Annotated in this window: 47 protein-coding genes and 1 riboswitch; of the genes, 37 read left to right on the forward strand and 10 right to left on the reverse strand. The window is 56.7% G+C overall.

Translation table 11 applies throughout. From position 1 onward, the window contains the following. Positions 1 to 259 precede the first annotated feature (259 nt). The 15 genes from QK300_RS11715 to QK300_RS11785 all read left to right on the forward strand — a co-directional run bounded on the left by QK300_RS11715 (position 260) and on the right by QK300_RS11785 (position 15,254). The gene (locus QK300_RS11715) at positions 260 to 676 is read left to right on the forward strand and encodes a hypothetical protein (RefSeq protein ID WP_281301923.1); all 417 of its coding nucleotides are present in this window, start codon (positions 260 to 262) and stop codon (positions 674 to 676) included. A gap of 185 nt (positions 677 to 861) precedes the next feature. Next, positions 862 to 2,505: a cytochrome-c oxidase, cbb3-type subunit I gene (gene ccoN / locus QK300_RS11720; RefSeq protein ID WP_281301924.1), complete on the forward strand. Its 1,644-nt coding sequence runs from the start codon at positions 862 to 864 to the stop codon at positions 2,503 to 2,505. 11 nt (positions 2,506 to 2,516) lie between these two features. Further along, positions 2,517 to 3,254, forward strand: coding sequence for a cytochrome-c oxidase, cbb3-type subunit II (gene ccoO / locus QK300_RS11725; protein ID WP_281301925.1), 738 nt, complete (start codon positions 2,517 to 2,519; stop codon positions 3,252 to 3,254). 5 nt (positions 3,255 to 3,259) lie between these two features. Further along, entirely contained in the window at positions 3,260 to 3,475 is a 216-nt protein-coding gene (locus QK300_RS11730; RefSeq protein WP_042084863.1) for a cbb3-type cytochrome c oxidase subunit 3, read from the forward strand. Continuing rightward, on the forward strand, positions 3,472 to 4,365 hold the full coding sequence (ccoP, locus tag QK300_RS11735; protein ID WP_281301926.1) for a cytochrome-c oxidase, cbb3-type subunit III: 894 nt from the start codon (positions 3,472 to 3,474) through the stop codon (positions 4,363 to 4,365). Before QK300_RS11730 ends, ccoP begins: the two co-directional genes overlap by 4 nt. 10 nt (positions 4,366 to 4,375) lie before the next feature. Beyond that, a complete protein-coding gene (ccoG, locus tag QK300_RS11740; RefSeq protein ID WP_281301927.1) occupies positions 4,376 to 5,902 on the forward strand; it encodes a cytochrome c oxidase accessory protein CcoG in 1,527 nt (508 codons plus the stop codon). A 20-nt stretch (positions 5,903 to 5,922) separates the two neighbouring features. Further along, positions 5,923 to 6,423 carry a FixH family protein gene (locus QK300_RS11745; protein WP_281320849.1) on the forward strand — a complete coding sequence of 167 codons (501 nt, stop codon included), beginning with the start codon at positions 5,923 to 5,925 and terminating at the stop codon, positions 6,421 to 6,423. Further along, positions 6,420 to 8,720, forward strand: coding sequence for a heavy metal translocating P-type ATPase (locus tag QK300_RS11750; protein WP_281301929.1), 2,301 nt, complete (start codon positions 6,420 to 6,422; stop codon positions 8,718 to 8,720). The genes QK300_RS11745 and QK300_RS11750 overlap by 4 nt, the downstream gene beginning before the upstream one ends. Beyond that, positions 8,717 to 8,947, forward strand: a complete 231-nt coding sequence (gene ccoS, locus QK300_RS11755; protein ID WP_281301930.1) for a cbb3-type cytochrome oxidase assembly protein CcoS — start codon at positions 8,717 to 8,719, stop codon at positions 8,945 to 8,947. The genes QK300_RS11750 and ccoS overlap by 4 nt, the downstream gene beginning before the upstream one ends. Positions 8,948 to 8,961: 14 nt before the next feature. Continuing rightward, a riboswitch (cobalamin riboswitch) is annotated at positions 8,962 to 9,159 on the forward strand. Positions 9,160 to 9,302: 143 nt separating this feature from the next. Then, the gene (locus QK300_RS11760; RefSeq protein WP_281301931.1) at positions 9,303 to 11,255 is read left to right on the forward strand and encodes a TonB-dependent receptor; all 1,953 of its coding nucleotides are present in this window, start codon (positions 9,303 to 9,305) and stop codon (positions 11,253 to 11,255) included. Positions 11,256 to 11,264: 9 nt separating this feature from the next. Then, on the forward strand, positions 11,265 to 12,233 hold the full coding sequence (locus QK300_RS11765) for an ABC transporter substrate-binding protein (RefSeq protein WP_281301932.1): 969 nt from the start codon (positions 11,265 to 11,267) through the stop codon (positions 12,231 to 12,233). 2 nt (positions 12,234 to 12,235) lie between these two features. Beyond that, on the forward strand, positions 12,236 to 13,240 hold the full coding sequence (locus QK300_RS11770) for an iron ABC transporter permease (protein WP_348651889.1): 1,005 nt from the start codon (positions 12,236 to 12,238) through the stop codon (positions 13,238 to 13,240). Next, complete coding sequence (locus QK300_RS11775) at positions 13,237 to 13,998, forward strand: ABC transporter ATP-binding protein (protein WP_281301934.1); 762 nt, start codon at positions 13,237 to 13,239, stop codon at positions 13,996 to 13,998. Before QK300_RS11770 ends, QK300_RS11775 begins: the two co-directional genes overlap by 4 nt. Before the next feature lie 70 nt (positions 13,999 to 14,068). Then, positions 14,069 to 14,512 carry a VOC family protein gene (locus tag QK300_RS11780; protein ID WP_281301935.1) on the forward strand — a complete coding sequence of 148 codons (444 nt, stop codon included), beginning with the start codon at positions 14,069 to 14,071 and terminating at the stop codon, positions 14,510 to 14,512. After that, a complete protein-coding gene (locus tag QK300_RS11785) occupies positions 14,499 to 15,254 on the forward strand; it encodes an SDR family oxidoreductase (protein WP_281320850.1) in 756 nt (251 codons plus the stop codon). Before QK300_RS11780 ends, QK300_RS11785 begins: the two co-directional genes overlap by 14 nt. 11 nt (positions 15,255 to 15,265) lie before the next feature. Here the strand turns inward: QK300_RS11785 and serB are convergent, their stop codons facing one another. Continuing rightward, positions 15,266 to 16,201, reverse strand: a complete 936-nt coding sequence (serB, locus tag QK300_RS11790; RefSeq protein ID WP_281301937.1) for a phosphoserine phosphatase SerB — start codon at positions 16,199 to 16,201, stop codon at positions 15,266 to 15,268. Positions 16,202 to 16,219: 18 nt separating this feature from the next. Between serB and miaA the strand changes: the two genes are divergently transcribed. The 8 genes from miaA (at position 16,220) to QK300_RS11830 (ending at position 24,630) form a co-directional block, all read left to right on the forward strand. Continuing rightward, a complete protein-coding gene (gene miaA / locus QK300_RS11795; protein ID WP_281301938.1) occupies positions 16,220 to 17,191 on the forward strand; it encodes a tRNA (adenosine(37)-N6)-dimethylallyltransferase MiaA in 972 nt (323 codons plus the stop codon). A gap of 17 nt (positions 17,192 to 17,208) precedes the next feature. Then, complete coding sequence (ilvC, locus tag QK300_RS11800; protein ID WP_348651890.1) at positions 17,209 to 18,204, forward strand: ketol-acid reductoisomerase; 996 nt, start codon at positions 17,209 to 17,211, stop codon at positions 18,202 to 18,204. A gap of 239 nt (positions 18,205 to 18,443) precedes the next feature. After that, the gene (locus QK300_RS11805) at positions 18,444 to 19,478 is read left to right on the forward strand and encodes a rod shape-determining protein (RefSeq protein ID WP_281301940.1); all 1,035 of its coding nucleotides are present in this window, start codon (positions 18,444 to 18,446) and stop codon (positions 19,476 to 19,478) included. Between the two features lie 75 nt (positions 19,479 to 19,553). After that, positions 19,554 to 20,426, forward strand: coding sequence for a rod shape-determining protein MreC (mreC, locus tag QK300_RS11810; protein ID WP_281301941.1), 873 nt, complete (start codon positions 19,554 to 19,556; stop codon positions 20,424 to 20,426). Beyond that, positions 20,423 to 20,938, forward strand: coding sequence for a rod shape-determining protein MreD (mreD, locus tag QK300_RS11815; RefSeq protein WP_281301942.1), 516 nt, complete (start codon positions 20,423 to 20,425; stop codon positions 20,936 to 20,938). The genes mreC and mreD overlap by 4 nt, the downstream gene beginning before the upstream one ends. Positions 20,939 to 20,947: 9 nt before the next feature. Then, positions 20,948 to 22,852 carry a penicillin-binding protein 2 gene (gene mrdA, locus QK300_RS11820; RefSeq protein ID WP_281301943.1) on the forward strand — a complete coding sequence of 635 codons (1,905 nt, stop codon included), beginning with the start codon at positions 20,948 to 20,950 and terminating at the stop codon, positions 22,850 to 22,852. Beyond that, positions 22,853 to 23,995: a rod shape-determining protein RodA gene (rodA, locus tag QK300_RS11825; protein ID WP_281301944.1), complete on the forward strand. Its 1,143-nt coding sequence runs from the start codon at positions 22,853 to 22,855 to the stop codon at positions 23,993 to 23,995. Between the two features lie 182 nt (positions 23,996 to 24,177). Then, positions 24,178 to 24,630 (forward strand): DUF2147 domain-containing protein, encoded by a 453-nt coding sequence (locus tag QK300_RS11830; protein ID WP_281301945.1) that lies wholly within the window; start codon positions 24,178 to 24,180, stop codon positions 24,628 to 24,630. A gap of 60 nt (positions 24,631 to 24,690) precedes the next feature. Here the strand turns inward: QK300_RS11830 and putA are convergent, their stop codons facing one another. After that, positions 24,691 to 27,849: a bifunctional proline dehydrogenase/L-glutamate gamma-semialdehyde dehydrogenase PutA gene (gene putA / locus QK300_RS11835; protein WP_281301946.1), complete on the reverse strand. Its 3,159-nt coding sequence runs from the start codon at positions 27,847 to 27,849 to the stop codon at positions 24,691 to 24,693. 236 nt (positions 27,850 to 28,085) lie between these two features. Here putA and QK300_RS11840 point away from each other — a divergent pair, with 236 nt between their 5' ends. Beyond that, positions 28,086 to 30,656 (forward strand): TonB-dependent receptor, encoded by a 2,571-nt coding sequence (locus tag QK300_RS11840; protein ID WP_281301947.1) that lies wholly within the window; start codon positions 28,086 to 28,088, stop codon positions 30,654 to 30,656. A gap of 152 nt (positions 30,657 to 30,808) precedes the next feature. Here the strand turns inward: QK300_RS11840 and QK300_RS11845 are convergent, their stop codons facing one another. The 5 genes from QK300_RS11845 to phoU all read right to left on the reverse strand — a co-directional run bounded on the left by QK300_RS11845 (position 30,809) and on the right by phoU (position 35,306). Then, the gene (locus QK300_RS11845; RefSeq protein WP_281320851.1) at positions 30,809 to 31,429 is read right to left on the reverse strand and encodes a VOC family protein; all 621 of its coding nucleotides are present in this window, start codon (positions 31,427 to 31,429) and stop codon (positions 30,809 to 30,811) included. A gap of 49 nt (positions 31,430 to 31,478) precedes the next feature. After that, positions 31,479 to 32,336, reverse strand: a complete 858-nt coding sequence (locus tag QK300_RS11850; protein WP_281301949.1) for a pirin family protein — start codon at positions 32,334 to 32,336, stop codon at positions 31,479 to 31,481. 49 nt (positions 32,337 to 32,385) lie between these two features. Next, positions 32,386 to 33,555 (reverse strand): CaiB/BaiF CoA-transferase family protein, encoded by a 1,170-nt coding sequence (locus tag QK300_RS11855; protein WP_281301950.1) that lies wholly within the window; start codon positions 33,553 to 33,555, stop codon positions 32,386 to 32,388. 10 nt (positions 33,556 to 33,565) lie between these two features. After that, positions 33,566 to 34,366: a citryl-CoA lyase gene (locus QK300_RS11860; protein WP_281301951.1), complete on the reverse strand. Its 801-nt coding sequence runs from the start codon at positions 34,364 to 34,366 to the stop codon at positions 33,566 to 33,568. Positions 34,367 to 34,586: 220 nt separating this feature from the next. Further along, positions 34,587 to 35,306, reverse strand: coding sequence for a phosphate signaling complex protein PhoU (gene phoU / locus QK300_RS11865; RefSeq protein WP_281301952.1), 720 nt, complete (start codon positions 35,304 to 35,306; stop codon positions 34,587 to 34,589). A gap of 318 nt (positions 35,307 to 35,624) precedes the next feature. Between phoU and QK300_RS11870 the strand changes: the two genes are divergently transcribed. The 6 genes from QK300_RS11870 (at position 35,625) to QK300_RS11895 (ending at position 43,523) form a co-directional block, all read left to right on the forward strand. Beyond that, positions 35,625 to 36,623 carry a PstS family phosphate ABC transporter substrate-binding protein gene (locus tag QK300_RS11870; RefSeq protein ID WP_281301953.1) on the forward strand — a complete coding sequence of 333 codons (999 nt, stop codon included), beginning with the start codon at positions 35,625 to 35,627 and terminating at the stop codon, positions 36,621 to 36,623. Between the two features lie 102 nt (positions 36,624 to 36,725). Beyond that, positions 36,726 to 37,688, forward strand: a complete 963-nt coding sequence (gene pstC, locus QK300_RS11875) for a phosphate ABC transporter permease subunit PstC (protein WP_281301954.1) — start codon at positions 36,726 to 36,728, stop codon at positions 37,686 to 37,688. 67 nt (positions 37,689 to 37,755) lie between these two features. Beyond that, positions 37,756 to 38,658, forward strand: a complete 903-nt coding sequence (gene pstA / locus QK300_RS11880) for a phosphate ABC transporter permease PstA (RefSeq protein WP_281301955.1) — start codon at positions 37,756 to 37,758, stop codon at positions 38,656 to 38,658. A 99-nt stretch (positions 38,659 to 38,757) separates the two neighbouring features. Next, positions 38,758 to 39,615 (forward strand): phosphate ABC transporter ATP-binding protein PstB, encoded by an 858-nt coding sequence (pstB, locus tag QK300_RS11885; protein ID WP_281301956.1) that lies wholly within the window; start codon positions 38,758 to 38,760, stop codon positions 39,613 to 39,615. Positions 39,616 to 39,790: 175 nt separating this feature from the next. Next, on the forward strand, positions 39,791 to 42,478 hold the full coding sequence (ppdK, locus tag QK300_RS11890; protein WP_281301957.1) for a pyruvate, phosphate dikinase: 2,688 nt from the start codon (positions 39,791 to 39,793) through the stop codon (positions 42,476 to 42,478). A 10-nt stretch (positions 42,479 to 42,488) separates the two neighbouring features. Beyond that, positions 42,489 to 43,523 (forward strand): hypothetical protein, encoded by a 1,035-nt coding sequence (locus QK300_RS11895; RefSeq protein ID WP_281301958.1) that lies wholly within the window; start codon positions 42,489 to 42,491, stop codon positions 43,521 to 43,523. 156 nt (positions 43,524 to 43,679) lie between these two features. Here QK300_RS11895 and QK300_RS11900 read toward each other — a convergent pair whose 3' ends face one another. Beyond that, a complete protein-coding gene (locus tag QK300_RS11900) occupies positions 43,680 to 44,591 on the reverse strand; it encodes a hypothetical protein (RefSeq protein ID WP_281301959.1) in 912 nt (303 codons plus the stop codon). A gap of 110 nt (positions 44,592 to 44,701) precedes the next feature. Between QK300_RS11900 and QK300_RS11905 the strand changes: the two genes are divergently transcribed. Then, on the forward strand, positions 44,702 to 46,039 hold the full coding sequence (locus QK300_RS11905) for a dihydroorotase (RefSeq protein ID WP_281301960.1): 1,338 nt from the start codon (positions 44,702 to 44,704) through the stop codon (positions 46,037 to 46,039). Between the two features lie 15 nt (positions 46,040 to 46,054). On the opposite strand, the gene cysQ is transcribed toward QK300_RS11905, so the two are convergent. After that, complete coding sequence (gene cysQ, locus QK300_RS11910) at positions 46,055 to 46,897, reverse strand: 3'(2'),5'-bisphosphate nucleotidase CysQ (RefSeq protein WP_281301961.1); 843 nt, start codon at positions 46,895 to 46,897, stop codon at positions 46,055 to 46,057. Positions 46,898 to 47,038: 141 nt separating this feature from the next. On the opposite strand from cysQ, the gene QK300_RS11915 reads away from it, so the two are divergent. From QK300_RS11915 to QK300_RS11940, 6 genes are all read left to right on the forward strand, one after another. Continuing rightward, a complete protein-coding gene (locus QK300_RS11915) occupies positions 47,039 to 47,665 on the forward strand; it encodes a histidine phosphotransferase family protein (protein WP_281301962.1) in 627 nt (208 codons plus the stop codon). A 225-nt stretch (positions 47,666 to 47,890) separates the two neighbouring features. Beyond that, positions 47,891 to 51,055, forward strand: coding sequence for a chemotaxis protein CheW (locus QK300_RS11920; protein WP_281301963.1), 3,165 nt, complete (start codon positions 47,891 to 47,893; stop codon positions 51,053 to 51,055). Positions 51,056 to 51,085: 30 nt separating this feature from the next. Continuing rightward, a complete protein-coding gene (locus tag QK300_RS11925; protein WP_042084899.1) occupies positions 51,086 to 51,538 on the forward strand; it encodes a chemotaxis protein CheW in 453 nt (150 codons plus the stop codon). Between the two features lie 40 nt (positions 51,539 to 51,578). Then, positions 51,579 to 51,944 carry a response regulator gene (locus QK300_RS11930; protein WP_042084901.1) on the forward strand — a complete coding sequence of 122 codons (366 nt, stop codon included), beginning with the start codon at positions 51,579 to 51,581 and terminating at the stop codon, positions 51,942 to 51,944. 87 nt (positions 51,945 to 52,031) lie between these two features. Next, on the forward strand, positions 52,032 to 53,255 hold the full coding sequence (locus QK300_RS11935; protein ID WP_348651891.1) for a chemotaxis response regulator protein-glutamate methylesterase: 1,224 nt from the start codon (positions 52,032 to 52,034) through the stop codon (positions 53,253 to 53,255). Then, on the forward strand, positions 53,252 to 54,097 hold the full coding sequence (locus tag QK300_RS11940) for a protein-glutamate O-methyltransferase (protein WP_281301965.1): 846 nt from the start codon (positions 53,252 to 53,254) through the stop codon (positions 54,095 to 54,097). Before QK300_RS11935 ends, QK300_RS11940 begins: the two co-directional genes overlap by 4 nt. 82 nt (positions 54,098 to 54,179) lie before the next feature. Here the strand turns inward: QK300_RS11940 and QK300_RS11945 are convergent. After that, positions 54,180 to 54,542 (reverse strand): transposase (locus QK300_RS11945; protein ID WP_281302313.1); only part of this gene is annotated, 363 nt, incomplete at its 5' end.

The raw sequence follows: 54,542 nt of genomic DNA on the forward strand, positions 1-54,542 counted from the left end.
GCTCTCATGCGAAAAATCATCGTCATCGCTAACGCAAAAATCAGAGATATGAAACTCCAACAACAGAGTTGATGACGCAATTTAAACAGCCCGGGTTGATGATTCTTGTGGGCGTCTGCGCCCGGCGCGATGAAAAGACCTGCGACATAGGGTCGGGGAGGGGGTTGGGGGATCAACTTTGATTTGCATCAAGGCGGAAAGGCTGGCAGCCTTCTAAGTGTCTTGCTTCATCGGGTGAGAGACTTGAGGAGGGCACAGGATGGGGAGCGCTAAGGCCTATCCCGCGGGATGGCTGATCCGGATCAGGCAAGAGGGTGGCATGGCAGGGCTGGTGATTGCGGGCTGGTTCCTGCTTTCAGGCCTGGCCGTGATTTTGGCCCCGGCTTTGGCGGCATCATCGATACAAGACTCGGCACAAGATAATGAACCCTCTTTCATGGGCCTGCCCCAAAGCCTTTTGTGCTTGTCGGTCATCCCCGATGGCCGCGATCATCCGGCATCCTTTTCCGGCCCGTGCCATGCTGCGATGGCGGCATCCGGTGTTTTTTCCTATCATCGACAATCGCAAACATTTGGGCGGGCCTTGAAGCCGTTCATGGGGCTTGCGGTCTTTTTGCATGGGGCGGGGCCAATCCCGGCTCTATCGGCTTTTGACCATGATCCCGCCCCGCCATGAGGGGGGGCAGGCGATAACGCGTGGCGAAATTTTATGTGGCGGCGGCTGATTTGATCTGGATCAAACCGCAGCCGGGCCGCTAAAGGCAAACAAGGCCATGGATCATGTGCGACAATTCATAAGCGATCCACCGTTTGCGATGGCCGGTGAAACGGATTTAAGAAGCAGGGAAAGGAACAGGCCCCATGTCAGCCACGAAACCAGCTTTGCCGGGGGGGCTTCCCCTTCTTGCCTGGGGCGTAATCATTGCTTTGGGCGCGGGTGCGCTTTTGTGGATATACATTGCCATGTATGCCCTCGATACCCCGATGCGGGTGCATGCCCTGCTGTTTGCTGCAGCTTTCATTGCCGGGATCGCCCTCATTGGGGATCGGGCCGGGCGATCTGCCGGGCCGCCGGTGGGCTATAATGATGTGATCGTCAAATATGGGGTCGTGGCCTCGATCTTTTGGGGTGTTGTGGGCTTTCTGGTGGGGGTGGTGATCGCCTTTCAGCTTGCGTTCCCGGCGCTCAATTTCGATACCAGCTTCCTCAATTTCGGGCGGATGCGGCCTTTGCACACATCGGCGGTGATTTTTGCCTTTGGCGGCAATGTGCTGATCGCCACAAGCTTTTGGGTGGTCCAGCGCACCAGCCGGGCGCGGCTGGCCGGGGATATTGCGCCCTGGTTCGTTTTCTGGGGCTATCAGCTTTTCATTGTGATCGCGGCTACCGGCTATCTGATGGGGGTGACCCAATCCAAGGAATATGCCGAGCCTGAATGGTATGCCGATATCTGGCTGACCATCGTTTGGGTGACCTATCTGCTGGTTTTTCTGGCCACTTTGGCCAAACGCCAGGAGCCGCATATCTATGTGGCCAATTGGTTTTATCTGGCCTTTATCGTGACCATTGCGATGCTGCATCTGGGCAATAATATCTCGATTCCCATATCGCTTTTCTCGTCGAAATCGGTGCAGCTTTTTTCCGGCACGCAAGATGCCCTGATCCAATGGTGGTATGGCCATAATGCCGTGGGCTTTTTCCTCACCGCCGGGTTTTTGGGGATCATGTATTATTTCATTCCCAAAAGGGCTGAACGTCCGGTTTTTTCCTATCGCTTGTCGATCATCCATTTCTGGGCGCTGATCTTTCTTTATATCTGGGCCGGGCCGCATCATCTGCACTACACCGCCTTGCCCTTATGGGCGCAAACCCTGGGGGCCACCTTTTCGATCATGTTGTGGATGCCAAGCTGGGGCGGGATGCTGAATGGCCTGCTCACCTTGAAAGGCGCATGGGATAAGCTGCGCACCGATCCGGTGATCCGAATGCTGGTGGTTTCCGTCGCCTTTTACGGGATGAGCACCTTTGAAGGGCCGGTGATGTCGATGCACTGGGTGAACGGTCTTTCGCACTATACCGATTGGACCATCGGCCATGTGCATTCCGGCGCTTTGGGCTGGGTGGGCTTTGTTTCCTTCGGGGCGATTTACTGCATGGCCCCTGCCGTGTTCGGGGTGCGGCAGCTTTATTCGCTGGTTTTGGTGGAATGGCATTTCTGGGTCGCCACTTTTGGCATTCTTTTATACATCACCGCCATGTGGGTTTCGGGGATCATGCAGGGCCTGATGTGGCGGGCTTATGATGATCTGGGCTTCTTGCAATTTTCCTTCGTGCAAAGTGTTGAAGCCATGCACCCCTATTATATCATCCGTGCTTTGGGGGGCGTGCTGTTCCTCACCGGTGCGCTGATCATGGCCTATAATGTGTATATGACGGCCAAAGGGCGGGTGCGCGGCAATGAAGCCATCGAGCCAGAGCGCGCTTTGGCGCAACCGGCGGAATGAGGACAGGGATCATGGCAAAATTCACGCATAAAACCATTGAGAAGAATTCGATCCTGCTGCTGGTGCTGACCCTTGTCGTCGTGTCGATTGGCGGGCTGGTTGAAATCGTGCCGCTGTTCTGGATCAAAAGCACGATTGAAAAGGTCGAGGGCATCAGGCCCTATACCCCTTTGGAACTGGCAGGGCGGAATATCTATATCCGCGAAGGCTGCTATAATTGCCATAGCCAGATGATCCGGTCTTTGCGCTCGGAAGTGGATCGCTATGGCCATTATTCGCTGGCCGCCGAAAGCATGTATGATCATCCGTTTCAATGGGGATCCAAGCGCACCGGCCCCGATCTGGCTCGGCTGGGGAATAAATATTCTGATGAATGGCATCAATTGCACATGGCCGATCCGCGTTCGGTGGTGCCGGAATCGGTGATGCCCGGCTATCCCTTTCTGGCGCGCACACCCCTTGATGTGGAGATCATCGAAGCCGTTCTCGAAACCCATTCTCTGGTGGGGGTGCCCTATGATGCTCAGATGATCGCCCATGCCAAGGCCGATCTGGTGGCACAATTGCAGCCCTTTGGCGATCTGGATGGGCTTTATGAACGCTATGGCGAGGGGATTGCGGTGCGTGATTTCGATGGCAATCCGCGCCTGATTTCCGAGCTTGATGCCCTCATTGCCTATATGCAGATGCTGGGAACATTGGTGGATTTCAATGTTTATAAGGCGCAAGAGGCTGATAATGAAAGATAAGTGCGATGTATGAAGCCTTATCGAATATCGCTGGCACCTGGGGGCTTTTGTTCCTGCTCGTGCTGTTCATTGCGGTGCTGGGCTATGCCTTATGGCCCCGCAACAAGGATAAATTCGATCATGCCAGCCGCCTGCCGCTTAGCGATGAGCCGCCCGAAGATTTTGGCACAGGCAAGAAGGCACCCGGCGCGCGCCCGACAGACAAGGATCAAAGATCATGAGCAAGGCACCGGACAAAGATGAACTCACCGGGATCGACACCACCGGCCATGATTGGGATGGGATCACCGAGCTTGATAATCCCCTGCCGCGCTGGTGGCTTTATATGTTTTATGCCTCGATCGTCATCGCCATTTTGGGCTGGATCTGGTATCCATCCTGGCCCATTTGGGTGGGAGAATGGACCTACAGCAAGGGCATTGCCGGCTTTTCCAAGCGTGCCGAGGTGACCGCCGAATTGCAAAGGGTGGCCGACGGACGCGAGGTTTATTATCAGCAGATCCGCGAACAGCCGCTTGAGGCGGTGATCAACGATCCCCAATTGCTGCGGATCAGCATGGCCGGGGGGGCGGCGGCCTTTGGCGATAATTGTGCGCCTTGTCATGGTTCGGGTGCGCAGGGCTTTGTGGGCTTTCCCAATCTGAATGATGATGCCTGGCTGTGGGGCGGCACTTTGTCCGATATCTATCAAACCCTGCAGCATGGTATCCGCTGGGAAGCCGATTATGAAACCCGCCTGTCGGTCATGCAGGGTTATCTGGCGGATCAGATCCTGACGCGGAACGACGTGTCGGATGTGGTGGATTATGTTTTGTCATTTCATGATCAGGCCGAGGATGAAGCGGCGGTGGCGCGCGGGCAGGTGACGTTCGAGCAGATCTGTTCGGCCTGCCATGGCACGGATGCCAAGGGGATGAAGGAATTGGGCGCGCCCAATTTAACCGATGCCATCTGGCTTTATGGCGGTGATCGGGCCGCGATTTATGAAAGCGTGGCCAATGGCCGGGCGGGGGTAATGCCCGCTTGGGCCGGGCGGCTTGACGATGCCACCATCAAACAGCTTGCGATTTATGTGCATAGCCTTGGTGGTGGTCAGGATGAGGTAAATTGACCCACACACGGTGAATAAATTGACCGATCAGGCAGGCGCGGCTCATCCCATGGCCGGGGCGGCGGGAACACCGCTCCCCCCGCAGCCGAATAAGGCGGCGCCGCTTTATCAAAAAAGGATCAAGATTTACCCCAAAAGGGTGAGCGGCCTGTTTCGCAATGTGAAATGGGTGGTGATGCTGATCACTTTGGGGGTTTATTATATCACCCCATGGCTTCGTTGGGATCGCGGGCCATCGGCACCTGATCAGGCGGTTCTGCTCGATCTGCCCAATCGGCGCTTTTATATTTTTTTCATCGAGATCTGGCCGCAGGAGATTTATTATCTCACCGGTCTTTTGATCCTGTCGGCGCTGGCTTTGTTTCTCGTCACATCGCTTTTCGGGCGGGTCTGGTGCGGCTATGCCTGCCCGCAAACGGTATGGACCGATCTTTTCATCTGGGTTGAACGATTGGTACAAGGTGATCGCAATAAGCGGATGCGCCTTGATAAAGCCCCATGGCGGCTGGAGAAGATCGCCAAAAAATCCATCACCCATGGTATCTGGCTGGTGATTTCCGTGGCCACTGGCGGGGCATGGGTTTTTTATTTTGCCGATGCTCCCACCCTTTTAGGCGATTTATTGCAGGGCGATGCCCCGATGTCCGCCATGATCGCCATTGCGGCCTTAAGCTTTACCACCTACAGCCTGGGCGGATTGATGCGCGAGCAGGTGTGCACCTATATGTGCCCCTGGCCGCGCATTCAGGGCGCGATGTTTGATGCCGATACCTATCTGGTCTCTTATAAGGCGGATCGGGGTGAACCGCGCGGCCCGCATAAACAGGGCGAAAGCTGGGAGGGACGCGGCGATTGCATTGATTGCAAGGCCTGTGTGGCGGTGTGCCCGGTGGGGATCGATATTCGCGATGGGCCGCAGCTTGAATGTATTCAGTGCGCGCTTTGTGTGGATGCCTGCAATGAAATCATGGATCGGGTGGATCGCCCGCGCGGGCTGATTGATTATGAAACGCTGGCCATGCCCCAGGCCCGTGCCGAAGGGCGAGACACCCGGCCAAAATTATGGCGAGGCCGAACCATCATCTATGGCCTGTCCATCCTTTTGACCATGGCGATCATGGCCTATGGATTGCTCACCCGCAGCGATCTTGACCTTTCGGTCCAACAGGATCGCAATCCATTATATGTTTTGCTTTCGGATGGCGGCGTGCGCAATGGCTATCAGCTCAAAATCATCAATAAAGCCCATGAAGAACGCAATTTTATCATCGCTGTCAGGGGGCTGGATGGCTATGAATTGAGCCGCCCCAATCATCAGGGGCCTGTGGATGTGGTCTCGGTGGGGCCGGATGCCCAAAAAACCATCCGGCTTTATGTGGCCCTGCCCAAAGAAGGGCTGAACGCATCCCGCTTTCGGGATGGCGAGGCCCAGATCAGGATCGTGCTGCGACAAGAGGACGATCAGGCTTCGGGAGATGTGGCGCGTCCCGTGCTGGCATCCCAAAATATTGGCTTTCGCACGCCACCCCAAAGATGAAGGACGAAAGGATCATGGCTGTGGCACGAGCATTTGAAAAGCCGCTCACCGGGCGCAAGGTTCTGCTAATATTTTGCGGGTTTTTCGGCATTATTTTGGGCGCCAATATCATCATGATGGTGTTTGCCGCCATCAGCTATGATGGGGTGCAGGAAGACGATGCCTATCGCAAGGGCCGGGATTATAATGATGTGCTGGCCGCCGCTGCTGCGCAAGATGCCCTGGGCTGGCAGGTTGAATTTGACCAGAAAATGGGCGGCATGATTTTACAAAGGCAGGTTTTTGCCCGGTTTTTAGATGATCGCGGCCAGCCTTTGGATGATCTTGATGTGAGGGCGACCTTCTTTTCCCCAATCGAGGAAGAGCATGATACCAGCCTTGGCCTCGCCAATCTGGGGGCGGGCCGCTATGAAGGCATCATCACCGTGCCCCGCGCGGGTCGCTGGGAATTACGGATCAGTGCTGTGCGCGGGGATGCGCAGATATTCCATCAGCGCAAAGAGGTGTTCATCGCCCCATGACCCTTTCATCAGCCAAAAACCTGATCGGGGATCAAGCCGTGTTTCCGCAGCCATCTGCCGGAAAGCAGGCTGGTGGGCAGGGGGGTGCGCGGCATCTGGAAAGCGGTGATCATGAGATGGATTTTCTGGTGCCCGGCATGCATTGCGCGGGCTGTATCCGCAAGCTGGAGCAGGGGCTTTCCAAGCTGGAGGGTGTAGAGGCGGCGCGTGCCAATCTCACCACCCGGCGGGTACGGCTGCGCTATCGGCCCGGCCTTCAGACTGCCGATCTTTTACGCCAAAGCATTGAAACGCTGGGCTTTGATGCGGCGCCCTTTGATGCGCGTCTGGCAGGCGAAGAAGATGAAGCCCGCGCCCGGGGGCTTTTGCGGGCGATGGCGGTTTCGGGCTTTGCGGCGGCCAATGTGATGCTGTTGTCGGTATCCGTTTGGGCGGGTTTGGTGTCGGATATGGATCACGAAACCCGCGCTTTGTTTCATTGGCTTTCGGCGCTGATCGCCTTGCCCGCCGTGGCCTATGCCGGGATGCCCTTTTATCGTTCGGCGGCAGCGGCCTTGCGCCATGGCCGGATGAATATGGATGTGCCCATTTCCCTTGGGGTCATTTTGGCGTCGGCGGCCAGCCTTGCCCAAACCCTTCGCGGTGCCGAGCATGTGTATTTCGATGCCAGCATCAGCCTTGTGTTCTTTTTGCTGATCGGCCGCACCCTTGATCATTCCATGCGCCACCGCGCGGGTGAGGCGGCGCGTAATCTGCTGGCCATCCGCGCCATTGCCGCCACTAAAATTGCCCCGGATGGCCAGCGTTACTCGGTTCCGGTGGAAAGCCTTGTGCCGGGGGATCGGGTGTTTGTGGCGGCGGGAATGCGGGTACCGGGGGATGGGAAGATCATCGAGGGGCGCAGCGATATCGATCTTAGCCTTTTGACCGGGGAAAGCCTGCCGCTGCCGGCGCAGGTGGGGATGGATGTGTTTGCCGGCACCTTGAATCAAACCGGGCCATTGATCATCGAAATCATGGCGGCGGGCGAAGATACGGTGCTGGCCGATATGGCCCGCCTGATGGATTGCGCCGAACAGGGGCGGGCCGGTTTTGTGCGGCTGGCGGATCGCATCGCCCGCTTTTATGCTCCCCTTGTGCATCTTCTGGCGGCGGGCAGTTTTATCGGCTGGATGCTGGCGGGGGCGGATTGGTATCAATCCCTGATGATTTCCGTGGCGGTGCTGATCATCACCTGCCCCTGTGCTTTGGGATTGGCGGTGCCGGTGGTGCAGGTGGTGGCATCGGGGATGCTGTTGCGTTTGGGGGTTTTGGTGAAATCCCCCGATGGGCTGGAACGCTTGGCGGGCATTGATCTGGTGGTGTTCGATAAAACCGGCACATTGAGCCACGGCCATGCCGCGCTGATCGGATCGCTTTCGCCAAAGGGCGATGATCGCTTTGCTGCTGCTTTGGCCCGGCAATCCCAGCATCCCCTTTCAAAAGCCTTGTTCGCGGCGTGGGGGGCGCAGCATCCTGATGTGCTCTTGCCCCGCCCCGATGACGTGCATGAAGAACCCGGCTGTGGGCTATCGGCCCGCTTTGGGGATGATCTTTGGCGGCTGGGCAGCCGCGATTGGGTTCAGGGCATCAGCCGCCAGCCCGATGATCGCCCCGCTGATGTCGCTATTGAGGCGGCACCCGAAGGGCCGGTTTTATGGTGTGCCCGGGCGGGTGGGGTGGCCCGGTCTTTCGCCTTTCAAGATCGCCTGCGCCCGGATGCGGCGACGGTGGTGGCCGGGCTGAAGGCGGCCTCCATCAAGGTGCATCTGCTTTCAGGGGATCAGCCGGCGGCGGTGGCGGCGATGGCGGCCCGGCTGGGGATCGATCATTATAAAGCCGGGGCTAAACCGGCGGATAAAATTGCGATCCTCGCGGATCTGGCGGCGGCCGGGCATAAGGTTCTGATGGTGGGGGATGGGCTGAATGATGCTCCGGCCTTGCGGGCGGCCCATGTTTCGATGTCGCCTGCCAGCGCTGCCGATATCACCCAGACGGCAGCGGATTTCATTTTCCAAAGCGATAGCCTGCTGCCGCTTTTGCACGCCCTTCATATCGCCCGCCGTGCCCGGGCCCATGTGATTGAAAATTTTGCCATGGCTTTGGGCTATAATCTTTTGGCTGTGCCTTTGGCCGTGGCGGGCTATGTCACCCCTTTGATTGCCGCTTTGGCGATGTCGTCTTCCTCGCTGATCGTCACCCTCAATGCCCTGCGTCTGCGCCTGTCAAAAACCAGCCCTGGCCGGGAACAGCGATGAGTGTTCTCTTGTTTTTGATCCCCATCGCGCTGTTTTTGGGGGGGCTGGGCCTTGCCGCCTTTTTATGGTCTTTGCGCTCGGGGCAATATGATGATCTCGATGGGGCGGCGGCGCGCATTCTGCTCGATGATGATGGCCCAAATTCTAACAGAGAAACCGACCCCGAAACGCCCCCCGAAGCGCACTCTGATGAGGCACCTAAAAAGCCGGATGATAGCCCTTGCTGATCGGATGCTTTGTGCTTATGGTCGGCGATGGTGGTGCCTTCGAGTGATCGGGGGCCAAAAGGGAACGCGGTTCAAAACCGCGGCTGTGCCCGCAACTGTAAGCGGAAAGGTCCGCGCATCATAAGCCACTGAAGCGTCATCGCTTCGGGAAGGCAGCGCATCAGACCAATGACCCGCAAGCCAGGAGACCTGCCACCCCGTCGTCTTCCTTGGGCCGGGACCAGCCATAAGGAGCGGACTTCCGCAGCGGCGACATCATGGGTGCTGGTGTGGATCAACGCGGGATTTTCCTTCTATTCCAATATTGATCTTGGCCGGTGGCCCGTTTTGCAATGACGTGAACGGGAGTTTCGCCGTGAGAAGACTGTTGAAGGGTGCCTTTGCATCCTGTGTTTTATGCTGTGTGTTGGCCTCCAAGCCGCTTTTGGCTCAAAAATCCCTATCGGTTGAGGGGCGTGATCCGATGATGGCCCAGATTGATGAATCAAAGCCCCCCCTTGAGGAACTGATCATCACCGGCACCCGCGAGCCGGTTGCAAAAAATCTGCTGGGGGCTTCGGTTTCGGTGATTGATGGGGCGCGGATCGAGGCCAGGCAGGTTCCATTATTGTCTGATCTTTTGCGCGATGTGCCGGGGGTGTCTGTCAGCCCCACCGGGCCATTGGGCAGCCAGACCCAGATCCGCATCCGTGGGGCCGAGGGAAACCAGACCTTGGTGTTGATCGATGGGATCGAAGCCACCGATCCGGTGGGCAATTTCGAGCTTGATTTCGCCGATGTGCTGACCACGGGGATCGAGCGGATCGAGGTGATCAAGGGGGCGCAAAGCGCGCTTTATGGCTCGGAAGCCATTGGCGGGGTGATCAGCATCCTGACCAAAGAGCCGGTTGAAGGGTTCGAGGTGGAAGCCCTGGCCGAAGGGGGTTCCTTTGGCACGGCGCGCCTTGGCACCACCCTTGCGGGCGGCACCAAGCGGTTGGGGGCCACGGTTTCGGTGGGTTATCTCAATACGGATGGTGTCTCGGCCAGCCCCACTGGTGATGAACGCGATGGTTATGAAAATCTCACCCTTTCCGCCAAGATCAAGGCCCAACCCACCGATCAGTTGCGCCTGGGGCTGGTCTTGCGCCGGGTGTCGGCAAATAGTGAATTTGATCAGCAGGATTTTGCCACCGGCCAGATCGTTGATGCCGATCTCGACCGCTCGTTTGATGCCTTTTACGGGCAGGCGGATGCCCGGCTCGATCTGTTTGACGAGCGCTGGCGGCAACGGATCTGGGTGGCGTTTACCGATACCGACAGCGATAATTTTGCCCAAAGCCAGTTCACCAATTCCTTTGAAGGTCAGCGGCTGAAATTTGGCTATCAAAGCAGCTTTGCCCTGCCTTCCACCGATGTCACCTTGGCGGTCGAGCATGAAGAGCTGGATTTCAAATCGATCAATGCCGATCTCGATGATCCATCCAATCAGGATCAGAAAGATGATCAAAGCTCGTTCATCGGGGAAATGCGCAGCGATGTTTGGCCGGGGCTTTATTTCACCCTGGGCGTGCGCCATGATCTGAATGGTGATTTCAAGGATGCGACCACCTGGCGCTCCACCGCTTCATGGCAATTGCCTGCCGCTATCCGGCTTCATGGCAGCTTTGGCACGGGGGTATCGGACCCCACATTTTTTGATCGCTTCGGCTTTTTTCCGGGGCAGTTTATCGGCAATGAAAATCTCAGCCCGGAAAAGGCGAAAGGCTGGGATCTGGGGCTGGAAAAAACATGGCTCGATGAAACGCTGGTTTTCGATCTCACATGGTTTTCATCCACCCTGCGCGATGAAATCGTCAGCGTTTTTGATGCCACCAGTTTTTTATCATCGGTGGAAAACCAGATCGGCAAAAGCGATCGCCGGGGCGTGGAACTGAGCCTGCTTTATCAACCCCATGATAATCTGGAAATTTTTGGCAGCTATACATGGCTTGATGCCGAAGAACCCGATCAAAGCCGCGAGGTGCGGCGGGCCCGCCATCAGGCAAGCCTTTCAGGCACATGGCGATTTTTATCCCAACGCGGCAGCCTCACCGCTTCGGTGCACTATACCGGCGATCAGGATGATCTCGATTTTTCGAGCTTTCCCGCACAGCGTGTCGTGCTTGATGATTTTGTGCTGATGACCGTGGCCGCGCGCTATCGTTTGTTTGATGGGGTGGATGCGGTGGCGCGCCTTGAAAATGCGCTGGATCAATCTTTCCAGACCGTTTTGGGCTTCAACACCCCCGGGCTTGGGGCCTTTGCCGGTATCCGGGCGGCATTTTAGGGGATGGGGATGGCGCATAAAATAACCGCCCGGATGATGCTGATCTGGCTGATTTTGCTGGCTTCCTTGCCGCTCCGGGCGGAGCCTGTGCCATCCCGTATCATCAGCCTTGATTATTGTGCGGATGCCTATCTGCTGGCTCTGGCGGCGCCCGAAGATATTCTGGCGCTGAGCCCCGATGCCCGGGCCCCCTATGCCTGGGGGCGAGATCGGATGGCGGGCATCCGCCAACATCGGGGCGAGGCCGAAGAGATTCTGGCGCTCCGCCCCGATCTGGTGATCCATTCCGGACTTGGTCATTTAAAATCATTGGAAATGATTGAAAGTTTCGGCATCGAAACGATTGATATCGGCTATTCAGAAAGCCTGGCCCATGGGCTTGAGGCTTTGCAAATCACGGCGGCGGCTTTGGGCCGCGAAGCCCGCGCGGAAAGGCTTCTGGCCGAGATCGAACGGCGTCTTGATGCGGCTTTAAAGCTCCGCGACCGGCTCGATGGCCCGGGGCCACGGCCACAGGCGCTTTATATCACCCCATCGGGCATCACCGCAGGCAAAGGCACCTATATCGATGAGGTCATGCGCCTTGCGGGATTGGATAATCATCTTGATCAACAAGGGGTTTCGGGCTGGTCGGATTTATCTATCGAGGCTTTGGCCCTGTCGCCGCCGGATGTGGTGATCAGTTCTTTTTTCAACGAACGCCGGGGCTGGCAAGCGGCCTGGCGCTTTTCCCATCATCCCCTGACCGAAAAGCTGATGCGCGATGCCCGGCATTATGAAGTGCCCGCACAGGATTGGGGCTGCGGCGGATTTTTTCTGGTGGATGCGGTGGAGCGCCTTCTGGACCTGCGCCAGCAACAGGCCATCCAATCCGATCAGCTTGCGGCCGGGATTTCAGCGCAAAATGGCCAGCAGCCCCAGCAGCCCCAGCAGCCCCAGCAGCCCCAGCAGCCCCAGCAGCCAGTGGGGGGGCGATGATGATGAGAGCCGCTCCCGCTCGCCTGCATCATGGGGCTTTAGGGCTGTTTTTGAGTCTATTGGTTTTGGTGCTGTTTGTTTTCTCCTTGTTTTTGGGGCCTGCGGATCTGGGATTATCAGATCTGTTCAAAGCCTTTGATGGGGATGACGGCATCTTGCAGGCGATTTTCTGGCAGATCCGTTTGCCGCGCGCTTTGCTGGCGGTTTTGGTGGGGGGGTCGCTGGGCCTGTCGGGGGCGGCTTTGCAGGGTTTATTGCGCAATCCTTTGGCCGAACCGGGGGTGATCGGGGTTTCGGCCAGTGCCGGGTTTGGGGCGGTTTTGGCGCTGTATTTCTCGGCGGCGGGCTTGTCCTTGTCGGTGCCCTTGGCGGCGATGACCGGGGCGTTTCTCGCCACCGCTTTGCTTTTGGTTTTGGCGCGCCGGGATGCCAGTGTGCTGAGCCTGATTTTGGCGGGGGTGGCGATCAATGCCCTGGCCGGGGCGCTCACGGCGCTGGCGCTCAATCTGTCGCCCAATCCTTTTGCCCTCGCGGATATGGTGCATTGGTTGATGGGCAGCTTTGCCGATCGCAGCCATCGGGATGTGATGATGGCCGCACCCTTCATCATTATGGGCATGGCGCTTTTGCTGCTGTCGGGTCGGGGCTTGCGCGGCCTTGTTCTGGGCGAGGAAACGGCCCAATCCTTAGGCATCAATCCTGCGCGCCTGCGCCTTCTGGTCACTTTGGGGGCGGCCCTGTGCGTGGGGGCGGGGGTGGCGGTGGCGGGGGCCATCGGCTTTGTGGGGCTGGTGGTGCCCCATATCCTGCGGCCTTGGGTGGGCTATGATCCGGCGCGGCTTTTATGGCCCAGTGCGCTGGGGGGGGCGGCCTTGCTTCTGGGCGCGGATAGCCTTGTGCGGCTGTTGCCCGGCGGGCAGGAATTAAAGCTGGGGGTGGTCACCGCTCTCATCGGGGCGCCGGTGTTCCTCCATCTCATCTGGTCCACCAGAAGGCTGATGCGATGAGCCTGGCCGTGCGCGATATCAGCATCAGCCTTGATGGGCAAGAGATCGTTAAAGGGGCGTCTCTGGCCGTTTCATCGGGGGAATTGGTGGCCCTGATCGGCCCCAATGGGGCGGGAAAATCCACCTTGTTAAAGGCCCTGGCCGGGCTTTTGCCCTATCGTGCAGGGGCGCAAAATGTGCCGGTCAGCGCCTCAACAGCATCGATCCGCAAAGCGGCACGGCAGCGGGCGTGGCTGGGGCAGGATGCGGTGATCCATTGGCCGGTGAGCGTGGAACGGCTGGTGGCTTTGGGCCGCTTGCCGCATCTGGATGCCTTTCATGCCGCCCCTGATGCGGATCGGGACGCCATTCATCAGGCGTTATCCAGAACCGGTTGCCTCCATCTGGCGGATCGCCCGGCCACGCATTTATCAGCAGGTGAACGCGCCCGGGTTTTGCTGGCGCGGGCCCTGGCCACGGGTGCGCCTTTTCTGCTTGCCGATGAGCCGGTGGCGGCCCTTGATCCGGCCCATGCCTTTCACATGATGGATCTGCTGGCCGAAGAAGCCAAAGCCGGTTGCGGGGTTCTGGTGGTTTTGCATGATCTCAATCTGGCAGCGCGCTATGCGGATCGTCTGGTCTTGATGCACGAGGGCCGGATCATTGCCGAAGGTGCGGCGGATCATGTGCTTGATGATCATAATCTGGCGCGCAGCTATGGCATCAGGGTGGCGCGCGGCCCGCATTGGCTGGTGCCGGTGGGGCGCAGCGAGCCCTGAAGATCGGCGCTTTTGCTGTTGGTCTTCGTGCCGATTGCACTGGCTCAAAAGGTCTGGCACATTGCAGCGCATGACACAGCACATCCCCTTTCATCTGGCCTTCCCAGTGCATGATATGGCACAGGCCGAAGACTTTTATGCCGGCCTTTTGGGCTGCCTTATTGGCAGGCGATCCCCCCATTGGATCGATTTCGATTTTTTTGGCCATCAGATCACCGCCCATCTGCGACCAGAAGAGTGTGGCGAGGTTCGGAGCAATGGGGTGGATGGCGATGCGGTGCCGGTGCGCCATTTCGGGGCCGTTTTGCCATGGGATGATTGGCAGGCTTTAGGCCGCCGCTTAAGCGATGCAGGGGTGGATTTTCTGTTGGCGCCGCGCATCCGCTTTCAGGGGAAGCCCGGGGAGCAGGGCACGTTCTTTTTGCGCGATCCATCAGGCAATGCCCTTGAATTCAAAAGCTTTGCCGATCCATCCCGGCTTTTTGCGAAAGGGGCTGATGATGATCACGCTTGAGGGGAAAACCTATCTCATCACCGGGGCTTCCAAAGGGATCGGGGCGGCTTCGGCGCGGGTTTTGCTGGAAGCCGGGGCAAGGCTGGTTTTGCATTATCATCATGATAAGGCGAAAGCCGCCGATCTTTTGGCAGACTATGGCCCTGAGCGGGTGCATGTGCTGGGGGCCGATCTGGGCGATCAGGATGCTGTGCGGGCCTTGTTTGCCGATGCGGTGGCATGGGCGGGGGCGCTGGATGGGATCGTGAACAATGCCGCCGCCATGCCCTATAGCGGGCCTGAAGATGCGATTGCGGCATGGGATGCCGATTGGGATCTGGTCTGGCGGGTGAATGTGCGGGCGGTGGCCGATCTGTGCCGCGCGGCGGTTTTGCATTTCAAGGCGGAAGGGCGGCCGGGGATGATCATCAATATCGCCAGTCGGGCGGCGTTTCGCGGCGATCTGCCCGATGCCATGCATTATGCCGCATCGAAAGGTGCTGTGGTGGCGCTCACCCGTTCTTTGGCCAAGGGCTATGCCAGGGATGGCATCCGCGCTTACTGTATTGCGCCGGGCTGGGTTCTCACCGAACGGGTGGCCCCGCGCATTGAAAGCACCCCTACGGCTTTGGCGGAAATCCCCATGGGCGAAGCGGCACCGCCTGCTGAAATCGGCAATATCATTGCCTTTTTATTCGCGGGGCTGGCCCATCATGCCACCGGGGCGACCATCGATATCAATGGGGCCAGCTATTTCCATTAAGGGCTTGGCTTTTAGGCGCAGTAAAAATCGCTGTCCCGATAGCCCTGAATATAAAGCAGGGCGCTGAGATCATTATGATGGATGGCCAGATCAGCGGCGGCGGCGGTTTTGGGCTTGGCATGATAGGCAATGCCCAATCCGGCGGCCTTGATCATGGGAATATCATTGGCCCCATCCCCCACCGCCATGATCTGGGATGGGTGCAGCTTGCGGTTTTTGGCCGTTTCTTCCAAAGCGGTTAATTTGCTGTTGGCATCGATGATCGGTTGGCGCACCCGCCCGGTCAGCCGCCCGCCTTCGATATCCAGCACATTGGCGCGATGGTCGTCAAAGCCCAGATGCTGGGCGATCCGGCTGGTGAAAAAAGTAAAGCCGCCGGATACCAGCAGGCAATAGGCCCCATGGGCGCGCATGGTTTTTACCAGTGTTTCGGCACCACTCATGGGGGTTACCCGCTCTTCATAGCAGCGCAAAAGGGTGGCTTCATCAAGGCCCGACAGCAAAGCCACCCGTTCATGAAGGGCGGCTTCAAAATCAAGCTCGCCGCGCATCGCCGCTTCGGTGATCAGGGCGATTTTGTCTTTGATACCGGCGAAATCCGCCAGTTCATCGATACATTCCACGGTGATCATGGTGGAATCCATATCGGCGATCAAAAGCGCTTTTCTTCGATTAGGGGCATCTTGCACGGCGATATCGGTGGCGAGATCAGGATGATCGGCAAAGGCCTGATCAAGGCTTTTGCGGATGGTCGCCAGATCCTGATGCCGGGGATCATAGCGAAAGGCGATATCAAGGGCCCTGTGCTCGGCCAGCAGGCTTTCATCAAGGGGGGTGGCCAGATCAGAAAGGCAGCTTCGGGCCAGATCGCGGGCCAATGCAAGCTTGCCTTGGCGGGGCTTTGCGATCAGGGTAAGAATAGCGGCGTTCGCTTTCGTTTCGGGCATCAAAAGGGGACTCCATCGGTGAGCGTGACGGCGATCCTTATCGCAGGGCCAACGGCCAGCGGCAAGTCGGCTTTGGCCGCCGTTTTGGCACAGCGCCATGGCGGCGTGGTGATCAATGCCGATTCCATGCAGATTTATCGCGATCTTCCCGTTTTGAGCGCCCAGCCGCATCTGGATGCCGATGGCTATGATCCGGCCCATGTTCCCCATCGTTTATATGGCGTGCTGGATGGGGCCGAGCTTTGCTCGGCGGCGCGGTGGCATGCCTTGGCGGCCTTGGAAGTCACTCGGGCCCGGGATTTGGGTTTGCTGCCTATTTTTGTGGGGGGCACCGGGCTTTATCTGCGGACATTGATCGAAGGGCTGGCCCCGGTGCCGGGTATTCCCCAGGCCATCAGGGATGAGGTGCGGGCGGAAATGGCCGCCTGTGGCCCCGAAGCCATGCATCGCGCCCTTGATGCGATTGATCCGGCGATGGCGCAAAAGCTGGAAACGGCGGATAGCCAGCGGATTGCCCGGGCTTTTGAGGTGATCAGGGCGACCGGGCAATCCCTGCTCGCCTTTCAATCGCGGCGGTTGCCGGGATGCCTTAGCGCAGATCATGAACAGCAGACTTTGGCTTTGGCAGCGCTCGATTTGCCGCGCGATGTGCTTTATGCGCGCTGCGATATGCGCTTTCACGACATGCTGGATCAGGGGGCTTTGGATGAGGTGCAGGCCCTCTTGGCCCGACGCCTTGATCCCGCCTTGCCGGTGATGAAAGCTTTGGGCGTGCCCCCTTTGGGCGATTATCTTGCGGGGACAATCGATCTGCCCGAGGCCATCGCCCTTGCCCAGAAACAAACGCGTCATTATGCCAAACGCCAGCAAACATGGATCAGAACGCAATTTTCCCATTGGCCGATGATCGATGCTGGCCAGCCCGAAGCCGCCCTTCAAAGCCTTGAGGCCCAGATGGCAGTGATGGCGAAAACCCCTTTGAATGAGTGACGAGACGCCCTATGCCGATGACTGTTTATACCGACAAGGATTGTGACCCGGCGGCCCTTCATGGCAAGAAGATTGCCATATTGGGCTATGGCAATCAGGGCCATGCCCATGCCCTTAATCTGCGCGATAGCGGCTTTGATGTGATCATCGGCGCGCGCGATCCCGGCCAATCGAGCGGGGCCAAAGCCCGGGATGCGGGCTTTATGGTGCTGCCCTTTGCCGAGGCCGTGACAATCGCCGATATTGTGATGATGACCCTGCCTGATGAGGTGATCCCCGCCATTTATGAAAGCGCCGTGGCGCCTTTCTTGCGGCCCGGCGCGGCTTTGGGCTTTGCCCATGGTTTGGCCGTTCATTTTGGCGCGATCAGGCCTGCTGATGATGTGGATCTGTTTTTGATCGGGCCCAAGGGGGCCGGGCGCTGGTTGCGTGCCGAATATCTGGCGGGCCGTGGCCTTGCCTGTTTGATCGCGGTGGGCCGGGATGCCACCGGGGCGGCCATGGAGATCGCCCTTGGCTATGCCTCGGGCCTTGGCTGTGGCCGGGCGGGGATGGTGGAAACCAGCTTTCGCGAAGAATGCGAAACCGACCTTTTTGGCGAACAGGCGGTGCTGTGCGGGGGCATCCCGGCTTTGATCGTCGCCGGATATGATACCCTGATCGAAGCGGGCTATGCGCCGGAGGTGGCCTATTTTGAATGTGTGCATGAAGCCAAGCTGGTGGTTGACCTGATGTTTGAAGCCGGGCCGGAAAAAATGCGGCAGGCCATTTCCAATACTGCAGAATATGGCGGCTATCTGGCGGGCGAGGCACTGGTGGATGATCGGATGCGCCAGACAATGAAGCGTATTTTGACGGAGATTCAATCTGGCGCATTTGCACAGCGGCTTTTTGACGATACAAGAAAAGGAAGCCCTGATCTCATGCGGTTTCGGGCGCATCGTCATGATGGACTCGAAGCCGCCGGAGAACGGGTGCGCGCCTTGATGCCATGGCTGGTCGAAAAAGGCTGAAAGCCAAGCCAAGCCAATAAAAATAAAAGGGATGCCATAATCGTGCATGATCTTCATTTCGCCAGCGAAATTTTAACGAATGCACGGCAATATGGCTTTCGCGATCGGGATCGGTGCCTGTGCTCTTGCGGTGCTGTCTTAACTATGCTCAAACGCCAATAATCCTGCATGTTGATGACTGGCCCCTATTCCGGGAGCCAAAAAGATGCGGGCGATCAATCGAAAAGGTTCGGGTCAGAATGTTCTCAAAAATTCTTGGTATGTTTTCATCGGATATGGCCATCGATCTGGGAACCGCGAATACGCTGGTTTATGTGAAGGGTCGGGGCATCGTTTTAAATGAACCTTCGGTTGTGGCGATGAAATCCACATCGGGACGGCGGCAGGTGCTGGCGGTGGGCAATGAGGCCAAGATGATGCTGGGGCGCACGCCCGGCAATATCGAAGCGATCCGTCCCTTGCGCGATGGGGTGATCGCCGATTTTGAAATCGCCCAGCATATGATCCGGCATTTCATCAAAAAAGTGCATAACCGCTCTTTTGCCAGCCCGCAGGTTGTGATCTGTGTGCCATCGGGCTCCACTGCCGTTGAACGCCGGGCGATCCGCGAAGCGGCGGAAGAAGCGGGGGCATCGAAGGTTTATCTGATCGAGGAACCCATGGCGGCGGCCATTGGGGCGGGCCTGCCGGTCACCGAGCCTCAGGGCTCGATGGTGGTGGATATCGGCGGCGGCACCACAGAAGTTGCGGTGCTCTCCTTGGGTGGGATCGTTTTCGCCACCAGTGTGCGGGTGGGCGGCGACAAGATGGATGAGGCGATCATCGCCTATATCCGCCGCAATCATAATCTGCTGATCGGGGAAAGCACTGCCGAGCGCATCAAAAAAGAGATCGGCACCGCTATGGAACCCCAGGATGGGGTGGGTTTATCCCTTGAAATCAAGGGCCGTGATCTGATGAATGGCGTGCCGAAGGAAATCACCATCAATCAGCTTCAGATTGCCGAAGCTTTGGCCGAGCCGGTGGGATCGATCATTGAAGGGGTGAAGGTGGCCCTGGAGCAAACGGCCCCGGAACTGGCTGCCGATATCGTTGATCAGGGGATCGTTCTGACCGGAGGCGGAGCGCTGCTGGCCGATCTGGAAAAGGTTCTGCGCGAAGCCACCGGGCTGCCGGTTTCCGTTGCCGATGAACCTTTGACCTGTGTGGCGCTGGGCACTGGCCGCTCTTTGGAGGAAGAGGTTCTCAAGCATGTTCTTCTTACCGACGATTGAAAGCATTTTTTGCCGTCATGATGGCGGGGGGCTTTGCTCTTGAAAGCGCCCCTTGCCAAAACATCAAGGCACCTTTTGGCCAGCCGGACGGGTCGCCGGTTGTTTGCGGGCTTGTTGTTTGTGGCGTTTACCCTGCTTTTGCTGGGTCGGATCGATCATCCGCTGATCGATAGAATGCGCGGGGTGGCGGGGGATTTTGCCCGGCCTTTTCTACAGGTTTTGTCCCGGCCGGTGGAGCGCGCCGATGCGGCCATCGAATGGGCCGGATCGCTGACCTCTTTGCTGGCGGAAAACCGCCGCTTGAAAGCCGAAAATGAGCGGCTCTTGCAATGGCAGGCGGCGGCCCGGGCGCTGGAGCGGGAAAATGCCCGCCTGCGGGTTTTTCTCAATGCCCCGAAATTGCGCAATACCCCCATCGCCACCCCACGGATCGTGGGGGTGGCCGGCGGGCCCTTTGTGCGCAGCGTGATCATCAATGCCGGGCGGGCTGATGGGGTGCGGGATAATCAGCCCGTGGTCGATGAATTGGGGCTTGTGGGGCGGGTTTTTGCTGCCGGTGAACTGGCGGCGCGGGTTTTGCTGATCACCGATCTGAACAGCCGAGTGCCGGTGCGGCTGCAAAGAACCGGCGATCCGGCCATTGCCCGGGGCCGCAATGGGCTGCTTTTGGAATTGGTCTTTTTGCCCCCCGGTGTGGATCCGATGCCCGGTGATGCGGTGGTCACGACCGGCGATGGCGGCATTTTTCCCCCTGATATTTTATTGGGGCATGTGGTGGCCGATGCCTCGAAAGAGGTGTTGATCAAGCCGGTGGCTTTGCTCGACAGATTGGAATTCGTGCAGGTTTTAAAGCCGGTTTTGCGCGATCTGGATATGGAACCGTCGCCCCAGGATGCCCCTGTTGATGCGCAAAATAACGAGGGCGCAGCCAGGGTGATCGAGCCATGAGCGAGCGGACAGGCGGATTTGGCCTAGCGCTGTTGCGGTCTTTTGGGCCTGCGGTGATTGCGGCGGTTTTGATCATCATCATGCATCTGCCCTATGGCGATGCCAGCGGCGGGGTGCCCTTGCCGCATATGGCTTTGATCGTTGTTTATTACTGGTCGATCCATCGGCCCGATCTTTTGCCCATCGGGCTGGTGGCGGCCATCGGATTTTTTCTCGATATGCTGTCGGGCGGGCCGCCGGGGCTGAATATGCTGGTTCTGATGATTGCCCAGATCGTGCTATCCAATCAACAGGCGCTGTTTGTGCGCCAGTCTTTTGCCGTGGGATGGCTGGGCTTTGTTCCGGTGATGTTTTTGGCCATGCTCTTGTCGTGGATCATTGCCAGCCTTTATTATGGGGTTAATCTATCGGCTATGCCGGTGATTGCCCAAGGTCTTGTCACCCTTGCGGCTTATCCGCTTTTTGGCTGGATTTTCGGCTGGTTCGATAAGATGATAAAAGCGGATTTTTGAAAGAGGATCATGGCATCTGATACCTCACGCTTTAAGACATTTTCCCGCCGGGCGGCCTTGCTGGCCGGGGCGCAGGGGCTTTTGACCACGGTTCTGGCCGGGCGGCTTTATTATCTTGGGGTGGTGGAAGCCGATCAATATGAAATGCTGGCCGAAGAAAATCGCATTTCCATTCGGATGCTGGCCCCGCACAGGGGCGATATCGTAGATCGTTTTGGCGAAACCATTGCCAGCAATCGTCAGGATTATCGGGTTTTCCTGATCCCCGAACAAAGCCTTGATGTCCGCTTGTCGCTGCAAAGGCTGGGGCAGATCATTCATCTGACCGAACGCGATCTGCGCCGGGTTGAAACCCAGATTGCCCGGCAGCGTAAATTTTTGCCGGTGACGGTGGCGCAGGGGCTTTCCTGGGAGGATTTTGCCAAAATCAATGTCTCGACCCCCGATCTGGCCGGGATTCAGCCCGATAGCGGTTTGAGCCGCTGGTATCCTGATGGTCCGGTGGCCAGCCAGATCGTGGGTTATGTGGGATCCGCCAATGAAGAAGAGATGGATGGCGATCCGCTGCTCACCTTGCCCGGTTTCAAGATCGGCAAGCGGGGGGTGGAGCGCAGCTATGATCGGATTTTGCGCGGACGGGCAGGCTCAAGCCGGGTTGAGGTCAATGCTTATGGTCGCACCATTCGGGAATTGGGGCGCACCGAAGGTATTCCCGGTGATCAGGTGGCGCTGACCATCGACATGGGATTGCAACGGGCAATTGCGCAGCGCCTGGGCGAAGAAGCCGCAGGCGTGGTCGTGATGGATATCGATACCGGGGATATCTATGCCCATGTCTCGACCCCAGCCTATGATCCCAATAGCTTTAATCTGGGGATCAGCCGGGAAAATTGGGCGGCGCTTTTACGCGATCCGCGCAAACCATTGATTGATAAATGCATTACCGGGCAATATCCACCCGGATCGGTTTTCAAGATGGTGACGGCGCTGGCCGCTTTGCACCATAAGATCATCACCCCCGAAAAAACGATTTATTGCAATGGTCGCCATCGCTTAGGGGATAATGTGTGGCATTGCTGGCGTCGGGAAGGCCATGGCGCCATGAATATGGAAGATGCTTTGGCCCGGTCTTGTGATGTGTATTTTTATACGATTGCCCATGAATTGGGGATTGAAAGACTGGCGCAATGGGCGCGGAATTTCGGCCTTGGTCAGGTTTTCGATCTTGAAGTTGGCGGGGAATCGAAAGGACTGGTGCCCACACCGGGCTGGAAAATTGCCACCACCGGCGAACCCTGGATGGGTGGCGAAACCCTGAATGTGGGCATCGGGCAGGGGGCTTTGCTCGCTACCCCCGTGCAATTGGCGGTGATGACCGCAAGGCTGGCCAATGGGGGCTATATGGTGCGGCCAAGGCTGGTGCGGGCCATCGGGCCTGATGCCCGGGCTTTACCCGCAGCCCCCAATGGGGGATGGCCACGGCTTGATTTTGCTGGCGATCATCTGGCCGTGGTGCGGCGTGGTATGGAAAAGGTTCTGGAATATCGTGGCACCGCCTATCAATCGCGTCTGTCGTGGAATGGCCTTTCAATGGCGGGAAAAACCGGTACGGCACAGGTGCGCCGCATTACCCGTGAAATGCGCGATAATGATGTAAAGCAGGAAGATTTGCCTTGGCAGGCCCGCCATCACGCCTGGTTTGTTGCCTATGCCCCCACTGATAAGCCCCGCTATGCCTGTTGTGTTCTGATCGAACATGGGGGCGGCGGGGCCAGTGCGGCGGCACCGGTGGCCCGGGATGTGATGGCCCAGACCTTGGAACGCGATCCGGCGGGCCGCCCGGCCCTTGATCAGATGCGCCGGGCCTTGGGGGCGGCGCAGATGCCCCCGGGCAGCAGTTTTGTGGGTGATTGAATGAGTGAAGCTTATCTTTTCGCACCGCGCAAGGTGAAGCGCAGCCTGCCGCAAAAGCTTCTGGATCTGAATTGGCTGGTGATTGCGGTTTTGATCCTGATCGCCGGGGTGGGTGTGGCCATGCTCTATTCCGTGGGGGGCGGACATTTCGATCCCTGGGCGCGGCAACAGGCCATTCGCTTTGGCATTCTGTTTTTGGTGATGATCACCATTGGCCTTGTGGATCTGCGTTTCTGGTTTCAATTGGCTTATCCCGCCTATTTTGGGGCATTGGCTTTGCTTATTGCCGTAGAATTCATTGGGGTTGTGGGCATGGGGGGGCAGCGCTGGCTTGATCTTGGCTTCATGCGCTTGCAGCCATCGGAAATCATGAAAATTGCCCTCGTTCTGGCGATGGCCCGTTATTATCATAGCCTGAATGCCACCCAATCGGGCCAATATGTGCGGTTGATTCCGCCTTTTTTGATGGTTCTTTTGCCCATGGCCCTGATCGTTCGCCAACCCGATCTGGGAACGGCTTTAATGCTGGCCGCCGGGGGGATGGCGGTGCTGTTTTTGGCGGGGGCGCCGAAATGGCTGTTTTTGGGGGGAACGATGGCGGTTGCAGCGGCGGTGCCTGTGGCTTGGGGTTTTTTGCGTGATTATCAGCAGCAACGGATCTTAACCTTCGTCAATCCTGAAAGCGATCCTTTGGGGGCTGGCTATCAGATCATGCAATCAAAAATTGCTTTGGGATCGGGTGGGCTCACCGGCAAGGGCTTTTTGATGGGCACCCAAAGCCATCTTAATTTTTTGCCCGAAATGAAAACCGATTTCATCTTCACGGCTTTGGCCGAAGAATTTGGCCTTGTTGGCGGGATGGGGGTGATAGCCCTTTATCTTTTCGTGCTGGCCTATGGATTTTATGTGGCGGTCACGTGCCGCAATCAATTCGGCCGATTGCTGGCCGCCGGGCTTTCCCTGACCATGTTTTTATATGTGTTCATCAATATAGGGATGGTGATGGGTATTTTGCCGGTGGTTGGGGTGCCTTTGCCGATGATTTCCTATGGCGGCTCGGCTATGCTGACGATGCTGACCGCTTTCGGCCTGATTTTTTCCGTATCGCTCAATCGTAAATTGGTGATCCCGAAAGGGTTTTGAGCGGAAAGTGCGGCTTTTTCGCATCACTTGGTGGGTATCGCGCATCACAGGTCGGTGAGAGCGGCTTTCAGCATCATTTTTGCCTTTATTTTGTCTTATTCCCTTCCTAGCTATGCTCAGATTTTCGGGAACTGCTCTCTTTAGCCGTTCGCGCATTTTCCATTTTTCCACAGGGTATGTCCATGTTGCGTTTTTCCGGTAAAGCTCTGGCCCTTCTTTCCGCTGCCTCCATCGTTCTGTTTTCCGCCATTCCGCAGGGATTGGCCGATCCGCAGGCTGCGTCGGTTTTGGGTGTGTGGAAAACCGATGGGGATCGCTCGGCGGTTGTTGTGCAGCCTTGTGATGATACCATCAGCGATCAGAAGATTTGCGGCAATATCATCTGGACCAAAAGCGGAGAACGGCTGGGCGCGATGATCCTTAGCGATTTTCTGCTGGATGATGATGGCCTTCAGGATGGTCGGATCCATGATCCCCGGTCCGGCAAATCCTATCGTGCGCAATTGCATCTGAAAGATGAAAACAGCCTTGAGGTGAAAGGCTGCTGGCTGGTTTTTTGCCAGTCACAGGTCTGGACACGCGCCTCATCCCTGAGCTTTGATCCCGCCGATATGTGGAAAAAGTCTGGGGGCTGATCAAAAGATCCCCCCCTTTGCATTTCATTTGGTCTCTCTTTTTTTATGGCGTACCGAGATTCAGCCGATCAGGCGGAAGAGATCGGTATTGCCGCCAATCGCTGCGGTATTGATCGTGCGCACCCGTTCGCTGGCAAAGCGCAGCAGATAATGCGGCCCCCCGGCTTTGAAGCCGGTGCCGGATAGCCCGCGTCCGCCAAAGGGCTGAACGCCCACCACGGCCCCCACCATATTGCGATTGATATAGACATTGCCCGCGATGGATTTTTCGAAAAGGCCCAGATAGCGGCCTTCAAGGCGGGAATGTATCCCGCAGGTCAGCCCATAGCCGGTGGCGGCCAGATTGTGCATCAGTTGATCAAGCTGATCGGCTTTATAACGCAGAATATGCAAAACCGGGCCGAATACTTCGCGATCCAATTGCGCCAAAGACGAAATCTCATAGATCGCCGGGGCAAAAAAGCAGCCATGTTGAAGGCTTTCATCAAGAGGCGCGCGGGCGATGAAGCGGGCGTCCTTGTCCATCCGCTCGACATGCTTTTGCAACACCGCGCGGGCCTCTTCATCGATGATCGGGCCGATATCGGTTTCCGGCTTCACCGGATCGCCCAGCTTGCGCAAAGCCAGGGCCCCCTTGATCATCTGAATGACTTCATCGGCGACATCGGATTGCACGCACAGGATACGCAAGGCCGAACAGCGCTGCCCGGCCGAGCCGAAAGCGCTTTCCATCACCGCATCGCAGACCTGTTCGGGCAGAGCGGTGCTATCGACGATCATCGCATTCTGCCCGCCGGTTTCAGCGATCAGCGGCACGATCGCCCCTTCGCGGGCGGCCAGATTACGGTTGATCAGCCGCGCCACTTCGGTGGAGCCGGTAAAGACAACCCCGGCAATGCCTTCATCCTCGACCAGAGGGCCCGCCACTTCGGGGCCATCCCCCGCTAAAAGATGCAGGGCATCGGCAGGCACCCCGGCGCGATGAAACAGTTCGGTGGCAAAGGCTGCAATCAGTGAGGTTTGCTCGGCAGGCTTGGCGAGTACGGTATTGCCCGCTGCGAGGGCCGCCATCACCTGCCCGGTGAAAATGGCGAGGGGGAAATTCCATGGCGAAATCGAAAGAAACACCCCGCGCCCTTCCAGCATCAGCTCATTGCGCTCGCCCGTGGGGCCGGGCAGGGGGGTAGGGGCACCGAATTGCTTTTCCGCCATCATAGCGTAATAGCTGCAGAAATCAACGGCTTCCCGCACTTCGGCAATGCCATCAGATAAAGTTTTTCCGGCTTCGCGCACCATCAGGCTGATCAGGAGGGCGGTGTTGTCTTCCAAAAGATCGGCGGCTTTGCGCAGAATATCGGCGCGTGCGGTGGCCTTGGTGCGGTTCCATGCCGGAAAGGCGGTTTGGGCTGCCTTCAGGGCCTTCATGGCATCGTCTTTTCCGGCCATGCGGATGCTGCCCACCTTTTCCCGCCGATCCATGGGCGACAGCACATCTTGCGGGGCGCCACCGGCGGCCTTGCCACTGATGAGGCTGGCCAGATCAAAGCGGCGATCATGATGTTCGGCAATCGCGGTTCTCAGCGAGGAAAGCTGCGGCTGATCCTGTAGATTATGCCCTTTGGAATTGGTCCGGTCCTCGCCATAAAGATCGCGGGGCAGGGGAATATTGGCATGGCGCCCCTGTTCATCGGCTTCGATGATCGAAATGGGGTCGCGCACGACCTCTTCCACCGGCACTTTCTGATCCATGAAGCGATTGACGAAGCTGGAATTGGCCCCATTTTCCAAAAGCCGCCGCACCAGATAGGGCAAAAGATCGCGATGCGCGCCCACGGGGGCATAGGTGCGCGCCTTCACCGGGCGCAGAATTTCCTGACGCACCGCCAGATAAAGCACATCGCCCATGCCGTGCAAACGCTGGAATTCATAGTCGGCATCGCGGCCCATTTCCTCGATGGCCGCAATGCTATGGGCATTATGGGTGGCAAACATGGGATAAAAGGCATCGCCCCCATCGATCAGCTTTTTCGCGCACACAAGATAAGATAAATCGGTGGCGGCTTTGCGGGTCCAAACCGGATAATCAGGCATTCCCAGTTCCTGGGCGTGCTTGATTTCAGTATCCCAATAGGCCCCCTTGACCAGCCGCACAGGAATACGGCGATGGGTTTCATGGGCCAGAGCATAAAGCCAATCCACCACATGGCGAGAGCGCTTTTGATAAGCCTGCAAAGCCAGCCCCAGCCCCGGCCAGCCCAAAAGCTCGGGCGAGCGGGCGAGCGCTTCAAACAGATCGAGCGACAGATCAAGACGATCTGCTTCTTCGGCATCGATGGTCAATTGGATATCATAGTTTTTGGCCCGCAAGGCCAGATCATGCAGGCGATCATAGACATCGGCCATCACCTGATCGCCATTCGTCAGTTCATAGCGGGGATGCAGGGCGGAAATCTTGATCGAAACTGACGAGCGTGTATTGGGGCCCCCGAGTTTTGCGCTTTCATGCTTGCCCACCGCATCGATGGCGTCTTTATAAAGCTTGAAATAGCGATCTGCGGTCTCTTGAGTGCGGGCCCCTTCGCCCAGCATGTCAAAGCTCATAAGCTGCTTTTGGTCGGGCATCTTGCTCATGCGTTTCAGGCCTTCGCCGATGGAGCGGCCAAAAACGAATTGTCGCCCCATGATCCGCATCGCCTGATTGACCGCCTGCCGGATCACCGGTTCGCCAGTGCGCTTTACCAGCTTATCCATGAAATCGGCGGGGTCTTTGCTGATGGCGGGATCGACCTTGATGATGCGCCCGGTGAGCATCAAGGCCCAAACGCCTGCATTCACAAAGGGGCTGTGGGATTTGCCCAGATGGCTCGACCAATCGCCGGTGCGGATTTTTTCGGAAATCAACGCATCCTGAGTTTCGGAATCAGGAATGCGCAGCAGGGCTTCTGCCAAACACATCAAGGCCACGCCTTCCTGATTGGAGAGCCCGAATTCCTGCAAAAAAGCATCGAGGGTGCCCTGTTCAGAGCTTAAATCCCGCGAGCGCTGAACGATCGAGCGGGCCCGTTCCACCACCGCCTTGCGCTGGGTATCATCAAAAGGAATGGCCTCGAGCAGGTGACGTGTTTCCTGAGCTTCATCCCCATAGCCTGCGGCTCTCAGGGCCTTGCGGGCCGTGGCTAACGGATCGACTGAGGGCGCAGACTTGATCGCATGGGTCATAAACACATCCTTGTCATAGAGCTTATACACATCACCCCAAGCATGTAGTGATAAGGGAAGCAAATGAAAAGGATAGTGAGCATGAAGCAACACTGCTTCATAAAATGCGCGTTTACAGTGATTTTTATCGCGCTTTTAATTCTCAATATATAACCTTGTTTCACAAAGCCGACCTGTGGGAAAAACAGGCGGGCAAATATGTGGTGATTTGAAACAAGTTTGATCGGGAGGATCATGTGAAAAAACAAAATGATGCGAACAGGCGCGGTTATCATAAGGCTTTGCTGGGATCGGTCGCGGTTTTGCCTTTGCTGAGCCTGATGGCATCCGGGGCTTTCGCGCAAAGCAATGAAGATGGTGAAAGCTTTGGCATCACGCAGATCGACGAAATCATCACTCTGGGCACCCGGGTAAAGGGGCGCACCTCTGTTGATACGGCGGTGCCGGTGGATGTTATCAATATCGAAACGATCCGCCAGAATGGCTTTACCGAATTTGGCCCCATGTTGCAGGCTTTGGCGCCTTCGTTCAATTTTTCCCGCACGCAGATTTCCGATGGTAATGATCTGTTCCGCCCGGCTACTTTGCGCGGCCTGGGGCCTGATCAGGTGCTGGTGCTGGTGAATGGCAAGCGCCGCCATCAGCGGTCTTTGCTGGGCTTGTCGGGCACCATTGGCGAAGGTGCCACGGGCACCGATTTCAATGCTATTCCTACGGCGGCCATTCAAAGGGTGGAAATTCTGCGGGATGGCGCGGCGGCCCAATATGGCTCTGATGCCATTGCCGGGGTGGTGAATATCGAATTGCAAGAAAGCGTTAATGAATTTTATGTTGCCGCCCAGCTTGGCCAAACCTTTGCAGGCGATGGGGAAAGCTATCAAATCCAGGCCAATGGTGGCTTTTCCTTGGGCGAAAGCGGGTTCATCAATTTCACCGCCGAATATCGCAATGCCGAAGAGACCAATCGCGCCGATATCAGCCCCTTTTTCGGGGATCGGCGTTTTCAGGTGGGGGATGCGGATTCCGAAGGCTATATGCTGTGGTATAATATGGCTGCCCCCATATCGGATAGCGTCGAACTCTACAGCTTTGGCGGCTATTCCTATAATGAAGCTTTGGGGGCCGGTTTTTTCCGCTTTACCAATAATCCGGCGCGTGCGGTGCCACAGGCCTTCCCCGAAGGCTTTTTGCCCCGCGATCTCAATGAATCCGAAGATATTTCCTTTGCCGGAGGGTTTCGCGGCGATCTGGGCACCTCCTGGACATGGGATGTTTCGGCGGTCTATGGCAAGAATGATTATGATCTCAGAACCCGCAATGCCCCCAATGTTTCGATTGCGGCCGATTTTTTGAATAACAATCCCGGCGCCACCGATGCCGAGATTGTGGCTAATCTGGGGCCTACATCGGGCTTTTCCGGTAGTTTGGAATTTGAACAGGCTACCTTCAATGCCGATATCGCAGGCCAGATCGATGATCTGTTGCCCAGCACGCTTTATGTGGCCTTCGGGGCGGAATATCGTGATGAAACCTTTCGCATCACGCCCGGTCAGCTTGAAAGCTTTTCCTGCGGCTTGAGCCCGGAAAATCGCTTCATCCCCTCGATCACCGATCCCGGAACTGCGGCTACCTGTGGCTTTCAGGCTTTTCCCGGGTTCCGCCCGGAAACAGCGGGCAGCTCGGGTCGCGATAATTATGCCCTTTATGCCGATCTTGAAACGACCTTCGGCGATATCTGGACTTTGGGCGTCGCCGGTCGTTTTGAAGATTATGGCGATATCGGCGATAAGTTCACATGGAAGGTCAGTTCCCGGGTTGAAATCACCGATCAACTGGCCCTGCGCGGGGCCGTGGCCACGGGCTTTCGGGCACCTTCCCTGCAACAGATCGGCTTTACCCAGGTGGCGACCACAGCCAGCGCTGCAGGCCTGACGGAAACCCTGCTGGCCTCGGTGGGGTCGGAATTTCCGGGCTTTTTTGGCATCGATAATCTTCAATTGGAAGAATCCGACAGCTTCAGCGCTGGCTTTGTCTGGCAGCCTTTGAATAATCTCACCATCACCGTGGATGGTTTTTTGATCCAAATCGATGATCGGATCGTTTTGGGAAATCCCCTGCGCCCCGGCGATCTGGATGATGCCCCTGCAGCCCAGCAGTTTCTGATTGATAATGCCATTGGTCAGGCGAATTTCTTCTCCAATGCCATCGATACCGAAACAAAAGGGGTGGATGTGGTGATCAATCACAATACCACCCTTGCCGGAGGGGCGCTGACCTCCACCTTCGCGCTCAATCTCAATAAAACCACCGTGGAAAATGTCAGGGCACCCGATGGTGTGGATCCCAATTTTCTATTCCCCGAACCATCGAAAGTATTTTTGGAGCGCGGCCAGCCACGGGTGCGGGGCAATGCCAGCTTCGATTATGAGCGCGATTCCTGGGGTGGTGTACTGCGCTTCAATTATTTTGGCAGCACAGAAACCAGCTTTTTCACCGCGCGGGGGCTGGGCTTTCCCCCTGAAGCCATCGCCGGATTGGGGCTGGCTGATGAAGAACGCCTGCGCCCCGGTGCGGCGGTGCTGATCGATCTCGAACTGCGCTATAAGCTCACCGATTGGGCGCAAATCGCGGTGGGGGCGAATAATCTGTTGGATCAAAAGCCCAATAAACTGGCCGATAATTCGCCGCTGCGCTTTATCACCGGCGATCCCAGCGGAGAATTTGGCAATATCAAATTCCCCTTGCGGGGGCTCGCTTATGGCTTGAATGGCGGCTTCTACTATGCGCGCCTGTCTTTCGATTTCTAAAGCCTTTATGGCACTGACGGCGGGTCCGCTAAACCCTCTATAGGGCCGCCGTCAGGGCCATTCGGTCAGCCCATCGCTTCGCTTCAGTTGCCGGGTCCAGTCTTTCGCACGCAGGTGCTTTTCACAAGATGGACCCGGCGAGCCCCTCGCCCTTAATGCTTTTTGTTATTGGGATCGACGAAATTATGGCCTTCGCGGAATTGCGTTTTATAGTCTGAGAGCTTATTGCCCAAGGCCTTGACGGCTTCATCAAGCGGCTCGGGATCTTCCAAAAAGGGCTTATCTTCATGATATTCGATCGTGGAGGATGAATATTCCAGATAAAGGCCATTGGGATCGCGGAAATAGATCGATTTGCAAAAGAAATGATCGATCACTTTGGTGACGGAAATCCCATGGGCTTCGAGCTTTTCCTTCAAAGCATAAAGCTCGTCCACCGTTTCGACATTAAGCGAGATATGATGCATCACGCCGAGATCAGGATCGATATCCCCAAAGCTTTCATTCCATGAGAAAAAGGCGAGGCTTGCCCCTTGGCCGCAATCAAAGAAATAATGCCGGGTGCCCGCCACATCGCCGCGCACCGGAATTTCTCCGGCAAAAGGATCGGGTTCGGGCAGGGCCAGGGTAACCACCAAGGGCATATTGAGCAGATTGTGATAGAAATCGATGGTTTTATCCATGTCCTTGGTCAGATAGGCCGCATGGTGCAGGCCACGGGTTTTCAGCTTGAAATCCTTGGGATTCGTCGCCGTTTCTAAGGGTGCGGACATCATCTCTCTCCTCATTCACGCTGGTTGTGGCAAAAGGCCTGTCGCAAAATCAAAAGCGGCCCGCCTGAAAATCGGCAACGGCCTGTTTCAATTGATCGACCGTGTTCATAACAAAAGGCCCATAGCGGGCCACGGGTTCATGAAGGGGCTGGCCAGCCACCAGAATGAACCGGCTGATCGGGGATTTGCCGATGATCTCGACCCGGTCGCCGGGGCTGAGAACGGCCAATTGCTGATGCGGCAAAAGCTGGGCTTCATCCCCTGAACCAATGGCGATATCCCCATCATAGGGATAGACGAAACAATTATGGCTACTGGGCAGATCATGGCTGAAGGATAAATCCTGAGGCAGGGCAATATCCAAAAATACCGGATGGGTGGCAATGCCATCCACCGCGCCCTTGATGCCATCCACCTCACCGGCGATCAGCTTGATGCGAATGCCATTTTCGCGCTCGATCTGCGGAATATCTTCGGGCTGGATATCCTGATAGCGCGGGGCGATCATTTTTTTATCGGCAGGCAGATTGACCCAAAGCTGAAAGCCCCACATCAGGCCATTTTCCTGCTCGGGCATTTCGGAATGAATGATGCCGCGACCGGCGGTCATCCATTGCACGGAGCCGGGCCGCAAAAGCCCCTGATTGCCTTTGTTGTCGCCATGGCGCATCCGGCCTGCCAGCATATAGGTAACGGTTTCAAAGCCGCGATGGGGATGATCGGGAAAGCCACCGATATAATCTCCGGGGCGATCCGTGCGAAATTCATCGAGCAGCAAAAAAGGATCCACATAATCGAGCAAGGGCGAAGCGATGAGGCGACGCATCTTGACCCCGGCGCCATCCGATGAGGGCACGCCCGCAACCTTTTTGCTGATCTGTCGGCCGCTTTTATATGTGGATGCCATAGGGCCGATCTTTCCTTCTTCTTGCAGCCTTTATGCCGCGTTTCGCGATTTATTCCGCTGCGCCCTGATTGCGCACAGAGCCGTTTTGGCCTGCTAATTCGGCACGGATTTCAGCGCCATGCTCATCCAGCATCGGGGGCGCCAGCACATCAAGGCTGGCGGCGCCATCATAGGATAAAGGCGAACGCACCGTGGTGAATTCGCCCATCACCGGATGGTGGGTGCTGACCTTGATCTTGAGATGCCTGGCTTGCGGGTCTTCCAGCGCTTCATCGCTATCATAGGCGGCGGAATAGGGCACGCCCTCGGCCTCCAGCCGATCACACCAATAGGCGCGATCATGGCGGCGAAAGATCGGGGCCATCAGATCGATCAGATCATCCTGATGCTTGATCCGGGCGGCACGATCCGCAAAGCGGGGATCATCGAACAGATCGGGCTTTTCAATGGCGGCGGCCAGCCCATCCCAGAATTTGGGGGGCGACGACAAATGAAGCGCAACCCATTTTCCATCAGCACATTCAAAAACATAGGATTGCGAGACGCTGGGCCGGCTATAGGGGTCCATCACTTCATTCATGGAGAAATAATGAGTGAAGCTATCCAGATTGAAATGACACATGGCTTCGAGCATTGAAACATCCACCCGCCGCCCTTTGCCGCTGGTGCCGCGCTCCACCAAAGCCGCCAAAATACCATAGGAGGCATAAAAACCGGTGACAGCATCGGCAATGGCCGGGCCCAGCACGCGCGGCTTATCATGGGGTACCAGCAGCCGCAAATAGCCGCTGGCGGCCTGCGCCACGGTGTCGAATGCCGGGCGATCCATGGCCGGGCCGCTGGTTCCAAAGCCTGAAATCGAGCAATAGATCAGCCGGGGATTGATGGCCCGCAAAGTTTCCTCGCCGGCACCAAGCTTTTCTGCCACACCGGGCCGGAAATTCTGGATGAACACATCTGCCGTTTTGATCAGTTCATGCAAAACCGCCTGATCTTCGGGTTGGCGGGTATCGAGGGCGATACTGCGTTTATTGCGGTTATAGGTTTGGAAATGGGGGCTATAAAGCCCGCCTTTGAAGGCGCGAAAGGGATCACCCGTTTCGGGCCGCTCGACCTTGATCACATCGGCCCCCTGATCGGCCATATACATGGCAGCCGCCGGACCGGTAATGAAGGTGCCCATCTCAACGACCCGAATATCCTTCAAAATCTTGGTCATATATGTATCCTCACGCCTTTTCTTTGGGAGCGGGGCCGTCATAATCAATCGCCTGACTGGCGCCATAAGAAAGAACAAAGCCGATGGGCCTTTGTGTTTCCTCATAAAGATGACCCACAAGGCTGGCGGTGCGCGCCAATAGCGGCACACCCTTCAAGGCGCTAAGGGGAAAGCCCACATCCAGCATCACCGCTGGAATGGCCCCGCTCACATTCACCGGCAGATCCCGATTGGTGATCAATTTCGCCTGTTTTGAGACGGCCCGCAAAGCTGCGATATGATCCCCTGAAACCCCTTTTTCATCGGCTAATTTGAGCAGGAGATTGGCCCGAGGATCGCCGGTGGAATGATGGGAATGGCCAATACCGGGAATTTTACGCTTTTCTGAAACCGCCATTTCGATGGTTTGTTTCGCTGCCGTATCAAGATCGCTATCCTCTGACTTTTGCCGCGCAAGCACACGGGTCAGGAATTGTCCGGCCACTTCCGAACTGCCAAGAACCACCGAACCGCAGCCCAGAAGACCAGCCGAAACCGCGCCTTGCCAGGCTTCGGGGGCGGCGGCCAAGGTCATCCGGGCGGCCTGAACGCTTGGCACCAGCCCATGTTCGGCGATGGCCACCAGAACGGCATTGAGAAAAAAGCGCTGATTGTCATTCGGCATCTGGCCGGTTACCAGAAAATAGAAATAATCGGCAAAATTGATCTTGCCGATCAGATCTTCACATAAATCCAGACCCCGCACGGTGATCACATCGGCGGTGGATGTGGAGATGGCCGAATATGGCTGATCTTGTTTCCCGATACGCATAGGGTTCCCTTGATTTTATGTCTGTCAGTCTGGCTGAAGACGATCTGGCACGATCCTTCGCACGCGATCGATGACAATTAATTTCGTATATCGAAAATAAATCCGATTTACGAAAAATAAACCGGATGAGTCGAATTTGTCAAGATTGAACGGGCCTGCACTGGCCTCTGCATAGAGGCCAGTCCAAGCGCCCTATTTGGCCTTCTCGCGTCTCTTAGGGTTAGGACCGGGGGGGCGCGATCTGATCGGGCCGGGCAAAAGATGTGGTATCGCTTTTGGGGCGATCATCTTCCAAAGGCTCGCCTTCGATGGCGAAATAGATCACTTCGGCGATATTGGTGGCCTGATCGCCAATGCGTTCGATATTTTTGGCGATAAACAGCAAATGGGTGCTTTGGGTAATCGAAGAGGGCGATTCCATCATATAGGTCAGCAATTCACGAAACAGGCTATTATAAAGGGCATCCACCCGATCATCGCTGCGCCAGACCATCACCGCCTTGGCGCTATCGCGCTCCACATAGGCTTCCAGCACATTGGAAATCATCATATGGGCTTCCTGGGCCATTTGCGGGATGGTGGCGGCTGGCCGCACGGGCGCCGATTGGGAAATCACCGTCACCCGCTTGGCGATGTTTTTGGCGAAATCGCCTACGCGTTCCAACATTCCGGTGATTTTGAGGGCGGAAATGATCTCGCGCAGATCATCAGCTACAGGGCTGCGCCGGGCGATCATCTGCACGACAAGGGCATCGGCCTCGAATTCCAAGGCATCGAGCCGTTTATCCATGGCAATGACCTTGGCGGCGGCTTCCGGATCCCGGGCGGTAAGGGCGGCGACAGCTTCGGCAAGTTCCTGTTCGGCAAGGCCCCCCATTTGCGTTACGATAGAGCGTAAGGCATTGAGTTCCTCATCATAGGCGCTGACCGTATGCTGCATGATCGATGACCCTTTATCCATTATGGTTTAGGAAGGCGTGCGCGTTTTGTCGGGCTTTGTCAAATGGGATGGCTGGTGGTTTGGGATTTAAAGCATAACACAAAAGCGATGACAATTTTACGCAGCCATCATCCGCATAACAAGGGCATGTGTCATATAACTGAAACAAAAATGTAGTCATTGCGTCATTGGGGGTCTTCAGCTTGGGCCCCATAGGCTCGCGATGATCATAGTCCACAGGTTCGCGGCCTGCTGGGATAAGGCCGGATGAAAGCGAGAGGAAGGCCCGGAATAGGGCCAGAAATAAGGAATATTCAGATGAAACTAGTGTCCATCCTCATGTCGGCAGCCCTTGGCGTGGCGGCTTCGTGGTCTGCCATGGCGCAGCAGATGGTCAGGATCGATGGGTCGAGCACGGTTTTCCCGATTATGGAAGCGGTCGCAGAAGAATTCCAGATTGAATATCGGGGAAACTATCGGGTGACGGTCGGGGTTTCAGGGACCGGCGGCGGCTTCAAAAAATTCTGCCGGGGCGAGGTTGATCTGACCAATGCTTCGCGCCCCATCCGCAATGAGGAACTGGCGCTGTGTGTGGAGAATGGCATTGAATTCATCGAGATGCCGGTGGCGCTGGATGCCTTGGCCATTGCCGTTAATCCCCGCAATGATTGGGTGGATTACCTCACCATCGCGGAATTGAAAAAGATGTGGGAGCCCGAAGCGCAGGGCAAAATCACGAGCTGGAAACAGATTCGCGACAGCTTTCCTGATCGTGCCCTCGAACTCTTTGGTGCCGGTGCCGATTCGGGTACTTATGATTATTTCACTCAGGCCGTTGTGGGCCGGGAACATGCCAGCCGGGGCGATTTCACCGCCAGTGAAGATGATAATGTTCTGGTGATGGGGGTGGCGAATACGATCAACGCCCTGGGATTTTTCGGCTTCGCCTATCTCGATGAAAACCGCAATAAACTCAAGCCCGTTCCCATCAGTTATCAGGGCGGCGCGGGGATTTTGCCAAGCATTGAAACAGCCAAGAACGGGACTTATCAGCCCTTGTCCCGGCCTTTGTTCGTTTATGTCAATGCCGCTGCTGCCGATGAAAAAGAAGCGGTGAGAAAGTTCGTTGATTATATGCTCGATCCCGAATTGGCTGCGGAATTGGTGAAGGAGGTGGGCTATGTCCCTCTGCCGCTCGAAGCCTATGCAATGGCGCAGACGATCTTTAAAAACCGCCGCCTTGGAACCGTTTTTGAAGATGGCTCGCAGATTGGGGTATCGATTGAAGACTTGCTTCAGATGGAAGGGGGCCGTTAGAAGGGGCAGCGCACAAGAAAACAGCCGAAACAATAAAACTGTCATCGAAAGCGGTCATATCCTTGATATGTCTTCAGGCGGATTTTTCAGCGGGATGAAAATATGTCGGATCAAGCAGCCCTGATCAGGGGCGCAGCAGATGGTCAGGGGGCCGGGCGTTCGGTTCTCGTTGACCCGGGCTTCCTGTGGCGTCGCAAGCTGAAAGATCGTATCGCCCGCGTGGTTTTGTTTTTATCGGCCAGCCTCTCGGTCTTTGTGACGGCGGCCATCGTTTATATTCTGATCACCGAATCGATGACCTTTTTCGAGGTCGTCTCGATTTGGGATTTTCTCACCGATACCCAATGGACCCCTCTTTTCACCAATGCCCATTATGGCATTTTGCCGCTTTTAAGCGCGACCTTGATGGTTTCGGGGATTGCCCTTTTGGTGGCGGTTCCGGCGGGCACGGTGCTGGCGGTTTATCTAAGCGAATATGCCCCAGCCAAATTGCGTGAGGCAATCAAGCCGATTTTGGAGCTGTTGGGCGGCGTTCCCACCGTGGTTTATGGCTATTTCGCCCTGCTTTTCGTGACCCCTTTGCTGCAAAAATTCATGCCCGGCCTTAATGGCTTCAATATGCTGGCACCGGGCCTGGTGATGGGCATCATGATCTTGCCCTATGTTGTTTCGGTGAGCGAGGATGCCATGCGGGCGGTGCCCGATACCTTGCGCGAGGGGGCCTATGCGCTTGGTTTTTCACGCTTTCACACAGCTTTGCGGGTGGTGATTCCCGGGGCGTTTTCCGGGATTACTGCGGCTTATATTCTGGGGATGTCGCGGGCCGTGGGGGAAACCATGGTGGTGGCCATTGCAGCGGGACAAAACCCCAATCTCACCCTCAATCCTTCCGAAGGTGCGGCAACCATGACCGCCTATATCGTGCAGGTGAGTTTAGGCGATCTGCCCCATGGCTCCATCGGCTATCAAACCATTTTTGCCGTGGGGCTGACCTTGTTTGTCATCACCTTGCTGTTCAATATCATTGGCTTCTGGCTGCGCCGCCGGTTCCGTGAAGTTTATTGATCTCTAAAATATGGCTGCCGCCACCCGATAAAGACGCCGGATAAAGTCGAGAGATGGAAAGACGATCATGAAAAGCTACCAACAGATCATTTCCGGGAATAAACGAACCGACCGCACATTCGTGGTGATCGGTCTGCTGGTTTTGCTGATTGCCATGCTCACTTTGGTGGCCCTGATCCTTGATCTGGCGATTCAGGGCCTGCCCCGGCTGGATTGGGATTTCATGACCAATTTCCCCTCGCGCCGGGCGGCCCGCGCCGGGATCATGTCGGCTTGGGTGGGCACCACTTTGGTGATGATCGTCACGGCGGCTCTGGCCATTCCCCTTGGGGTGGCGGCCGGCGTTTATCTTGAGGAATATGCGCCCAAAAACTGGATGACCGATATCATTGAAATCAATGTCACCAATCTTGCCGGGGTGCCTTCGATCATCTACGGGCTTTTGGCTTTGGGGCTTTTTGTTTATGGGCTGGGCTTGGGTCAAACCATTCAGGTGGCGGGGCTGGTGCTGGCTTTGCTGATTCTGCCCATTGTGATCGTTTCCACCCGCGAAGGCATTCGCAGCCTGCCGCAATCGATGCGCGAGGGGTCTTATGCTTTGGGGGCCGATCAGTGGCAAACCACAATCCGCTATATTTTGCCGAGCGCCCGTCCCGCCATTCTTACGGGATCAATCATGGGGCTATCGCGGGCCATTGGCGAAACCGCGCCGGTGATTACCATCGGCGCGCTGACCTTCATCGCCTTTCTGCCGCCCTCGCCGGTGCAGGATAGCGTGCCCTTTATCAATTTCGATTGGCTTGAAAGCCCCTTTTCTCTGCTACCCATTCAAATGTTCAATTGGATTTCCCGTCCGCAGGCGGATTTCCATGTGAATGCGGCGGCGGCGGGGGTTGTTTTGCTTGCCATGACCTTGCTGATGAATTCTTTTGCCATTTATATTCGCTATCGCCTGCGCAAGGTGTTGTGATGAAGAGGCGTTCATACAGAGGCTCCCATGCCCCGACAGAATGAAATGACATCGTCGCAGCCCGGTGGAAGTCAGAAAGATCACCAGAAAGATCAACGGATGACGGATCAGACAGAAGGCGAGAAAAAGATCATGAAAGATCTGGATTTAAGTGCGCTGATCGAGGCGCGGGACGGCCAGAAGCCGCAAACCGAGCCGACCTTGCGGGCCAATGTCGATCAGTTGAATTTCTGGTATGGCGATTTTCAGGCTCTGAAAAATATCAATCTGCCGGTTCATGATAAAAAGGTCACGGCCCTGATCGGGGCTTCGGGCTGCGGCAAAAGCACCTTGCTGCGCTGTTTCAACCGGATGCACGATCTTTATCACAATAATCGCTATGAGGGGGCGATCACCCTTTATCCCGAAGGCGATAATATCGTGGGGGCAAAAACCGATCCCATGCTGATCAGATTGCGGGTGGGCATGGTGTTTCAAAAGCCCAATCCCTTTCCCAAATCGATCTACGAGAATGTGGCTGCGGGCTTGCGGATTCGCGGCATCAATAAACGCGCGATTCTGGATGATAAGGTGGAAGCGGCGCTGACCGGGGCGGCTTTGTGGGATGAGGTAAAGGATCGTTTGAACGAAGGGGCCTATAGCCTGTCGGGCGGCCAGCAGCAGCGTTTGTGCATCGCCCGGGCTCTTGCCCCGGAGCCTGAGCTGTTGCTGCTCGATGAACCGACATCGGCGCTCGATCCCATTGCCACCGCCAAGGTGGAGGATTTGATCGAAAAGCTGGCGGATAATATCACCATTTTGATCGTCACCCATAATATGCAGCAGGCCGCCCGCATTTCCGATCATGTGGGCTATATGCATCTGGGCGAAATGGTGGAGTTTGATCTCGCCAGCCGGATTTTCGTGAAGCCCAGAAATGAACAGACCCGGGCCTATGTCACCGGTCGTTTTGGCTGATTGGTCGCTTTTTCTTTCATGATCTTGCGCAGATGAAACCGGATTTTTCCGGTTTTTTCTGTATTTGCCAAAAAAACCTGCCCATAGGGCGCGACAGAGCGTTCTGAACGCGCTATTGAAGTTTCGCATTGAAACGCACAAACCAGATTTCGGTAACAACGGGAATATGGCCGCCATGTCGAAATGGGTCTATAGCTTCGGAGACGGCGCTGCGGAAGGCACGCGCCAGATGAAAGAACTGTTGGGGGGCAAAGGGGCCAATCTGGCTGAAATGTCGTCCATTGGCCTGCCGGTGCCGCCGGGTTTCACCATCACCACAGAGATGTGCGCCTGGTATGATCGCCATCAGCAAAGCTATCCCGATGCCCTGACCGGCCAGATCGAGGCCGCCATGCATAAGATGGAACAAAGCGTGGGGGCCATCTTTGGCGATTCCCAAAATCCCTTGCTTGTTTCTGTCCGATCCGGGGCCCGGGTCTCGATGCCCGGCATGATGGATACTGTGCTCAATCTGGGGTTGAATGATCTGACGGTCGAGGGGCTGGCCCGACGATCGGAGGATGCCCGCTTTGCGTGGGATAGCTATCGCCGCTTCATCCAGATGTATGGCGATGTGGTGATGGGGGTGGCGCATCATCTGTTTGAAGAAGCTTTGGAAAATCTAAAGCTCGATAAAGGGGTCGATCTCGATACCGAATTAGATGAAAAAGATCTGCGCGATCTGGTGGAAATTTATAAGGAAGAAGTAGAAAGAACCCTTGGCAAGCCCTTCCCCCAGGATCCCCAGAAACAGCTGTGGGGGGCGATTTCCGCCGTTTTCAAATCCTGGAAAACCGATCGCGCCCGGGTCTATCGTCGGCTGAATGGGATTCCCGAAGATTGGGGCACGGCGGTGAATGTGCAGGCCATGGTCTTTGGCAATATGGGGGAAAGTTCGGCCACGGGGGTGGCCTTCACCCGCGATCCATCCACCGGCGAACGCACCTATTATGGCGAATTTCTGATCAATGCTCAGGGTGAAGATGTGGTGGCAGGGATCCGCACCCCCCAGCATCTGACCATCAAGGCGCGGGAAGCGGGCAAAAGCAACAAGCCTTCGATGGAAGAAGCGATGCCCGAAGTGTTTGGGCAGTTGGTCGGCATTTTTGAAACCCTTGAAGCCCATTATCGGGATATGCAGGATATCGAATTCACGGTGCAGGATAACAAGCTGTGGATGCTGCAAACCCGATCAGGCAAGCGCACGGCGAAGGCCGCACTTAAAATTGCCGTGGATATGGCTTCGGAAGGGCTGATCAGCGAAGATGAAGCGGTGATGCGGGTCGATCCTGCGGCTTTGGATCAGCTTTTGCATCCCACCCTTGATCCCGCCGCATCGCGCGATGTGCTGACCATCGGCCTGCCCGCCTCACCGGGGGCGGCTTCGGGCCATGTGGCCTTTACCGCCGATGAAGCGGAAGCCCGGGCGAAGGAAGGCGAGGCGGTGATTCTGGTGCGGGTTGAAACCAGCCCCGAGGATATTCACGGGATGCATGCCGCACGCGGCATCCTCACTGCGCGGGGGGGGATGACCAGCCATGCCGCCGTGGTGGCGCGGGGCATGGGGCGGCCCTGTGTTTCGGGCGCGGGGGCTTTGCGCGTTGATGTCAAAACCGGCGAGATGACGGTGGGGGGGCGCACCATCAGGCGGGGTGAAATGATCACCATTGATGGCGCCACCGGAGAGGTGATGGCAGGCCATGTGCCCACCTTGAAGGCTGAATTGAGCGGCGATTTCGCCCAGCTCATGGCCTGGGCGGATCGCGCCCGCACGATGGCCGTGCGCACCAATGCCGATACTCCCCATGATACCGAAACGGCGCGCGGCTTCGGGGCCGAAGGGATTGGCCTGTGTCGCACGGAACATATGTTTTTCGATGGCGACCGGATCATTGCCGTGCGCCAGATGATTTTGGCCGAAGACGAAGCCGGGCGGCGGCGGGCGCTGGAAACTTTGCTGCCCTATCAACGGCAGGATTTTGCCGAGATTTTCCACATCATGCGCGGCCTGCCGGTGACCATTCGCCTGCTTGATCCGCCCTTGCATGAATTTTTGCCCCGCGAGGAAAAGGAATTCGCCGAAGTGGCGGCAGTGATGCAGGTCAATCCCGAACATCTGCGCCGCCGGGCTTTGGAATTGACCGAAGCCAATCCGATGCTGGGCCATCGGGGCTGCCGTTTGGGCATTGCCTATCCGGAAATCTATGAAATGCAGGCCCGGGCGATTTTTGAAGCCGCCCTTCATGTGGGCGAACAATCGGGGGAAACGATCATCCCCGAAATCATGATCCCGCTGGTGAGCACGGTGGCCGAACTGGCTTTTTTGAAAGAGCGGATCGACGCCGTGGCAGAGATTGTTTTTGAGGAAAAAGAAACACGTCTCACATATCTGGTGGGGACGATGATCGAATTGCCACGGGCGGCGATCACCGCCAATGAAATTGCCGAAAAGGCCGATTTCTTCAGCTTTGGCACCAATGATCTGACCCAAACCACCTTTGGCATCAGCCGCGATGATGCCGGGGGGTTCATGCCCCTTTATATCGATTATGGCATCCTGAGCCGCGATCCTTTCGTCAGCATCGATCAAACCGGCGTGGGTGAATTGGTGCGGATGGGGGCCGAGCGGGGCCGATCCACCAAAGCCGAGATTAAGCTGGGCATTTGTGGCGAGCATGGGGGCGATCCCGCATCGATCCATTTCTGCCATGGCGTGGGGCTGGATTATGTATCCTGTTCGCCTTATCGGGTGCCCATTGCCCGTCTGGCCGCCGCTCAGGCTGCTTTGGAGGCGAAAGCGGCTTTGGAGGGCGGCAAAGCCTGAAGGATCGATGATGGCCCGATCAAAGGCCCCTGATGGTCTGTGCCTTGATGATCTGTGCCTTGATGATTTGCGCCTGGATGGTTTGCGCGAAGGGGGCAAGGCTGCTTTGGCGCGGGCTTTGGCCCTGCTCGAAGAACGGCCCGAGGCACCGGAGGTTATGGCCTTGCTCGATCACGCGTTCAATGCGCCCAAAGGCCATGTGATCGGGCTGACCGGTCCGCCCGGTGTGGGGAAATCGACCCTGGCCGCAAGCCTTGTGCGGCACTGGCGAAGGGCTGATCCCGCCTTGTCGGTGGGGGTGATTGCGGTCGATCCTTCATCGGCGGAAAGCGGCGGGGCGCTTTTGGGGGACCGGATGCGCATGGCATCCGATCCGGATGATCAGGGGCTGTTTATCCGGTCGATGGCGGCGCGCCTTGCTTTGGGGGGGGTGGCCGATCTCAGCTTTCCAGCGATGATCCTGATGCGCGCGCTGTTTGATCGGGTGCTGATTGAAACCGTGGGGGTTGGCCAAAGCGAAACCGATATTGCCGATATGGCCGATCATATTCTGTTTTGCATCCAGCCCGGATCGGGCGACAGCATCCAGTTCATGAAATCCGGAATCATGGAAATACCTGATCTGTTCATCGTCACCAAAGCGGATATGGGGCCGCTGGCTGAGAAGGCGCGGGCCGATCTGGAGGGGGCCCTCTCCTTGCGTTTGGCCAAAAAGGGGGACCCGCACGATCCGGCAGAGCGGATATTGATGATCTCTGCCCTGAAGGGCATGGAGGGCTGCGCGCCTTTATTTGCCGCCCTTGATGATCTCAGAAAGACGATGCCCGATGCCGATCTGCTGGCACGACGTCAGCTTCAGGCCCGCATCTGGTGCTATCGCTATCTGCGGCAAAAGCTGGGGCTTGATGGATTGGCGGCCTTAGGGGGACAAAACCCGGCAGCGGCGCTTTATGATGATTGTGGGAAGGCCCCGTTTGCAACCGCTTATCGCCTGCGCCGAGCCCTGCGCCAGACCCTGGGCATGGAGCGCGTGGCTGATCTTTAGGGTCCTGAGCCTAATCCATCCACACAAAGAGGGCGGTGACGATCAGCCCCGCCAGCCCGGCCATGATTAAAACACGCTTGTCACCCTTTTTAAGGGGGCCATTATTGCTTTTCTTGCGGGCCATATCCGTCCCCTTTTTGCTTTTGATGGCTCATTTTAAGCGGATTGCTTGCCTTCGTCCAGCCAATCAGGATGAATGATCTGCACAGGGCGGCCATCGGCCAGCAGATCGGGGTTATCCAGATCCTCGATACGGATGAGGGCGATGGCCCGATCCCCTTCATGGCTGCGGATTTCCCCCACGGCCTTGCCGTTTTTCTCGATTGGGGTGCCTGTGGCGGGGGCGCCGCCCTTGATGATCGCGGGCAGCAGGCGCTTGCGGATTTTGCCGCGATGCTTGGTGCGGGCGGTGAGTTCCTGACCGATGTAGCAGCCCTTGGTGAAATCAACGCCATTGAGCAGGTCCAGATTGGCTTCCAGCGCCAATGTTTTATCGGCCAGATAATCGCGGCTGCCATCCAGAAGGCCTAAGTCCAAGCGCCGGATTTCATAGCTCTGCGCGGATGGATCGATGGGGGCCGGGCTCTCCGCATTTTTGCCAAGGATCGCCCGCAGGCCGATCCCCTGATGGCGGGGATCGCGATAGATCACCCCCTGGGGGAAAGACGCCGCCGCCCCCGCTGTATCGCCCACAGCAGGCCATTGCGGCAAATTTTCTTGCGACAAAATATCGGCCAAAATATCGGATGATAAAACCCAGATATCAAAATCATCGCTGCGGTCGGTGATCTCGGCCTTGCTGCGCAGGCGGTAAAGCATCAGGCGGCGCAGCAGATCGGCTTTTTGCCCGGCTTCGCAATCAAGGTAAATGCTGCCATCCTCGGCTTCGCTCAAAAAGAAATCGAACTGCATCTTGCCCTGCGGAGTGAGGAGGGCGGCATAAAGCGCTTTATCGGGGGAAAGGGCGTGGATATTCTGGGTAAGGATGGCTTGCAGGAAATCCCGCGCTTCCGGCCCTTTGATCGACAACAGGGCGCGATCGGGGAGACGATGGGCAAAGCTGTTCATGATTGCGGTCCTGTTCCGGTTTGATCTTTATGGCGGGGCTTGCATGATCTATGGATGATGGAGGCTTCATTCAAGTTTGAACATCATCAGATGAAGGGGAAGACAACATTATGGGCCGTCAGGTTGATCTGGTCATCCGCAATGCCACACTGGTTTCCCATGCCGGGCACGCGGTGGGCGACGTGGCCATCGATCAGGGCCGCATCACAGGGCTGGGGCAGATCGGTGCCGTTACTGCGGCCGAGGAGATCGATGCAAAGGGGCTGCATCTGCTGCCCGGGGTGATCGATAGCCAGGTGCATTTCCGCGAGCCGGGGAATGAACACAAAGAAGATCTGGAAAGCGGCAGCCGCGCCGCTGTGATGGGCGGGGTGACGGCGGTTTTTGAAATGCCCAATACCAAACCATCCACATCCACGGCATCGGCTTTGGCCGATAAAATTGCCCGGGCAAAAGATCGGATGTGGTGTGATTTTGCCTTTTATGTGGGGGCCACGGGCGATAATGCCGAAAGCTTGGCCGATCTCGAACTGCATGAAGGATGCTGCGGGGTGAAAGTGTTCATGGGATCGTCCACCGGGGATCTTCTGGTCAGCGATGACGAGGCTTTGTTGCGGGTTTTGCAATCAGGGCGGCGGCGGGTGGCCATTCATGCCGAAGATGAAGAACGCCTTCTGGCCCGTCAGGGGCACCGGGCGGTGGGCGATCCGGCCAGCCATCCCATCTGGCGCGATGAGGAAACCGCGCTCAGGGCAACCCGGCGGATCGTGGCTCTGGCACGGCGGGCGGGTCGGCGTATTCATGTTTTGCATATCACGACGGGTGAGGAAATGGCCTTTCTTGCCGCCAACAAGGATATTGCCAGCGTGGAAACCACGCCCCAGCATCTGACATTGGATGCGGAAACCGCCTATGCCCGGCTCGGCACTTTTGCCCAGATGAACCCACCCATCCGGGGATCGGCGCAGAGGGAGGCATTATGGGCGGCAGTTCTGAATGGCACTGTGGATGTGATCGGCTCCGATCATGCCCCCCACAGCCTTGACGAAAAAGCGCTGCCTTATCCCCAATCGCCTTCCGGTATGCCGGGGGTGCAAACCCTGCTGCCCCTGCTGCTCACCCATGCCGCCAATGGCAGGCTGAGCCTTGAACGGGTGGTGGATCTGACCAGCACATCAGTGAATCGATTATTCAATCTGCGCAGCAAAGGGCGGCTGGCCATGGGCTATGATGCCGATTTCAGCCTTGTGGACCTGAAGCGCCAGTGGACCATCGAAGAAAACTGGCTGGCCGCCCGCTGCGGTTGGAGCCCCTTCACCGGTATGGAGATGATCGGCAAGCCCGTGGCGACGATTGTGCGCGGGCGGGTGGTGATGCGCGATGATGAATTGATCGGCACGGCCCATGGCCAGCCCATCGCTTTTCAGGAAACCATCCGCCCGGCTTAAAGGATGAAGTCGTTTTCAGCGCAGCGGTCGAGGGGTGAAGCTGCGATCCCCCCAGGCCAGAAAATGGCCATTTTTAAAGCCGGGTTTATAATAGCGGAAATCCGCCCCCTGATCATCGACCATGGCCCCGCCCGCTGCCAAAAGCACGGCATGGCCGGCTGCCGTATCCCATTCCATGGTTGGGCCAAGGCGGGGATAGATATCCGCTTCGCCGGTGGCTAGAAGGCAGAATTTCAAGGAACTGCCGATGGAGGTGAGTGGGGCATCAGGATAATGCGCCAGATAAGCATCGGTTTCGGCATTGCGATGGGATTTGCTGGCCACAAGGGTGGGGGGCGTGGCGCAGGGGCGGCAGGTGATGGCGTGTTTGGGGCCTATTTCATTGTTATTTGAAATATCGGCCTGCCACGCGCCGGTGCGGATATCGCCCACAAAAAGGCGGCGCTTTGCCGGGCAATAAACCAGCCCAAGCTGGGGCTTTCCGTCTTTGATCAGGGCGATATTGACGGTGTAATCATCGCCGCCTTTTAAAAATTCCTTGGTGCCATCCAGCGGGTCCACAAGCCAGAAAGGGCCGCTCACCCGATCAGGCAGGCCACCGGCGGCGGCGCTTTCCTCGGCAATCACCATCCATGAGGGGGTGAGGTTGGTAAGACAGGCCAAAATCACCCGTTCGGCGCGTTCATCGGCCTCGGTCACCGGGGAATGATCATCCTTTTTGCGCACGCTGATCGCGCTTTTGGCAACATCGAGGATTTCCTCGCCGGCCTCGATGGCAGCCATGATCAAGGCGGGAAGATCGCCCGCCAAATCAGGGGCAGGCGATGGGGGATGGGGATGATGGGTTGAAAATGTCACGGGCAGGGCGCTTTCTGATGGTTTTGAGACGACTCTTCTTACCGAATATGGTGGAGTGTTGAAGCGACTTGCCCCAATATGCAATGGCAAGTTCCGGGGTGCGCGAAAAAAATCACCCATGTCGAAAGGGAAGGGGGGCCGATGTCGTCTGTGAGTTTTGCCGCATTATTATGCTCGCGCTTATGCCATGATCTCGTCAGTCCGGTGGGGGCTTTGTCGAACGGGCTTGAGGTTCTGGCCGATGAGCATGATGATGAGATGCGCCTGCAGGTGCTGAGCCTTTTGGATCAAAGTGCGCGGCAAACCGCCAATCGCCTGCAATTTTTCCGCTTGGCCTTTGGGGCCGGTGGCGGCTTTGGCAAGATGGTCGATCCGCGCGATGGGGAAAAGGCGCTGAAGGCTTTTTTGCAGGATTCCAAAATAACGCTGGAATGGCAGATCCAAAGCCCCAGCCTGCCCAAGGATGCGCTGAAATTAATTCTCAATCTGGCTTTATTGGCCGGAGAAGGGCTGGTGCGCGGCGGTGTTTTGCGGATTGAAAGCTCCGGAAACGAGACGGGCCAAGTGATCGAAGTGTCTGCATCCGGGCCGCGTGTTCTGTTTTCCTCGGCCGCCCGCGAAGCCCTGGAAGGCAAGCTTTCTGAGGCAGATCTGGAGCCGCGCACGGCACCGGCTTATCTGGCGGGAATCGTCGCACGAGATATTCCGGCTCGGCTGCAAATCGATTCGTCTCAAGAAGATCGTATTCTGTTTCGCATCTCCCTTTGAAATCAGCCCAAATAATTGAGATGAAGCGCCCTTTTGCGCAGATGGGGCGCTTTGTTTTACGGCTATGTTTTACAGCTTTTTAATTGTTTCGCGCGATCTTGTCAGCCTGCGCTCATGCAGCGTCTGATTTTTCCTGCCCTTGTTTTTCAAGCAAAAGCGAAAGGCTGGCAGTGAAAAATCCGGCCCTGTCCTGACTTTTCTGCTGGCTTCATAAGGATATACCACATGGACGACCTTCTGAATGAGTTCCTGACCGAAACCGCAGAAAGCATCGATGTGGTCGATGTGGAACTTGTGAAGCTGGAACAAGACCCTAATAATAAAGGCGTTCTGGATAATATTTTCCGCCTTGTGCATACCATCAAGGGCACCTGCGGCTTTCTGGGCCTGCCACGGCTGGAATCGGTGGCCCATGCCTCGGAAAATGTGCTGGGCAAATTCCGGGATGGCGAATTGCTGGTCACCCCCGAAGCGGTGACCGTGGTTCTGGAAAGCCTTGATCGAATCAAGGAAATCCTCAGTGGTCTTGAACAAACAGAAACCGAGCCCGAAGGCGACGATGGGCCGCTGATCGGCCGTCTTGATGCCATTGCCGAAGGAAAGGGCGCCGCGGCCAAGCCTCCCTCTCAGCCTGCTACAGCGCCGGAAATCGTTGCTTCAACCGAGCCGGATGCGTCGCTGGCGGATGCCGGCCTTGATCCTGATGCTGGCCTTGGGCGTCCGCTCAAACCCGGCGAGGTGGCCCTCGATGAGCTTGAGCGTGCCTTCATGGAGGCCCCCGGCCCCGATGATGAGCCTGATCAGCCATCCGCGCCCCAAGCAACGCCCAAGCCGATGGCCGGGGCGCGCCTGTTTGAGCGCGCAGGGGGCGAGGATGCGATTGCGGTGATGGCGCATTTGCTGGCCAATCGTCTGCCGCGTCATGCGAAAATCGGCAGTTTTTTCAGCGTTATTCCCGATGATTTGCGGAAAGCCAAATTTCTTGGCCTGCTCACCGCGCTTTTCAAGGAAGATGAAAGCTCGTCCAATAATGTGATGGCTTCGATCATCGGGCAGCCGGGCTTTGGCAATGATCAATTCGATGTGCTGGCCGCTGAGATGAAGGCCGTTTTCAAAGAAGTGAAGCTGGCGGCGGATGTGTGTGATGATGCCGTTATGAGCCTTGAACTGGTGCGCGATGCGGCGCTGGCGGCCTCTGAAAAGCATGTGACCAAGGTGAAGGCCAGTGCTGGCGCCGCCAATGATGATCATGATCATGGCGGGGGCGGATCGGTTGAAAAACGCACCTCCCAATCCATTCGGGTTTCCGTGGATCTGCTTGAAGATCTGATGAATATGGTCAGCGAACTGGTGCTGACCCGCAATCAGCTTTTGCAGATGGTGCGCGAAAAAGAAGACAGCGAATTCAATGTGCCGATCCAAAGGCTTTCGCAAACCACCACGGAATTGCAGGAAGGGGTGATGAAAACCCGGATGCAGCCGATTGGCAATGCCTGGGCCAAGCTGCCAAGAATCGTGCGTGATCTGTCGATGGATCTCGACAAGAAGATCGAATTGGATATGCGCGGCTCGGAAACCGAGCTGGATCGGCAGGTTCTGGAATTGATCAAGGACCCGCTGACCCATATGGTCCGCAATTCGGCCGATCATGGCATTGAAACCCCGCCCGAACGGGTGGCGATGGGCAAGACCGAGCATGGCACCATCGTTTTGAACGCCTATCATGAAGGCGGCCATATCATCATCGAAATCCGCGATGACGGACGCGGTATCGCAGCCGATAAAATCCGCAAGAAGGCGCTGGAAAAAGGGCTGGCATCGGAAGCCGAGCTTGCCAATATGTCGGAAGCTCAGATCCAGAAATTCGTTTTTCATGCGGGCTTTTCAACCGCTGCGGCGGTGACCAGCGTATCCGGGCGTGGTGTGGGCATGGATGTGGTGCGCACCAATATCGAAAAAATTGGCGGTACCATCGATATGAAATCGGTGGAAGGCAAGGGCACGACTTTCCAGATCAAGATCCCCCTCACCCTGGCCATCGTTTCGGCCCTGATCGTTTCCGCTGCTGGCGAGCGTTTCGCCGTTCCTCAGATCAGTGTTCTGGAATTGGTGCGGGCCGCCGATGGCAGCGATCATCGTATCGAGCGGATCAAGAACACTCCGGTTTTGCGGCTGCGTAATCGATTGCTGCCGCTGGTTTATCTCAATGATATTCTGGGCTTTAAAAAATCTGCTGATGGCGCATCGGATCAGAAGGCCCAAGATGCTGATAAGAAAGTAGCGGATAAAGATGCCCCTTCGGATGATTTCATCATCGTCAGCCAAGTGGGGGCGTTCACCTTCGGCATCGTTGTTGATCAGGTTTATGATACCGAAGAAATCGTAGTGAAGCCGGTGGCCCCGATCCTCAAGGATCTGTCGATTTATTCGGGCAATACCATTCTGGGTGATGGCAGCGTGATCATGATTCTCGATCCCAATGGCATTGCCGAGCGGACCAATTCCGGCGTGGTTCAGGAAAGCGGTGCTGTAGACGAAAAGGCAGCTGCCAATCAATTGACCATTAAGGATGAATCGGAATCGCTGCTGCTTTTCGGGGCGGGGGCGAAAAGCCGCAAAGCCGTGCCTTTGCCCCTGGTGGCACGCCTTGAAGATATCGAAGTGGACAAGATCGAACTCTCGGATGGCCGCCATGTGGTGCAATATCGTGGGGCTTTGATGCCGATCGTTCTGGCGGATGGGCTTTCGGGCCTTAAAACCGAGGGGCGGCAGGCTGTTCTGGTCTTTACCGATGGCGATTATACCATGGGTTTGGCGGTGGATGAAATTCTCGACATCGTAGAGGATCATGCCGATATCAAGATCGTTTCCGGCAAGCCGGGGATGGTGGGCTCGGCGATCATCGGCGGCAAGGCGACCGAGGTGATCGATGTCGCCTATTATTTAAGCCAGGCTTTTGACGATTGGCTGAAATCCCGCGATCAGAATAGCGGTGTTGCCCCCGAACGCGGCACCCGCATTCTGCTGATTGATGATAGTGCTTTCTTCAGAAATATGCTGAAACCGCTTTTGAAGGTGGCTGGCTATGATCTCACCTGTGTTGATCATGCGCAGGCCGCCATCGATCTGCGCGACAAGGGTGAGCATTTCAATCTGATCATTTCCGATATCGATATGCCCGGCATGGATGGCTTTGAATTGGCGGGTATTTTGAAAAAGGATGGTCACTGGGCGCACACCCCGATGGTGGCCCTGTCGAGCTTTTCCAGCCCCAAACATCTGGAACGCGGGCGGGCTGTGGGCTTTGATGACTATATCGCCAAATTCGACCGCAAGGCGCTTTTGGAATGTTTGTCTCAGCAATTAAAGCTGCAAGGCGATGCTGCCTAAGCGTGAACATAAGATCAGGAAGGGTTGAAAATGGCATCTTCATTAGGACATGAATTCGTGACCATGCGGCTCGAGGGCCAGCTTTTGGGCATCCCCGTACTTTCGGTGCAGGATGTTTTGAGCGCACAGAAAATCACCAGCATTCCCTTGGCCCCGGCCTGGGTTTCGGGCGTTCTCAATCTGCGTGGGCGGATTGTTACGGCGATCAATATGCGGGAACGTATGGGCTTTGGGAAACGCACCGATGGTGGTAAAGATATGAGCATCGTCGTTGAATTTCGTGGCGAGCCTTATAGCTTGCAGATCGATCGCGTGGGTGACGTTCTCAATCTTGAGAAAGAGGTTATGGAAAAAAATCCAGTGACCATGGATCAGCGTTGGCGGGAGGTGAGCCGAGGGATTTATCGGCTTGATGGCGAATTGCTGGCGATCCTCGATGTTGAAACGGTGCTGGGCAGCGCAGAATCATCGGCTGCCGCTTGAAAGCGCAAGGCGTGATCGCAACAGGGAACGGAGCCGAACTATGAAATCCTGCCTCGTGGTAGATGATTCAAAAGTCATTCGACGGGTGGCGCGTCGCATTCTTGAGGAAATGGATTTCTCAATCGAAGAAGCGGTTGACGGGAAAGACGCTCTGGAAGCCTGCGAACGGATGCTGCCTGATGTGGTGTTGTTGGATTGGAACATGCCGGTCATGGATGGCCTCGAATTTCTCAAGGCCATTCGGGGGCGCGCCAATCTCAAACAGCCCATCGTGGTTTTTTGCACCACAGAAAATGACATGAACCATATTCGTCTGGCCATGGAAGCAGGGGCCGATGAATATATCATGAAGCCTTTTGATCGTGAAATTATTGAAGCCAAATTTGCTCAAGTCGGATTGATGTAGATTAACCGGATTGTAAATGTGTCAAGTATTTTGAATGGCTCTGATCGAACACAGGACAACGCGAAAGTGAAAGATCCCTTCCGTGTGATGGTCGTTGATGACAGCGCTGTCATTCGCGGTTTTCTTGTGCGTTATCTTGAGCAGGATGGAGCCATCAAGGTCGTTGCCACGGCATCGAATGGCATCATGGCTTTGCGCACGATGAACACGGCCAAGCCCGAAGTTGTGGTGTTGGATATCGAAATGCCGGAAATGGATGGCATGACGGCTTTGCCGAAAATTCTTGAGGCCGATCCCGATGTGCGGGTGGTGATGGCATCGACCCTGACCCGGAAAAATGCGGAAATTTCCCTGCGCGCCCTGCAGCTTGGGGCTGCTGATTATGTGCCAAAGCCGGAAACCACCCGGGCGGTGAATGCCAATATCGATTTTCGTCAGGAACTGGTGGAAAAGGTCAAGGTTTATGCGGCAGCGCGGCGGCGGGCGTTGCGTCAGGAAATGCCCGGCGGCCAAACGCCTGGGGGTGTGCCCAGCCTGCGCGAAGGGGCGGCAACAACTGCGCCGGTAAGGGCACGATCAAGCTATCAGGTGGTGGCGCGCCGGGGCGACGAGCCGGCATCCCGGCCCGCCACGGTTCGGCCCGCGCGTGGGGTCGAGCCATCGGCAGGAGCGCTGCGAACCACGCGGGTTGGCGAGCGCGAAATCACTTTGCGCGCGCCATCCAAATCCCGGCCCGAAATTCTGGTGATCGGCTCGTCCACAGGCGGACCACAGGCCTTGATTCAGGTGTTTACCGGGATCAAGGATGCGGTGAAGCATCTGCCGGTTCTGGTGGTTCAGCACATGCCCGCCACGTTCACCGCTATCTTGGCCGATCATTTGGGGCGGGCTTCGGGCCTGCCGTCTGCTGAGGCCAAAGATGGCGAAAAGCTGTTGCCCGGGCATATTTATGTCGCCCCCGGCAATCATCATATGACCATGCGTCGCGGTGATGCGGGGATTGTTTTGGGACTTGATCAAAACGAACCGGAAAATTTCTGTCGGCCGTCTGTGGATCCCATGTTCCGCAGTGTGGCCGGTCTTTATGGCGCACGGACATTGGCTGTGATTTTGACCGGAATGGGACATGATGGCTTGCGCGGCGCGCGAGACCTCGTGGGAACCGGTGCCACGCTGATTGCCCAGGATGAGGCTTCGAGTGTCGTATGGGGGATGCCAGGGGCGGTGGCCACGGCGGGATTATGCAGCGCGGTGACGCCGCTGTCCGAAATCCCGGATATCATTATAAAAAGCCTGAGAGGAAACCCATGAAGCCTCAGGATTTTGATTTTCTCAGCAGCCTTTTGAAGCGGCGTTCGGGTTTAACCCTCAATCCCGATAAGGTGTATCTGCTTGAATCGCGATTGACACCGCTGGCCCGGCGCTCGGGCATGGATAGTCTCGATGCCTTGATCGCGGAAATGCGGCGCTCAGGATCGGAAACCCTGTTGCGGGATGTGACTGAGGCGATGACCACGAATGAATCTTTTTTCTTTCGTGATCGCACGCCCTTTGATCTGTTTCGGGATCAGGTTCTCCCGATGTTGTATCAACGTCGGGCTACGACCAAAAAAATCCGCATCTGGTGCGCGGCTTGTTCCACAGGGCAGGAGCCTTATTCCCTTGCCTTTGAATTAAAAAAGCAGGAAGCCAAGTGGCGGGATTGGACCATCGAGATTGTGGGCACCGATATATCGCGGCCTGTTTTGCAAAAGGCACGCGATGGTGTTTATTCGCAATTCGAGGTGCAAAGAGGCCTGCCTATCCAGCTTTTGATGAAGCATTTCACCCAGGAAGGGGATATCTGGCGTCTGTCGGAAGATATTCGCAAGATGGTCACCTTCAGGGAGTTCAATCTGCTCGATAATTTTGCCGCCCTAGGCAAATTTGATGTGATCTATTGCCGCAATGTTCTGATTTATTTCGATCAACCCACAAAATCCAATGTGCTGGATCGGATGCGCGGCCTTTTGCCAACAGATGGCACCCTGTTTTTAGGGGCGGCTGAAACGGTTTTGGGGATCACTGATCGCTTTCGCCCGGTGCGTGGCCAGCGCGGCATGTATCTGCCTTCGGATGCAGAGCCTAATCTGATGGCCGCCGTCGGGGGTTAGACGGCATTTCCAGCCCTTTTTTCGACATTCCGGGCCACAAATATCGTCATCCCGGGCTTGACCCGGCAACTGTGTTATTGGTTCATGGATGGAATGGTTTTTTATCGCGGATGATTGCATTTGCGGTGACGAGGATTTTTCTGGCGATAGCGATGATGGCGACTTTGGCTGGTTTTCCGGCATTGATCATGGCTTTATAGATTTGAGCGAAGCGATGGGCTGAGCGAATGGCACTGACGGCGGCCATATAGAGGGCTTCGCGGACGCGCCGTCTGCCGCCTTTAATGATGCGCCTGCCGCGAAACTGGCCGCTATCGACATTGAACGGCGCGAGACCCGCCATGGCAGCGACGGATTTAGGCGAGAGCCATCCGAGTTCGGGCATGAGGGCGCTAAGGGTTGCGGCGGCAACGGGTCCGATTCCGGGGATAGACCGCAGCAGGGT

Origin of the sequence: Iodidimonas sp. MBR-22 (assembly GCF_029946565.1) — a bacterium.
GTDB lineage: Bacteria > Pseudomonadota > Alphaproteobacteria > Sphingomonadales > Rhodothalassiaceae > Iodidimonas > Iodidimonas nitroreducens.

Bases quoted from the DNA above. Each gene is read 5' to 3' on its own strand.
- ccoS (WP_281301930.1), top strand. From the start codon at position 8,717: ATGAGTGTTCTCTTGTTTTTGATCCCCATCGCGCTGTTTTTGGGGGGG.
- pstC (WP_281301954.1), top strand. From the start codon at position 36,726: ATGTCGGATCAAGCAGCCCTGATCAGGGGCGCAGCAGATGGTCAGGGG.
- ilvC (WP_348651890.1), top strand. From the start codon at position 17,209: ATGACTGTTTATACCGACAAGGATTGTGACCCGGCGGCCCTTCATGGC.
- QK300_RS11915 (WP_281301962.1), top strand. From the start codon at position 47,039: ATGTCGTCTGTGAGTTTTGCCGCATTATTATGCTCGCGCTTATGCCAT.
- QK300_RS11855 (WP_281301950.1), bottom strand. From the start codon at position 33,555: ATGACCAAGATTTTGAAGGATATTCGGGTCGTTGAGATGGGCACCTTC.
- phoU (WP_281301952.1), bottom strand. From the start codon at position 35,306: ATGCAGCATACGGTCAGCGCCTATGATGAGGAACTCAATGCCTTACGC.
- serB (WP_281301937.1), bottom strand. From the start codon at position 16,201: ATGCCCGAAACGAAAGCGAACGCCGCTATTCTTACCCTGATCGCAAAG.
- QK300_RS11780 (WP_281301935.1), top strand. From the start codon at position 14,069: ATGACACAGCACATCCCCTTTCATCTGGCCTTCCCAGTGCATGATATG.
- QK300_RS11850 (WP_281301949.1), bottom strand. From the start codon at position 32,336: ATGGCATCCACATATAAAAGCGGCCGACAGATCAGCAAAAAGGTTGCG.
- QK300_RS11860 (WP_281301951.1), bottom strand. From the start codon at position 34,366: ATGCGTATCGGGAAACAAGATCAGCCATATTCGGCCATCTCCACATCC.
- ccoN (WP_281301924.1), top strand. From the start codon at position 862: ATGTCAGCCACGAAACCAGCTTTGCCGGGGGGGCTTCCCCTTCTTGCC.
- QK300_RS11770 (WP_348651889.1), top strand. From the start codon at position 12,236: ATGAGAGCCGCTCCCGCTCGCCTGCATCATGGGGCTTTAGGGCTGTTT.
- QK300_RS11940 (WP_281301965.1), top strand. From the start codon at position 53,252: ATGAAGCCTCAGGATTTTGATTTTCTCAGCAGCCTTTTGAAGCGGCGT.
- putA (WP_281301946.1), bottom strand. From the start codon at position 27,849: ATGACCCATGCGATCAAGTCTGCGCCCTCAGTCGATCCGTTAGCCACG.
- QK300_RS11775 (WP_281301934.1), top strand. From the start codon at position 13,237: ATGAGCCTGGCCGTGCGCGATATCAGCATCAGCCTTGATGGGCAAGAG.
- QK300_RS11805 (WP_281301940.1), top strand. From the start codon at position 18,444: ATGTTCTCAAAAATTCTTGGTATGTTTTCATCGGATATGGCCATCGAT.
- QK300_RS11935 (WP_348651891.1), top strand. From the start codon at position 52,032: ATGGTCGTTGATGACAGCGCTGTCATTCGCGGTTTTCTTGTGCGTTAT.
- QK300_RS11900 (WP_281301959.1), bottom strand. From the start codon at position 44,591: ATGAACAGCTTTGCCCATCGTCTCCCCGATCGCGCCCTGTTGTCGATC.
- pstB (WP_281301956.1), top strand. From the start codon at position 38,758: ATGACGGATCAGACAGAAGGCGAGAAAAAGATCATGAAAGATCTGGAT.
- mreD (WP_281301942.1), top strand. From the start codon at position 20,423: ATGAGCGAGCGGACAGGCGGATTTGGCCTAGCGCTGTTGCGGTCTTTT.
- QK300_RS11785 (WP_281320850.1), top strand. From the start codon at position 14,499: ATGATCACGCTTGAGGGGAAAACCTATCTCATCACCGGGGCTTCCAAA.
- QK300_RS11870 (WP_281301953.1), top strand. From the start codon at position 35,625: ATGAAACTAGTGTCCATCCTCATGTCGGCAGCCCTTGGCGTGGCGGCT.
- QK300_RS11895 (WP_281301958.1), top strand. From the start codon at position 42,489: ATGGCCCGATCAAAGGCCCCTGATGGTCTGTGCCTTGATGATCTGTGC.
- QK300_RS11730 (WP_042084863.1), top strand. From the start codon at position 3,260: ATGTATGAAGCCTTATCGAATATCGCTGGCACCTGGGGGCTTTTGTTC.
- QK300_RS11845 (WP_281320851.1), bottom strand. From the start codon at position 31,429: ATGTCCGCACCCTTAGAAACGGCGACGAATCCCAAGGATTTCAAGCTG.
- QK300_RS11750 (WP_281301929.1), top strand. From the start codon at position 6,420: ATGACCCTTTCATCAGCCAAAAACCTGATCGGGGATCAAGCCGTGTTT.
- ppdK (WP_281301957.1), top strand. From the start codon at position 39,791: ATGTCGAAATGGGTCTATAGCTTCGGAGACGGCGCTGCGGAAGGCACG.
- QK300_RS11905 (WP_281301960.1), top strand. From the start codon at position 44,702: ATGGGCCGTCAGGTTGATCTGGTCATCCGCAATGCCACACTGGTTTCC.
- pstA (WP_281301955.1), top strand. From the start codon at position 37,756: ATGAAAAGCTACCAACAGATCATTTCCGGGAATAAACGAACCGACCGC.
- rodA (WP_281301944.1), top strand. From the start codon at position 22,853: ATGAGTGAAGCTTATCTTTTCGCACCGCGCAAGGTGAAGCGCAGCCTG.
- QK300_RS11930 (WP_042084901.1), top strand. From the start codon at position 51,579: ATGAAATCCTGCCTCGTGGTAGATGATTCAAAAGTCATTCGACGGGTG.
- QK300_RS11925 (WP_042084899.1), top strand. From the start codon at position 51,086: ATGGCATCTTCATTAGGACATGAATTCGTGACCATGCGGCTCGAGGGC.
- ccoO (WP_281301925.1), top strand. From the start codon at position 2,517: ATGGCAAAATTCACGCATAAAACCATTGAGAAGAATTCGATCCTGCTG.
- QK300_RS11920 (WP_281301963.1), top strand. From the start codon at position 47,891: ATGGACGACCTTCTGAATGAGTTCCTGACCGAAACCGCAGAAAGCATC.
- QK300_RS11830 (WP_281301945.1), top strand. From the start codon at position 24,178: ATGTTGCGTTTTTCCGGTAAAGCTCTGGCCCTTCTTTCCGCTGCCTCC.
- QK300_RS11715 (WP_281301923.1), top strand. From the start codon at position 260: ATGGGGAGCGCTAAGGCCTATCCCGCGGGATGGCTGATCCGGATCAGG.
- mrdA (WP_281301943.1), top strand. From the start codon at position 20,948: ATGGCATCTGATACCTCACGCTTTAAGACATTTTCCCGCCGGGCGGCC.
- ccoP (WP_281301926.1), top strand. From the start codon at position 3,472: ATGAGCAAGGCACCGGACAAAGATGAACTCACCGGGATCGACACCACC.
- QK300_RS11765 (WP_281301932.1), top strand. From the start codon at position 11,265: ATGGCGCATAAAATAACCGCCCGGATGATGCTGATCTGGCTGATTTTG.